Raw genomic sequence first — 57,341 nt, forward strand, 5'->3', positions numbered from 1 at the left:
CGTATCGGGAGCCGGGCCAGACGAGGCGACGCGGTGGCACGGGCGCGGGGGTCTGCACGAGGGTCCTCGTCCACCGGGCGCGCACGGAGCAGGTTGTCGCGGAGAACCAACCTCGCCCGGTCGAGGCGCCCGCGCCCGTACCGAAGGACCCGAGCGAGGTGCGACCGGGTGAGGTATGGCGGTACGAGACCTGGAGCCAAACCCCGGAGGAGCTGGCGCGGCTCGATCGGGCCTACGAGTGCCTCCAGGGCGTTTGCCATGCGAGGCACAAGAACTTCCAGCCGAAGGACCCGAAGAAGCCCGCCGGGAAGCACAATGGGCAGTCCTTGTCAACAGGGAGTGGCTCGCCGCAGCCGGCGCCGAAGTCGACGGTCAAGACGAGGACCAAGCCGAACGGGAAGCCGAACGGGGGTGCGGCAGGGCAGGGGGGCAAGGGGAGCGCGGCGGACACGCCACCGCCGGCCAAACCGAAGCGGGGAGGCGAGACGCCGGCGACCAAGCGCGGGAGGGAGGTGCACAAGGAGTTCAAGAAGAAGGTCGAGGAGAAAGAGGCAAAGGGGTGGAGAGCCGAAAAGCGCATCATGGGGCCGGATGGTAAATACGTGGTACCCGACGCGCTCACGCCAAAGAGGAACCCGATCGAGTTGAAGCCGAACACGCCGACGGGCATAGAAGCAGGAAAGCGCCAGATCAAGAAGTATGAAGCCGCCACGGGCAAGAAGGGACGGGTGATCTATTATGACCCCTAAGCGAGTTCTGCAGAACCGAAGGAGCCACATCTTCAAGACGTGGGTCACGCCTACGCTCCATGCGGCGGGCTTCAAGAAACGAGGGATCGTCTACGTGCGGGACATGGGGAGCGTCCAGCACCTCTTCAATCACGAGGGGAGTTCCTACAACACGGCCGACGAACATAGCTTCACCACGAATTGTGGGGTTTACGTGCCAGGGCTCTTCCAGGCGTTCGCCAATCCGAGCCTCGAAGAACCCAAGGCACCAGAGGCAGCGGCCGGACTCCCGAACGTGCGGCCCGGAATGCTGACGCCGACGGGCGACAGGTGGTACAATCTCACGTCCTCCGATGGGCCCGAGAAGGACGACGAGGTAGGGCAGGAACTGCGGAGGCTCGTAGAGGTCGCGGCCCTGCCCTTCTTCGATCGGTTCCGGGACGAACGAGCGGTCGCGGAGTTCTTCTCGCAGCCCCGCAGGAAGGAGGACCGGTTCATCGATCCTGGTGAAGATACGTTCGAGCTTTGCTATGCCGCGATCCTCTGGAAGCGGCTGGGGTGCAAGGACAAGTGCCGGGAATGCATCGAGCGGGAGAGGTCGAAGACCAAGAAGCGTTATAGCGACTGGCCCGAGAAGTTCCTCGCGCGCTTCTCGTGTGACGACGACTGACACATTTGCCGCGAAGCGCCGGCCCACGGGCGCGCACGTGGGCCGGCCCCCCTGCAATGGAGCGGGAGTCTCGCATGACCGGACAAACAGGTGGTGACGCGGGAAAACCCCCTTGACGCGCAGACAAACCTACGGCAGCGTCCGGGGAATGAGGCCCCTGCCGCTTGCCGTCGTGCTCTCGGTTCTCCTCGCGACCCGGTTCGTCCGCGGCGAAGAGCCCACGGCCAACCGCCTGATACCGGACGCTCCGACCATGCTCGCGGTCGGGGCCGGGCCGAGTCTTCTGTTCGGGGGGCACCTTCCGAACCTTGTGAGCGCTGGGGGCGGCGCCCGGATCGGGGCTCGCTACGAGGGCGGCGGGTTCTGGTTCTTCGGCTCCTACCATCGCACGGTTTCGCCTGCGACGTTGTACGGCCTGCCCATCGAGGGCGCGCACGTCGCTGTCGGGGGCGATCTGGTGCTCGCGGGATTTCCGCTGGGGGTCGTCGTGGGTTTTTCCCTCAGCGGCGGCGCGTTCTTCAACGATCGACCTGGGGCCCCGTGGAACCATGGCGGGAACAACTGGTTTCACGCGCGCCTCGGGCTCGATAAGGTGTTCCACCTGGGGGGCCGCTTCTGGATCCGGACGGCCGTGACCGCGCAGATCCCGGACAGCGTGCACACCCTCATCGTGAATCAGCGCGAGGACCAGCGCTGGTCATCGACGCCCATCTCGGGTGTCCTGTCGGTCGAGGTGCTCGCCGATCTGACGACAATCAAAAAGATCGCCGAAGACGGTTCCGTGCTGGAGTGACGGGGCCAGGGAGGTATTCGTGACCAATCATCGAACAGCAATCATCTGTGTTTTCATGGGTTTGGCCTGTAACGCGTGCTGGGACGCGGACGACGAGGACAACACGTCGTACGTCTTTACCTGCGAGGATCCCGACTACGACCACAAGGACAAGGACGGTAACCCCGATCCCTGCCACGAAAACGACGAGAAGAAGCCCATGGCCTGCGGCGCGACGTGCGCCGACGTGGCCTTGGGCATCAAAGCCGTCCCGGTGGCGCTCTGGTTCGGCGAAGAGCGCGTGGTGCCCGCCTGCCCAACGGGGTTGCCCAAGGCGGACTTCAACGGCGGCGCGGGCATCGTGGCGCCGCACGCGTGCCCCGAATGCCGGTGCACCGACCCGGTCTGCTCCTTCGGGCCCGTCCACGCGCGGGGAGGCGACGCGTGCACGGGTCCGATCCTCGGCGCGGCGGATCCTCCCCCCGCATGGGACGGCGCTTGTCAAGCCTCTTCGATTCCCATTTCGAACGTCGGCTCCTATTCCTTCGAGCCGACCGAGGTAGGCGGATGCGCCGTCGCGGAGGATCCGCTCCCCCCACCGCCGCATTTCGGCTCGTCGTCGATGTGGGAGACGACGGCGCGAGCATGTCGCCATGCGGACGATGCGATGTGTCCGCCTGGTGAGCCCTGCGGCATTCGCGAGGACGAGCTGCCGTCGCGGTTCCGCTCGTGTGTGCGGCTCGAAGGCGCGACGCCGGAGGGGGCGATGTGCCCTGCGGGATTCCCGGAGTCGTTCGTTTTTTATGCGGATGTCGACGAAGGGAGAGGATGCACGCCTTGTGAATGCGCGCCGGCCGGGGATGCGGTGTGTCTTTCGGTCGTGAGCCTGCATCAGCAGGCGGATTGTGGGGATGTGACCATGATTGCCGCGCCCGTGGACGAGATGGGCTCGTGTGCGGATCCAGGCATGTCGACAAACATCCAGGGTGTCAGCGCGTCCTGGGCCCAGAACGAGCCCGGGACGTGTGTCGCCTCGGGCGGCGCGGTGACCGGGGAGATCAAGGCGATCGATCCGGCGGTGTTCTGCTGCAAGCCGGTGGTGGCTGAGTAAGTCGAACGACCCCGATTACAGGTCGAAGTCGCGAATCGCGGGGCTGCACGTTCCTTTTTCAGCGTTGCAGCTATCGAAGCCCAGGCTCTTGCAGTCGATTTTCTCGATGCGCCCGGCGTTGCATACGACAAGGGAATCCCCCTCGCACGTCGCTACCCTGGGGTCTCCTGGTTGACACTCCGACGCCAGTCCGCAATACGCGTACTGTCGTTGCGCGAGGTCCTTGGCCGGCTGGCACGTGAAGCCTTCGCCGACGGCCGTGCAATCGCGCGGCAACTGGCTCCGGTTAAAACACGTCATCACCGTGGCGGAATCGACGCAGCTCAGGCCGCTATGCCAGTCGAGGACTCTGAATGCGCCCTCGGTCACGACGTCGCCACAGTTCCCCTTGAACGGAATTCCACAGCCAGCCGTATCGTAAGGGCCCTCCGTGGATGCGTAACACTGGAGCCCGTAGGCGGGACAGTCGAGTCCACGGGTGACTCGCTCGTACCGGCACTCGTAGGGCACGCCATCCTTGCAATTGGCGGCATAGGTCGAATCGCACGGCTCACCAGCGGAGTAGCACCACGGGCTTTCACCACGGCATTCCAGGCCGAGCCATTCGCAATCCAGCAAGTCGTCGAGTCCGGTACCCTCGGAACAGCGGGTCGCGACGCCGTCGACGCATGCGAAATCGCTGCACGGGTGCCCCATCCTCTTCGCGACGCCGAGGCACTCCTCTACGGCCTTGCACCCGTTGCTCTTGTCCTTGAAGCATGAGACCCGCTCATCGAGCGCGCGCTCCAGAGGATCGTATTGCACGATATCATAGATCTCCATGATCCTCCGGTTGACTTCAGGAGGCGGATAAACGCTGAGAAAGTAGCAGCTCTCTCTGAAAATCGCGGCCTTGACGACTGCGTCGGGATCCCTGGGGCCCGGTGGATCGGGAGGCGCGTACCCTCCAGCTCCCACGATCACCTCGTCGACGCCCTCTGTCCCCCCCGCTCCTCCTGCCCCGCTGCCGGACGCAGTCGCAGCGGATGAATCAGGGCCGCCGCACGCAGATGCGGTGATCGACTGGAGGGAAAAGAGAACGAGAGCCGGCACCAAAGTCTCGCGCCATCGGGACATGAGATCCGTATCTATCACTTCCGGGGGGCCGACGTTTGGTTGTGTGGCCCATTCCCGCTGCCTGTCTCGGGGGCCCTGCACGCCTGCGAACCACCTGGCCGTCACTCATGCTACAACCGGTGTAATGGCTGACACTTATGGCTTGTGGGAGCCAGGGCACTCCCTCGACGCCCCCATCGACCTCATTCCGGGTGTCGCTCGGTTCGAGCCGCCCGACATCGTCTCGTTTCGCCTCGTCCGTGAGCTGAGCACCGACGAAATCAAGCGTGTCTTCGCGTTCACCCACGAGGCCGCAGCACGGACCGGCGGGCTCTTCTCCATGACGGACGCCTCCGTGCCCTTCACGCGTATCAGCATCAGCGCCGGCCTCGAGTTCAACCGACAGTTCAACCCGCGCATGGTCCGCGCCGCGGCCGTCATCGGGGCGAGCTACAGCATGCGCATCCTCTCCGAGACGCTCGTCCGCGCCGCGCGCCTCCTCAAGCTCGAAATCGCGGACGCCCCCGTGCGTTACTTCGACGACGACGTCGCCGCCCGCGCCTGGTTCGACGCGCTCCGCCAAGGCGCCGCCTGACGGATCACTCCCCCCGCCTCTGTCAAGCAAAACCCGTCGCGCGCCCGCCCACGTCCACGCCTCCCGTCGTCCTCACGCCACCCGTCTGACGCTCGCGTGACAGGGCAAGCGTGCCGTCCTTCCTGGCGGCTTTTCTTTTCCGTTTGCCCTGCCATTCCGGTAGCTTCCCCCTTCCGATGGACACGTTCGACACGCTCGTTTCCAAGGCGAAGGCGAGCCACTCCGGCCGCCTGCGCGGCCTGCTCCGCCGAGGGGCCGTCGCGCTCGTGCTCTTGACCGTCCCAGGCGTTGCGTTTGCCGCCGTCACGGCCAAGGGCAAGCTGAGCGGAGCCGACAAGCTCCTGAACCCCGTGTGGAACGAGGCGAAGGACCCGAACGCTCGTCGCTACACCTTCCGCGAGCCCTCCCCGACGGTGCGGCCCGACGTGCGTACCCTCACGGGGCATCTGCCGAAAGAGCTCGCGATCGTCGCGCTCGGCGACAAGGGCACACCGCAGAAGGTGCCCGTCTCCGTCAGCATCGCCGGCGGCCGCACGAGCCCCGTCACGATCGTCGTGCCCGAGGGCCAGCAGATCAACTTCGAGAACAAAGACCCCTTCCCGCACAAGCTCTACGACACGGGAAACAAGGGCTTCGGCGCCGTCGAGACCGCGCCGAACAAGAGCCGCTCGTGGACCCCGCCCGGGCCCGGCAAGTACGAGATTCGTGATCAGTTCGCGCCGAGCGTCCGCTCGTGGGTCGTCGTCGAGCCGCGCGCGATCGCCTCGACCTACCCCGATCGCAAGGGCGACTTCGCGATCGATCTCGAGCCCGGCCCGCACAAGCTGCGCGCGTACTTCAACGGCGAGCCCGTGGGCCAGGAGCTCGACGTCGTGATCACGCCCTTCCCGACCGAGCAGCCCCTCAAGGCGCCCCTCGTCGTCGCTGTGACCCCGAGCAAGTGAAGGCGGAGACGAGCCGATGATCCTGTCCCGTTTCTGGTACCTCGCCCTCGCCATCCTGCTCGGCGTGTCGGCGTTCACGCTGATGCTCGCCGCGCAGATGTACAACCGCTCCGGCCTCCGCGCGATGAGCGACTCGCTCGCCGCCGATTCGAGCGCCGTCGGTTGGTACCTCAAAGACGACGCGCGCAACCGTTCGAGCGCGCTCATCCCGATCGCGCTCGCGCCCGAGCTCCGCGGGCAACTCGCGAAGGCCACGCCCGAGGCCAAGCCGAGCCGCGAGATCCGCGACGAGGCCAAGAAGTCGCTGAAGAAGCTCGACGGCGACGTCCCCGCGGACCTCAAGTTCGACGCGCTCTGGGCCGTCGACGGGAGCGGCCGCGTCATCGCCTCCGTCGGCATCGAGCACGCCGAGGACTGGGAGCTCGGCGGCTACCCCGTCGTCGCCGACGCGCTGCACGGCTGGATCCGTGACGACGCGTGGGTCTGGAAGGGCCGCATCTATCGCGTCGTCGCGCGCCCCGTCGAGGCCGAGGTGAACGGCGAGCCCGTCGGCGCGGTCATCGGCGTGAAGATCGTCGACGACAAGTTCGCGCAGGGCGTCTCGAAGCGCACGGGCTCCGCGGTCGGCTTCTACGCCGACGGCGCGCGCGTCGCGTCGTGGGCCCCCGAAGGGTTCGACAAGGCGAACCTCGATCAGATCACGCAGGATCTGAAGCAGCTCGAAGACAACAAGGACTACCAGGAGAAGGGCCGCAGCGAGCCGCGTGTCATCGCCTCGCACCTCGGCGTCGTCTACGCGCGTATGCCCGGCGAGGCCTGGGATCTCGGCGCGGGGTATGCCGTCGGTCGCCTCGCGGTCGCCGTCGACTCGCCGCTCGACTTCCTCAACAAGGCCGACGACACCGACAAGAAGAACGTCCCGACGATCTTCGTCATCGTGGCGATCCTCGCGCTCGCGGGCGTCGGCGTCTTCTTCTCGGTCCTCGAGCACACGCAGCCGCTCGCGACCTTCGGCAAGGAGGCCATCCGCCTCGCGAAGGGCGAGGTCGACGTGCTCGCGCCGAGCAAGTTCCGCGGCGCGTACAAGAAGATCGCCTCCGACATCAACGACGGCATCGACAAGATCGCGGCCAAGGGCGGAGCGCCACGTCGCGCCGCCGATCTCGAACAGGTCCTCGGCCCGATCCCGGCCGCGCCCACGATGAGCGCGTTCGCCGTGCCCGGCCCCGGCGAGACCTCGTCGACCGCGATCCCGGTCCCGAACAGCGCTCCCGCTGCGAAGCCGCTGCCCAAGGCGCTCCCGAAGCCGAAGCCGCGCCCGGGCTCGACGACGCAGGACCCGGTGGAGTCGATCCCCGAGCCGGAGCCCGAGGCCGCGCCCGCGCCGGCCGCGGCGCCGCCTCCGCTGCCGAAGGCGGCCGCAGCCGAGCCTGCGGCGCCCGCGGCGGAGGGGGACGAGGTCGACGAGCTGACCGAGTGGCAGAGGGTCTACGAAGAGTTCGTCGCCATGAAGCAGCAGTGCGGCGAGCAGACGGCGGGCATGACGTTCGAGAAGTTCAAGTCGACGCTGCAGCGCAACAAGGACGCGCTCGTGCAGCGTCACGGCGTGACGCGCGTGAAGTTCACGGTGTACGCGAAGGAAGGCAAGGCTGCGCTGAAGGCCTCGCCGGTCAACAAGTAAAACCAGCATCGAAATCGGCAGGAGCGGCAGAGCGATGGGCGCGAGGAATCTCGTCGTGGGGGCGTTCGTGGGGTCGGTCTTGCTGGGGGGCGCGGGCGTCGCGCGCGCCTCCTCGGGGCTCGACTCTCCCGACAATGGCGTCGTGCAGCTCGGCCGCGGCGCGACCTACGTCGCGCGGGCCGACGATCCGCTCGCTGCGTACTTCAACCCCGCGGGCCTCGCGTTCCAGAAGTCGGGCGTGCACGTCGGCGCGCACCTCATGTTCATGAACACCTGCTTCTCGCGCAGGGACGTGAACGGCCAGCCCGTCTCGCCGGGCGGCGGCATCCCGGGCCCCGGCGCGGCGGGCGGCCCCTCCGACCCGGTCTGCTCCGACACCTCGCCCTTCCCGAACCCGCAGATCGCCGCGAACTTCCGCATCACGCAAAAGCTCGCGATCGGCCTGTCCGTCATGGGCCCGCACGGCGTCGGCAAGATCGTCTGGCCCGAGTCGATCCCGTACACGAACCAGCTCGGCCTCGCGACCACGCAGCCCGCGCCGCAGCGCCACCTGCTCATCGAGAGCGACTCGCTCATCTTCAACCCGACGCTCAGCGTGAGCTACGCGATCAAGGATTGGCTCAGCGTCGGCGCGGGCTTCATCTGGGGCGTCGCCTCGATCGATTTCGTCAACTTCACCGAGGCGACCTCGCAGATCCCGAGGGACGACTTCGCCGGCAACCAGGAGGTGAAGTCGACGCTCTCGGCCTTCGACGGCTTCGTGCCCGGCGTCGTCGTGGGTGTCCTCGCCTCACCGCACAAGCGCCTCGACCTCGGCGCGTGGTTCAAGTGGCAGGACGCGATCTCTACGCGCACCGGCGTGAAGCTCGAATCGCTCTACTGGCGCGCGGGCGGCCAGAAAAACGACAACCCCTGTCCGGCGGGCCCGGCGAACTGCAACATCACCGAGGACGAGGACGCGGGCACGCTCAAGTTCAGGATCCCGCTCGAAGCGCGCCTCGGCTTCCGTTACCACCACCCGCTGCGCGCGGGCTCGCTCGTGCCCAAGGTCGGCGCCAAGGTGCGCGATCCGCTCGCCGAAGACCTCTTCGACATCGAGGTCGACTTCACCTACGCGCACAACAGCGTCGTCGACAACCTGGAGGTCCGCTTCGATCCGGGCATCCGCGTGAACGGCACGCCCGGCGAGATCCCCCAGAACGCCGACATCCCGCACAAGTGGAAGAACGTCTTCGGCGTGCGGTTCGGCGGCGACTTCGTGGTGATCCCGGGCTTCCTCGCGGTGCGGGCCGGCGGGTTTTTGGAAACGAACGGGCAGGACCCTGCCTACCTGAACCCGGATTTCCACCTCGGAGCCCGTGTCGGCGTGGGGGGCGGCGGCAGCGTGCGCCTCGGGCCCGTCGACGTATCGCTCGCCTACCAGCACACCTTCTTCGAGCCGCTCGACAACGGCGGCCGGGGCGAGGTCTACGGCCTCTCCGGTGACGCGACGACGAATTATCGCAGCCCTCACAACGTCAATGGCGGGCGCCTGGAATCGAGTCTGAACGAGGTCGCCCTCGGCGCCACGTACCGATTCTGAACGTTCTGGGTGCGGAGAACATTGACATCCGGCGTGCCGGCGCGCTTCGATGCGACGGTTATCGTCGCATGGGGACGAACTTGTCCGGGAGGAAGGGATGAACGCGCGTGCATCGTTGATGGTGGTTGGGCTGGGTTTGGCGGTTGTCGGCTGTGCCATTCCCAAGCCGCCGCCGACGGCCCCGGACGAATACGACTATAAGTTTGAGCACAAAAAGACGGGCGAACCCCTGAAGGTCGAGGGCGAAAGCTTCACGTACACGACCACGGAGCGCGTCGAGCTCGGCGAGCAGGAGGTCCGCGACGCGTCGGGTCGCCTCGTCGGATCGAGCCGCATTTACGGCAACCAGCAGGTCGCGCGCCGCGGCTACTCCTGGGGCGTCTACCAGGGCCGGCAGCAGATCGACGTGCTCAGCGCGCTGCACATCGCGCGCGACCAGGCGTTCGAGGGTGCGTTCGAGGAGCGCATCCTGGAGATCCGTGAGAACCACGCGGACTCGATGTCCGTCTACGAGAAGGGCATCAAGGAGAACGCCGGCAAGCGATCCACCGGCATGATCGTGGCGGGCGTCGGCTACGGCATCATGGGTGGCTGGGCCATCGCCGCGGCGGTCACGAAGGATGATCCCATCATCCCGACGGCGGGCTCGACGGCCATCATCATCGGCGGCGTCATCGTCGGCGCGATCGGCACCTGGATCTACCAGAGCGCGCTGAACGGCATGCGCCGCGAGGCGGACAAGGCCCATCGGATGGCCACCGACAAGATCTCGGCCTCCGACTTCCCGAAGCTCACGACCGAGTCCTACCTCCACGACGTCGCCCGCGAGTACAACGGCGGCCTCGCCCCCGAGCCGCCGCCGCCGCCGAAGGACACGAAGAAGAAGAAAAAGAAGTAGTCCTCGGCCCCGATCGGCCGCTCCTTCCCGCCTCCGTTCGTCCGGGTGGCGCGCGCGTATCGACGCGGCCGCGCGCCTTCGCTATGACCCGGGCCAGCATGACCGACACACCCGTCCGCAACGTCATCATCATCGGCTCGGGCCCTGCGGGCCTGACTGCGTCCATCTACGCCGCGCGCGCGAATCTGAAGCCGCTCTGCATCGAGGGGTTCAACGCGGGCGGGCTCATCCCCGGCGGTCAGCTCATGTTCACGACCGACGTCGAGAACTATCCGGGCTTTCCGCAGAAGGTCACGGGCCAGGAGCTGATGCAGCGCTTCCGCGATCAGGCGGAGCACCAGGGCACCGAGATCGTGACGGCGGACGTGACGAAGGTCGATCTCTCGGCGCGGCCGTTCAAGGTCTGGGTCGAGGAGACGCTCTACCTCGCCAAGACCGTGATCGTCGCGACGGGCGCGCGCGCGAACTACCTCGGCCTGCCGAGCGAAGAGGCGCTCAAGAACAAGGGCGTCAGCGCCTGCGCCGTCTGCGACGGTGCGCTCTACCGCGGCCGTGACGTCGCCGTCGTCGGCGGCGGCGACACCGCGATGGAGGAGGCGAGTTACCTCGCGGGCCTCTGCTCCTCGGTCACGCTCGTGCATCGCCGCGACGAGTTCCGCGCGAGCAAGGCGATGATCGAGCGCGTCGTTTCGAACCCCAAGATCAAGATCCTCTACAGCCACGTCGTCGACGAGGTGCTCGGCGTCGACAAGGACGAGGTCACGGGGATCGTCGCGAAGAACCTCAAGACGGGCGAAACGTCGTCCATTCCGGCCGCGGCGTTTTTCGTGGCGATCGGCCACACGCCGATGACCGAGCTCTTCGTCGGGCAGCTCGAGACGCACCCGAACGGCTACTTGAAGACCGTGCCCGGCTCGACGCGCACGAGCGTGCCCGGCGTGTTCGCCGCGGGCGACGTGCAGGACTGGACGTACCGGCAGGCGGTCACGGCCGCGGGGACGGGCTGCATGGCCGCGCTCGACGCCGAGCGGTTCTTGCAGCAAGAAGGTGGAAGTCACTGACGCAGGCCTTCGATGGACGAGCCCCACGCCGATCCGCGCGACGAGCTCTTCGAGATCGCGACCTCGGTGCGCGCGCTCGTCGAGTGGTACGACAGTACGGGCGCGTGGGGTTTGCCTCTCGCGCCTGCGCGTGACGTAGAACCTGCGTATCCCGCGGCCGAACCACACGCCGCGCCGCCGCCGCCCAACCCGCGCGCGGCTGCGCCTGCCGCGGATCGTCGCCCCGTCCCCTCGGACTCTACCTTCGCGCAGCCCGCGCAGTTCACGCCGCCGCCCGAGCGCGCGCAGGTGCCGCAGTACGTGCCGCCTGCGCCGCCCGCCGAGAGGCCGCAGCGCCCTGCCGCAGCGCGCCCCGAGGCCCGCACGCCCGAGGCGCGTATCGAGCAGCTCCGCGTCCTCGCCTCCGAGGTCGCCTCCTGCACGCGTTGCCGCCTCGCCGAGCGGCGCACGCAGACCGTGTTCGCCCGCGGCAACCCGCTGTCCGAGCTTTGTTTCGTCGGCGAAGGACCGGGCGTGGAGGAAGACCTCGCGGGTGAGCCGTTCGTCGGTCCTGCGGGGCAGCTCCTCGACAAGATGATCGCCGCGATGGGGTATCGGCCGGGCGAGGTCTACATCTGCAACATCGTCAAGTGCAGGCCTCCGGAGAACCGCAAGCCGCAGCCCGACGAGATGGAGGCGTGCAAGGGCTACCTCGCCTCGCAGCTCGAGCTCGCGCGGCCGAGGTACATCGTCGCGCTCGGCGCGACGGCGATCCAGGGCCTGCTCGGCACGACCGAGGGCATCACGAAGCTGCGCGGCAAGTGGAAGATGTACCGCGGGACTCCCGTCATGCCGACGTTCCATCCGGCCTACCTGCTCCGGCAGCCGTCGGCGAAACGCGAAGTATGGACCGACCTGCAGGAAGTGATGGCGCGCCTCGGCAAGAAGCCGCCCGCGCGGGGCTGACGCTCGAGCGTGTCCTCCGCGGGCTGCTCTGCTTCGTCGGCGTCGCGCCGTTCCTCGCGCCCTTCGCGCGCCGCGTGACGAGCCCCGAGACGGGCGAGCTCCTCTACCTGCTCTTCGCGCCCGTGTGTCACCTCAAACCCGAGCGCACGCTCGCGCTCGCCGGCGTGCTGATGCCGCTTTGCAGCCGTTGCGCCGGCATCTTCGCGGGGTTCGTGACGGCGGGGTTGTTCCCGCGGCCGCGATGGAGCGTGCGTGCGTGCCTCGGCTACGGGTTCATCGCGAGCGTGATCATGCTGGCCGACGTGATCACGCAGGACCTCCGCCTGCGCCCGCTCTTCCATCCGGCGCGGCTCGCGACGGGCGTCTTGTGGGGGCACGTGTTTGCCCTGGGGATCCTCGCGCTCGCGCGCGAGCACCTCGCGAGGCCTGCGCGCGTCACTTCTTCAGCGTGACGGCCCTGCCTGCGACGGGGGCTTCGCCGAGGAGCACGAGCGTATCGATCTTCTTCTTGTCGCTCTTCTCATCGACGACCTTCAGCGTGCCCGCGAGGTTATAGGCCATCTCCCACGAGACCGTGTCGTCGGCCGAGAAGAAGGCGAACGACGAGTCGCAGATCGCGAGGTCCTTCTTGATCGCGTCGCCCGTGTTCGAGAGATCGGGCCCCGCGAACCCCTTGCGTTGCTTCTTGCCGAGCCCGCCTTTGAACGGCCACACCGCGGTCGAGAGGTCCTTCAGCACCATCACCGTCACCGAGCAGCCGGGCGGGTTCGACACCTTGTCCGGCGGCGTGACGAGCAGCTCCTTCGGCACGTCGTCGCGGCCGTCGGTCTTGATCAGGATCGTCGGCGCGCCTGCGCGGCCGAGCTCGGCCACGACCGCGGCGACGTCCGGCGTGCGCGCCTTCTTCTCGGCGATCAGCGTGACCTGCTGCCCGTTGATCGGGAGATCCTTCACCGCCGCCGTGAGCTTCTCCGGCCACTTCTCCTGCTTCATGTCGACGCGGATCTGGCCGATGTACGGGCCGAGCGAGTCGACGATCAGCGCGGGCATCGTCTTCGGCTTGGGCGGCGGCGCGGGTTCCGTCGGTGCTGCTGCGGCGGAGGCGGTCGCGCTCGGGGCGGCGCCCGTCTTGGACTTGTCGTCGCCGCAGGCGGTCAGCGTCGTCGCGACGAGGAGCGCGAGCGAGGCGAGGACAGGGACGCGAGAGTGCATGGCGGCGGAGTGTACCGAAGCCGAAGCCCCGGGAGAAAGGAAGCGGCGTCCTCGGGGCGACGGGGCGTGGTAGCTTCCGCGCGGACAGGCCGTTCGGCCCCTCGAATCGAGCCCCGAGTTCACGATGCCCTCTCCCTTCGTCACGCGCCTCGCAAGCTTCCAGCACGAAGAGCGGCTCGCCGTGGAGGACGACGCGCGGAGCCGCACCTTCGCCGAGCTGTGGGATCGCGCCCAGCGCGTCCGCCTCGCGCTCACGGAGGGCGCGCCTTCGCTCGAAGGCCGCGCCGTGGCCATCCTCGTCTCGCCCGGCGCGCTCTGGCTCGAAGCCTTCTTCGGCACGATCCTCGCGGGCGGCGTGGCCTTGCCGCTCTCGCCGCTTTATCCGCCCGCCGAGCTCGCCTGGTTCGGCGAGGACGCGCGCGCGGCCGCGGTGATCGTCTCCGAGGATCAGCACGAGCGTGGCGCCTTGCTCTGCGAAGGCCGCCGCGTCCTCTTCGCGGAGACGCTCGCCGACGGCCCGCGGCCCGAGGGCGACGCGGCCCCGCTCGAACCCGACGACGTCGCGCTCCTGCTCTACACGAGCGGCACCACGGGCAAACCCAAGGGCGCGATGATCACGCACGCGAACGTCGACGTGCAGGCCGCGATTTTGCGCGAGGCGTGGGCGTTCGGCGAGGGCGATCGGCTGCTCCACGCGCTGCCGCTGCATCACCTGCACGGCCTCGGGATCTCGCTGCTCACCACGCTGCTCGCGGGCGCCGCGGCGCGGCTGCTCCCGCGCTTCGAGGCGCGGCGCGTGTGGGAGACGTTTTGCAGGCCAAACCCGCCGACGGTCTGGATGGCCGTGCCCACGATGTACCAGAAGCTCTTCGAGGCGTTCGACGCGGCCGACGAGCCGACGCGGGCGCGGTGGGCGAGCGGCGCGCGTGGTTTGCGCCTCGCGACGAGCGGCTCGGCCGCGCTCCCCGTCACCCTGGCCGAGCGCTGGCGCGCCGTCACGGGCACGATCCCCCTCGAGCGTTTCGGCATGACCGAGATCGGGGTTGGCGCGACGAACACCCTCGATCCTTCGGGCCGGCGCTCCGGCTCGGTGGGTTTGCCTCCGCGCTCGGTCGAGGCGCGGATCGTCGACGAGGCGGGCAATGACCTCGAACGGGGCCCTGGCGAGCTCTGGATTCGCGGCCCCAGCGTGTTCAAGGGGTACCTCGGCCGCGAGCAGGCCACGCAGGACGCGTTTGCCGAGGGCCGCTGGTTCCGCACCGGCGATGTGGCCGAGCGCGCCGAGGATGGCTACCTACGTTTGCTCGGGCGAACCAGCGTCGACATCTTGAAGAGCGGCGGGTACAAGCTTTCGGCCCTGGAGATCGAGGAGGCGCTGCGGGAAAACGCGGCCGTCGCCGAGGTCGCGGTCGTGGGGTTGCCCGACGAAGCGTGGGGCGAGCGTGTCGTCGCGGTCGTCGTCGCCGCGCCGGGTCGCGCCGCGGAATGCGCGCCGGAGGTGCTGCGTGGCTGGGCGAAAGAGCGAATGGCGCTGTACAAGGTTCCGCGCGAGGTCATCGTGGTGATGTCGCTTCCGCGCAATGCACTCGGAAAGGTCGTCAAGCCCGAACTCGTGAAGGCAATTGTGAGGGGGACGGTCGCAAATATGTCGCGGACCGAATCGTAACGACGTTACGCATGGGAAGTTTTGACCTTGACGCCCCCTCGTGTCAGGGAGCGGCGTCGGTAGACATCCGTGGAATGACCACGGATTCAAAGGAGACTTCACATGCGAATGCTTTCGATTCTTGCCGTGGTTTCTATGAGCTTCTTGGGCCTCGCCGCGTGCGGCGACGATACGGGCGGCTCGGGCGGCAGCGGCGGCTCCGGCGCGACGGGCGGCATGGGCGGCGGCGGCGGCATGGGCGGCGGCGGCGGCATGGGCGGCGGCACGCCTTCGGGCGGCTACTGCGGCAAGTCGTGCGCGATGGCCGTGGATTGCTGTCCGATGGGCCTGCCGAACTGCCCCGGCATGGACTACCCGAACAACTACACGTGTGACAACGGCGTGTGCGGCGCCCCGCAATGCAAGGCGGACGCCGATTGCACGTTCAACGGTGCGCTTCCGGACAACAAGTGCCTGACCGAGAACGACTTCAAGATCTGCGCGGAAGGCTGCGCGGCGGACGCCGATTGCACGGCGCCCCTGAAGTGCATCGGCGAGGACGACAACGGCGCGAAGTACTGCACCGCCGAGCCGATGATGACGGGCGGGTGTAAGATGGACGCGGACTGCAACGGCTACGGCAAGTGCAACACCACGAGCGGCGCGTGCGAGTGTACGGCGGACGCCGATTGCACGGGCGCCGGCGTCGACAAGTGCGTGCAGTGATCCTCGGTTGAGGTGAGGGAGAGACGCGTCACGCCGCGGCGTGGCGCGTCTCGATGATCCCGATCCGCGCGAGCATCCGACGCACCGCGCGGAACGCGTCCGCCCGGCCGAACTGCAAGAGGTGGCCGCCGTGGAACGTCTCCAGCGGCGCGTGAAAATGCTCGGCCATGCGCCGCGCGTGATCGAGCGGCGTGATTTGATCCCCCGCCGCCCCGACGACGAGGAATCGCTCGGGCGGGATCGACGTGGGCCGCCCGAGCGGGCTGACCACGCGTAACGTCGCTTCGATCGCCTGGTGCTGCGCCGCCTGCTGCTCCGGCGTGCCGACGAGCAGCCCCACCGCGCGCGCCACGTCGGCGATCGACGCGCACGGCACGATCGGCACCGCGAACGCGAGCGTCGGGTCGATCGTGGCCCAGAGCCCCGTCGTGTAGCCGCCGAGGCTCATGCCCATCACGCCGACCGACGACGCGCCCCGGTCGCAGAGGAGCGCCGCGAGCGCGCGGAGATCCATGATCGCCTGGCGAAACCCCTCGATCGTGAAGCGCATGTCCGGCGAGGGAAAGAGCGCCGTCCCCTTCGGCGCGCGGCACGCGTGGAAGGGCAGGACCGCCATCGCCACGTCGAGCCCGAGCTCGAAGATCCAGGGCACGGGCCAGAGCCGCTCCTCGAGCGCGAACGCCCCGCACCGGTAGCCGTGCACGAGGATCACGACCGGGCGGGGCGTAGCGTGCAAAAACAGCCGCGCCGTCGCGGTGCGATTCAGCGTGTGGCCGAGGTAGTCCGTGCGCACGCTCGCTTCGAGCGGCTCGAACTCGCTCGGCCACGTCGCGTCGAGCACCATGCCGGGATCGGGCCCGCCGAGGAGGCGCACCCGGGCGAGCTCGACGTGGGGGATCGTTGGTTCCCCAAAGAACGAGCTCGGCGCCGTGAAGAACTCGGGCTTGTCGTAGATCGCGCGGATCGTGGAGAGCAGGTCGATGCGGGCCTCGGGGCCGAGGCCCGCGGGATCGAAGGAGCGGATCATGTCCCCCCGCACGAGCATCGCCGTGCCGACGGTCTTGTCGAACCCGGACGCAGCGCTCGTGAGGATGCGGCGCAGGACCAACCCGCCCTCCTTTGGGGAGGCTACTTCCGCGTCACGACCATTCGTGACTCGGCCGCAGCCACCACCTCGGGAAGCAAGAAGGGGACCCGCCGCGTCTGGTTCTTCCGCCAGAGCTCGGCTTGGTCGCGGAAATGCGGGCTCTGCGAGTCCCACACCACGCCCCCCGGCAGCGCGTTCCATGCACGCGGACCTTCCGGATCGAGGTCCACGACGAGTCGCTGCGTCGGGCCGAAATCGTAGTCGTAGCGCGGCGTCACGTCGAGCCGGGCGGTGAGGGAGAAGTCGGACGAGTCGACCGAGAAGTTGTCGCCGTGTCGCGGAAAACCGTCCGGAAAAACCGGATCGCCGAGCGGCGGGATCGAGAGCTGACCGAGGACCGGGAGGATCGCCTCGAAGCGGACGCGGTGCCGTGCGCCCCAGCGGTAGGCGCCGATGTCGGCGCCGACGTCCTCCGCGAGCGTCCCGAGCGCGTCGAGGAGCGCGCGCACGATCCGCTCGTGCTTCGTCTCGATCGCCGGCGTCGCCATGTCGTCCCAGAGCGCGCTCTCCTTCGTGATCGGGTCGTACGTCGGGAGCGTCGCGGGTGTGTCGCGCGTGATCGCGAGGATCGCCTTGGCCTTTTGATCCCGCGGCACGAAGGGCCGGCCCGCATGCTCGAGCTCGTCCCCCAGGACGCGCTCGACGAGCCGCAGGAGCCACGCGTTGAACACGAGCGTCGCCTGCGCCGCGCGCGCCTCGATCGCCGTGTCGCCCTCCTCCGGGAGCGGCTTGTTCGTCTCCGGATCGATCCCGCTCGCGGCCTCGTAGCCGGCTTCCGTGCCCCACGCCGTGAGCAGCGCGTGCACCTTCTGGATCGCCGCCGCGTCGTAGCTGGGATCGGCCACCACGGCCGTGAGATCCGGGTGCGTCCCAGGCGTCTTGCGCTCCGCTTCGGCCCGATCGATCGCCTCGATCAGCGCGGGCGTCAGGCGCGAGCCGAGGGCTGATTTCGCGTCCCCCTGGATCTTCGCGAGATCCTCGGGCGTCGCCTTGTCGAGCCCTGCGAGCCGCTCCTGGATGCGACCTTCGCGGAAGCCGATGTCCCAGGAGCACCCGAGGTACATCGGCGTGCCGTCGGGGAGCGCGCCGTTCGAGGGATCGCCGTCGAGCGAGTCGCCGATCGGATCGTTGTTCGCCGTCGCGAGGAAGCCCGCGGCGGGGTTTTTCTCCCAGGGAACGAGGTGATCCGGCAACGCGCCCGTCCACTCGGCCGAGCCATCGCCCGGGAGCACGAGGCACGGGATCGTGCCCGAGAACGTCGCGGGGCTCCACGCGACGGCCGCCGGCGCGCGGGTCGGCAGCTTCGCGTGCGAGGTCCAGAGCACGTTGCCTTGCGTGTCCGCGATCATCCAGTTCTGCGCGCCGACCTGAAACCCGTCGAGCGCGAGCTTCGCCTCGTCGACGTTCTTGGACCTCAACAGGTGGAGGATCGCCGCGAGCTCGTTCGTCGGTTCGTCGCCGGTCCAGCGCACGCTGACCGCGCCCTTCGCCGGGTCGAGCGGCGCCACCGTGTGATCCGGCAGGATCTCCGGCAGCATCGCCCCGTGGTGCGGCACGACCGGGACCTTGTAGGTGTACGGTGCGCCGGCCTGGATCTGGATCACCTCGTCGATCGTCTCGATCGCGACGTTCTTCCCGCCGAACACGACCGACTTGCCATCCGGCGTGATCGTCTCGGCGTAGAGATCGGTCACGTCGTAGCCGGCGACCGTCGCGCCCCAGGCGATGTGCTCGTTGTGCCCCAGGATGATCCCCGGGATGCCGGGGAACGCGAGCCCCGAGACCTTTACCCGCGCGGATGGATCCTTCGGCGTCACCTCCATCGCGACGGGCCAGAAGATCGAGGGCGCGGCGAGCGTCAGGTGCGGATCACTCGCGAGCAGCGCGTGCCCCGTGTCGCTCCTCCCCGCCGCGACGGCCCAGTTGTTCGAGCCGAATCCTTCGGGCGCAAACAGATCCTTCACCTTGCGCAGGGCCTCGCGGTACCGCTCCGTCCGCGCGCCGAGGTCGGGCAGGAGAGGGGAGGGCGCGGGGTTTTTCGCGCCGCCTTGGCCCATCGGATACCCCGTGGTCGTCGTCGCCGGCTCGTAGGGCGCGAACCGGTAGAGTTCGCGGAGGATGCCGCTTCGCGCCGCGACCAGCGGATCACCCGCGTTGTTCGGGAACGCCTTCCCGAGCGTCTGGATCGAGATCGTGTCCGCGAGCTCTGCGTCGGCCGAGTGCGAGAGCAGGTACGACTGGAGCCGCGCGATCGCGAGCGCGTCCGGGCCCGTGAAGTCGGTGAACGCATCGACCGGGACGAGGAAGGCCGCCGCGGGCAGCGCCGCCTCGCGGTTCCGGAGCGCGCGGAAGTGCTGGGTGATGCCATCGGCGAACGCGTCGACGAGGGTTTTTTCCTCGGCCCCGAGCGTCTCGTACTGCTTCTTCGCGACCCGGTGCAGGCCGAGGCTGCGGAACACGATGTCGTTGTCGATCACGCTCGCGTCCGCGTCGGCGAGGATCTCGGCGAGCCGGCCCTCGGACACGCGGCGGTAGAACTCGATCTGCAGGTGCCGATCCTGCGCCACGAGGTAGCCCTGCACGCGCATCGCGTCCTCGAAGCTCGACGCGAAGATGTGCGGCCGCCCGTCCGTGTCACGCACGACGTCCACGGGTGAAGCGAGGTTCTCGATCTGGACGCGCTCGCTCACGGGCAGATCGGCGCGCTCGCCGATCGGCCCGAAGGGATCCCCCGCGGGCGGGGGGGGCGTCTGGGCGGGGTCGTCCGAGCAGCCGGCGGCGAGGGGCGCGAGGGTCAGGGCGACGAAGCTGAAGAACCGGGCGATCGGGAAGCGTCGAGGCTCATGCATGGGAAGGTCTCCTCTTTCCCGGACTAGCCTGCCGGGTCTTTGGCTCGCCGAAAATTCGTCCGTTTCTCGTCCTCTCTGGCAAGGGACCCTTCATGCGCTTGGTGCAGGCCCCCGCGCCTTCGGGCTCCCCCTCTCCGCCCGTGCGACCGTCGTTTGGCGCGTTTTTCGTCGCCGCTCCCCGCAAAGCCGAGCTCCTCTCGGAGCTGCGCGGCCGCGGCTACGTGGTCGCCAGCATCGTGCGCCCCCCGGCGCCCGGACGGCTGCGCCAGGCCGTCGAGGAGGCCGTCGAGAGCGCCCTCGCCATGCGCGGCGCCCCCCCGCCGTCCGTGAGCGCCGACGTCGACGGCGCCGCCTCCCTGCGCGATCAGGTCGTCCGCGCCCGTGGCCTCGGCTCCTTTGGCCTCGCCCTCGCCTTGCCGCCGCTCACCACGCTCGCCGACACCTCGGGCGACGCCCCCGCGCTCGGGCCCTCCGACAGCGCCGTGCTCTCGGTCTTCAACGAAGCGGCCCAGGCTGGCCCCGTGGCGCTCGTCCTCGACGAGGGCGACCGTGGCCTCCGGATCCTCGCGCCCGTCCGCCTCGACGAGCTCGTCGCCGAAGCCGCCCCCACGCGCCGCGCCCTCCCCGAGCACTCGCGCGTCGTCGCCCGGCCGCCCCTCACGCCGCCCGCGCCGCCGCCCGAGGCCGAGCCGAGCGACGTGCGTCCCATCACGATGCATGACTCCGGCCCGCCCGAGGCCGACGCGGCGCCCGAGCGCGCGCCGATCGGCCGCCTGCGTGGCCTGAAGTCGGGCCCCCGACCGACGCCGACCCCGATGCCCACGGCGGACGGCGCGCCGCGCGCGTTCAAGTCGACCCCGCCGCCGCCCATGGACGCGGCGTCCGCGGAGCCCGCCGCCCCGGCGCCGCGCCGCACGCCCTCCTCGCCCGCGCTCGAGGCCACGCGCGACCGTGAGCCCCTGCGGGACCGCGAGCCCCCGCGCGACCGTGAGCCCCCGCGCGACCGTGAGCCCGAGGCCGCCGCCGCGCCTGCGGCGAGAAACGCCCCTGCGGCCGACACGCTCCCGCCGCCGCCGCCCTTGCCCTCCGACCTCGCGCCGCCCTCGCCGCCGGTCGCTCCCTCGCCGGTCGAGCGGGTCCTTTCGGCGGCCGAGTGGCGCGCCTTCGCGATGGACCTCGACAACGCGCGGGGCCCCAAGCCCGCGGGCGTCATCGATCGGCTCTTCGCGACCCGTTACATGCCCCTCATCGGCGCGCTCTCGCGGGGCCACGCCGACGGCTCCGTCCAGCGCGTCGTCGACGGCTTCCGTACGGCCTTCGAGCACAGCTACACGGAAGGGTTCGCCGCGATCCGCGCGACCGGCAAGCGACCGCTGATGGTCCTCGACGCGCCCGACGTGGCGGCGCGGATCGCGCGCCTCAACAACGCCCGCGCCGTGCGCCTGCTCCTCGTCGACTCCCTCCGCTTCGACCTCGGCGAGCGTGTCATGGCGCGCCTCAAGCCGACCTTGCAGGGCCGCGCCGTTTGCGTCGACCGCACCTTGCTCTGGAGCGCGCTCCCCACGACCACGCCGGCGCAGGTCGCGCTCCTCGGCCGTGGCCCCGAGGGCCTACGCGACCCCTTGCCCGAGCCGGGCCCCGAGCCCGACATCGTCCGCGGCCGCGCCCTCTCCACGATTCGCCGCGAGCGGTACGGCACCAAAGAAGTCTTCAAGCTCGACCTCGTCGAGGCGCGCTTGCGTGGCGTCGGCCCCGGCTTCGACGAGCGACTCGGCGGCATCGCGGACGAGGCGGCGCAGGTGATCTCGCGTTTCGTCGAGAGCTCGCCGCCGCGCACGTTGCTCTTCGTCTTCGGCGATCATGGCTTCCGGCTCTCGTGTGACGCGCGCGGCACGGCGCCTGCGACCCAGGGCGGCGCGAGCCCCGAGGAGGTGCTCGTGCCTGGGTATGCGTGGCTCGTGGGTGGGGTGCATTGAGCCGAGGGCGCGCCGCTGGGAGCGCCTGACCTCGCTCGCGGGACCGTTCACCCGCCCGCCCGATCCTCCGAGCCTCGCTCGAAGCCCTGGTCGGCACACGCTACGCAGGCCTGCGCTGGCCCAAGGCCCTGGTCCGTCGCCGCCCGAGCCCCCAGGCATCACCAGGTCGGCCGGGAACCGCCCCTCCCACGTGCCCAAGCGACGCTCGGGGCCTTGGGAGGGCTGGTGACCGGCCCCGCTGCCGACGCTCGGGTTACGCGTCGCCCGCGTCCTCGTCCGTATCCTCGGCCTCGCGCGCGTCCGGCTCCTCGGCCGGGGGTCCGGTGACCTTCGTGCCGGCGGGGACCTGGAGGTCGTAGAAGTAAAGGCGGAGCTGTTCGACGCGGCCGAGGTGGCGGAGGAGGCTCTCGCAGAGCGCCTTCGCGGCGACATACCCATTGAGCCAGACTTGCCTCGTCGTCTCGACCTCGGGCGTGAGGGATTGCCTGTCGACGCGGGCGTCGTCGGCGAACGCGACGACGGGCGTGAGCGACTTCGTCATCGCATCGAATCGACCGTGCCAATGTGCTGCCTCGCGCACGGCGCAGCCGGGCGCGGTGAGCTTCGTCGTGATGTGGGCGACGGCGAGGACCACGTCGGCGGCGGCCTTTCCGACACCACCGGCGGTGCCGTCTTTCGTGAAAAACACCTTTCGGTCGACGGCGCCGTTGTCGTGCGCGCCGAGGTGGGTGCTGAATTTGCCGAGGAGGGTGCGGGCCTGCTTGAGGAGCGGCGCCTTGCTCCGTGCGCCCTGCCTGCGCGAGGCGTCCGTGCCGCGCGCGGCCTCCACGGCCCATTTCACGGCGGTGGTGTGGGCGTCGATCTGGTCGGCGGCGTAGTTCAATGCAGGATCGTATTCGGGGATGAGGCCGAGGAGCTTCTTGCGGATCTTGTTCGAGGCATAAGGACCGTAAATCGTGACCTCGTCCTGATCGATGAACCTGTCTGCCATTCTCGACTTCCTTCGATGAGGGGACGGTCGACGCTAGCGGATACGACGGGGACGATCCATGCCACGAAGGTGGACTCGCGCCCGTGGGGCGGATCGTGTAGAGTGGCCGCGACGAGCACGAGGGAGCCGCTGATGACCCGCCGAAAGAAGCTCTTCGCCGCAGCCATCGCTTTGCCGATCGCCGTCGCCGTGGGGGTGGGCTTGAAGGTCCGCCGCGCGTCGTCGGACACGCTGGGGGCGGATGCTTGCGATAAGGACCTCGCGGCGGTGTTCGAGCTGTGCGAGGCAGGGGGGGAGATCTGCAACCCGGACAAGGGGCTGGAGGAAGCGTGCCAAGCCGGCTGCGTGATGTCCCGGTGCCCGAACCACGTGGCGTGCACGGAGCTGGATTCCATCTGGTGCAAGCCGTGCGAGGATGAAGAGGGGGCGCTCCATTGGCGGATCTTGTACGAGGTACACGAGCAGTGCAGCCCTTCGCCTGATCTCGACACATGGAGACATGCGGACTGGAAGGCTTACAGTGATTGCTACATTGCGGAGGGGGAGCGGAGGTGCCCGGCGCTCAAAAACAAGCCGCAGTGGTATCGGCCGCCTCGTACGAGGGATTGAGGCTCTTTCCCGAGGGTCGTCCTAAAATCCGCCCTGGCCCCCCGCGCCGTCCTCGCCGCCCTGGCCATCCGTTCCGCCCATCCCCTGCGGCTCGCTCTTGAAATCGCCGCTGGCCGCGCTCCCGACGATGATGACGGTGCCGTCCCCGGGGCTCGAGCCGCAGCCGTTTGAGCCGGGGGGGTCGAGGCAGATATCTGGGGGGAGACCTCGATCTTGTGGCAGGAACTCGAGATTCCGCGGTCCTTGGCCCTTTCGATGCACGCGTCTTCGTTCTCCCAGGCGCTTCTGCGGTCGATGATCTGCGCGTCCTCCGCTCCCTGCAAGGCGTCTTGATGGTCACCCCCGCCTTGGAATCCTGAGGCGCAGGTCAAGACCACGTTGCATTGAACGAGAACCCCCTCCCTCGCGCCGGCCTCGCCGTTCGGCGGCCCCCTCTTCGGGTTCTTGCACTCGGGATCCCAGCACGCCGGTCCGAGCACGACGAACCACACGAAAACCAAGCCAACGACGAGCGATCGCATGCCAGGTCTCCGCGCCGAATCATTCTAGAGGACCGAGCTCAGGCGGCACAAGATTGGAGCGGTTCCGGAGCAAGGCAGCCCGTCCCGTCACCTGTCTGATGCATAGATGAGATCGGAGCGCACCGCATACTTCACGCCGGCCGTGACCTCGGCGCCCTCGTGCAAGAGCAGGTGGTCGAACACGACGACACTCCCCGGGGCCGGACGCACCGCGAATCGCACGCGATTGTTGAATTTGCGCCCTCGCCCCTCCCCGCGGCGGCTCTTCTTGTCCTTCTCCTCGAAGAAGCGCGTCGAGCCGCCCTCGAAGCCTTCGTTCAAATAAATCATGAGCGACGCGCGCGTCTCCCCCCGCGGCACGGCCGTGCGCACGTCGACGTGCGGGGAGAAGCGCTGGCCGACCTCGTATCGATAGACCCGAAAGCGATCGTTCAGGCCTACGAGGGGCGAGGCCTCGTGCTCCGTATCCACGTGGCCACGAATGCGTGCCCAGAGCCCTTCGGCGAGCGGCGGCGCGTCGAGCACGACGCGCAGGTTGTTGCGGGCCGCGAGGTTCACCCGGTACGTGTCGTTGCCAATGGCGAGCCCCGCGTGCGTGAAGCCGATCGCCTCCGCCGTGGTGATCAATCGCTTGCATTCCTTCGGCGACATCACGCCGTGCAAGACATAGACCCCCTTCTCGACGTCCTCGCGCCGGACCGCGACGGCGCGGTCTTCGTCGAGCAAGACCTCGTCGAGGCGATGCGGCACGGCGCGGAAGGTCTCCTCCCTGCGGAAAGAAATGTGGGTTCGGGATTTCATGGACATGTCCTCGGCAGCCTGGTCGCCTTTGACGAAGGGAGCGCCGTCATGTATACGATGATGCATGAATTCTCCCATCCTCGAACGCCTCGCCGAGCTTCGTCGACGCCTGACCCGGCTCCGCGACGGTCTTTGACCTTCCCCGGCAGGCGCGGCGCCTCGCCGAACTCGACTTCCTTCTCAGCGAAACCGACCTCTGGCGCGACCGCGAACGTGCGGAGCAGCTCCTTGCGGAGCGAGCACGTCTCGGCGCCCTGAACGATCGGATCTCCCACGCCGAGCGCGCGCTCGACGAGACGCATCCGTTTGTTTTGCTCGCCCTCCACGAAGGCGACGCGGACGCGCTCGCCGCGGCCGAAGCTGATCTCGCAGGTATCGAGGTCGAGCTTCGCGAGGCGGAGCGATCGTGCGCGCCACCCGAACCGGAGGGGTGCATGGGCGCGATCGTGTCCCTTCAACCCGGCGCGGGCGGCGTCGACGCCAAAGACTTCGCGGCCATGCTCTTGCGGATGTATCTCCGCTGGGCGGCGCGGCGGGGGCTCGTCGTCGAGGAGCTTCACCGGCAGGAAGGAGACGAAGCCGGGATCGACGGCGCCGCGCTCCGGATTCCGGGCGCCGGTGTCTACGGCGCTCTCCGGGGCGAGACCGGCGTCCATCGGCTCGTGCGCGTGAGCCCTTTCGGCAGAGGGGATCGGCGACAAACCTCGTTCGTCGCGGTCGAGGTCTTGCTCGATATCGACGACGCGATTCCCGTCGAGATTCGCGACGATGATCTCGAGGTGACCACGATGTGCGCCGGCGGGCCCGGCGGACAGAACGTCAACAAGGTCGCGTCGGCGGTCCGGATGCGGCACGTTCCGACGGGGATCGTCATCGTCGCTCGGTCGGAGCGCAGCCAGCTTCAAAACCGCGCGAGCGCGCTCCGGCTCCTCCGGAGCAAGCTCGTCGAGCTCGAGCTCGAGCGACGCGAACAGGCTGCGGCCGAAAGGCGCGGCGCTCGACCGGTCGCTCGATTCGGGCACCAGCGGCGCAGTTATGTCTTCGCGCCGCAGCGGCTCGTGCGGGACGAGATCACCGGGGGCGTGAGCCCCCATGTCGAGCGTGTCCTCGACGGAGACCTCGCCGTCCTTCTCGAATCCTCCCCGAAAAACTGATCCACGTCGCCGCGCGCTCGCCTACCCTGGAAGCTCTCCTCGGCGAGCCTCCCATGGAAGACCCTGCGCGCAGCGACGTTCCCACCGAACCCACCCCGCCTGCCGAATCCGAGGTCATCGCGGACGACGTCCGCCTGCTCCACCGGATGGGGTATGCCCAGGAGCTCCTCCGGCGGATGAGCGGATTCTCGAATTTCGCCGTCTCCTTCTCGATCATCTGCATCCTCGCCGGCGGCCTCACCTCCTATCACCTCGGCCTCTCCGCGGCGGGCGGCGCCTCCATTGGCCTCGGCTGGCCGCTCTCCTGCCTGCTCTCCTTTTGCTTCGCGCTCGCGATGGCGCAGCTCGCCTCGGCGTTTCCCACGGCGGGCGGCCTCTATCACTGGGCGTCCCTCCTCGGCGGAAAGGGCCTCGGCTGGGCGACGGCCTGGTTCAACCTCGTCGGCCTCGTCACGGTCCTCTCCGCGATCAACGTCGGCGCGTATCTCTTCATCGCAAGCTCGCTCGGCCCCGTCGTGGGTATCGACCCCGCGACACTCGGCCCGGGCCATCAGCTCGCCGCCGTCGTCGTCATCACCGCGACGCAGGCCCTCTTCAATCACCGCGGCATTCGCCTCACCACGCGCCTCACCGATTTCAGCGGGTATCTCATCTTCGTGGTCGCGACCGTCCTCACGGTCTCCATGCTCGTTTATGCGCCGCGCCTCGAAGCGTCGCGGCTCCTCACGTTCACGAATTTCAGCGGCGCGGGCGGCGGCGACGTCTGGCCTGCCACGAAGAGCATGGGCTGGCTCTTTTTGCTCGGCCTGCTCATGCCGGCGTACACGGTCACCGGGTTCGACGCCTCCGCGCATACCGCGGAGGAGACCGTCGGCGCCGCGATGAACGTGCCCCGGGCCATTCTGCGCGCCGTGCTCCTGTCGGGCATTTTTGGCTACCTGATGGTGGCCTCGATCCTCCTCGCCATGCCGAGCGTGGAGGTCGCCGCCTCGAAAGGCCCGAGCGTGTTCTTCTGGGTGATGGGCGAGATCCTCCCGCGCCCCTTCCAGATCTCCCTCTACGTCGGAATCGGCATCGCTCAGTATCTTTGCGGCCTCGCCACCGTCACCAGCGCCTCGCGCATGACGTATGCGTTTGCCCGCGACGGCGGCCTGCCCTTCTCCGCGTCCCTCCGCCGCGTGAGCGCGGACCACAGGACGCCCGCCCATGCAATCTGGGTCGTCGCGGCCGTGAGCACGGGGTTCACCGTCTACACGCCCGTGTATTCGACGATCACCGCGGTCTGCACGATTTTTCTCTACATCTCCTACGGCATGCCCATCGCGCTCGGTCTCTTCGCGTATGGCCGGACCTGGACCACGATGGGGCCCTTTTCGCTCGGCCCGTGGTATCGCCTCGTCGCGGGGATCTGCGTGCTCGCCTGCGTGCTCGTCCTCGTCATCGGCGTCGCGGCCCCGAATGACAAGGCTTTGCCGATCACGCTCGGCGCGCTGCTCCTCACGATCGTCGTGTGGTTCGGCGGCCTGCGGCGTATGTTCAAGGGGCCGCCGGCCGCGGATGCGCGTTGAATTCGTTCTTCAGAGCAAAAGGAAGATCACGAAAAACCCGATGAGGAAGACGATCGCCGCCCCCACCGCAGCCGCGAGGTAAAACCCCATCTTGCTGACGTCGTTCACGCGTTGCGCCGGCCGATGGTGCAGCTCCGTCACCGTCATCTGCTGCTGCCGCGCGCCTACGATCGTCGGCGCCGTGGTGCCGGGCGGCGGCGCGGTCGGCGGCGGCGCGGTCGGCTCGTCCTCGATGTGCGCGCCGGCCATGGGCATCGGCGGCGGCGTGAACACGCCGGACGGCTCGACATAGACCTGCGTCGGCTCCGAATCGCGCGAGGACCGCGGCGGCGCGACGTACGCCGGTCTGGGCCGCCGCGCCGTCTCCTCGGTCCGCGGCGAAGACGAGGGCGGAGCCATGACCAGCGTGCCGAGCGGACCTCCCGACGACGACGCCGAAAAACTCCCCGACGCAGGCGACGACCGAGGCGCGGGCGCGGGCGTGGACGGCGCCGATTCGGCCATGACCAGCGTGCCGAGCTGGCCCCGCGGCATCGGCGGCTCGTCCAGCATCGGCGCGCGCATCGAGCCATTCGTGTTTTCGTCGTGAACCTTCGCCGGAGCCGCGGGCGCTGCCGGTTTCCGCCCCTGCGCCGCGAACACTTCGAGCATGTGCGCGACGACCATCGCGCTGCCGATCCGTTTGTCGCGCTCGCGCTCCATGCACCGCGCCACGATCTCTTCGAGCGCCGGATCCACCGCGGGCGCGAGCTGCGAGACCCGCGGCGCCGGGCCGCTCGAGATCCGCGCCGTGATGTCCGCGCGCCCGCCCTCGAAAGGACGCTGCCCCGCGAGCATCTCGAACAGCACCACGCCGAGCGACCAGAGATCGGTCCGCACGTCGAACGACTCGGGCGCGGCGAGCTGCTCCGGGCTCCGATACGACGGCGAACCCAGGCCGAGCGTCTCCGCGACGACCGCCGGCACCGCGCGCGCGACCCACAGATCCAAGAGCTTCACGCCCGGATCGTCCGTGCCCGGTTCTCCCTGCAAGAACACGTTCGCCGGCCGCAGGTCCCCGTGGACGAGCCGTGCCCCGTGCGCGATCGACAGCGCCGTCGCGATGTCACGCCCGATCTGCGCGGCGAGCGGCGGCGGCAGCACGCGCTCGCGCGCGAGCCGGTCGGCGAGCGTCTCGCCCGCGAGCAGCTCCATCGCGACGAAGGGCTCGCCGCTTCCCGTCTCGCCCACGTCGTGGATCGTGACCAGCGTGGGGTGCTTGGTGGCTTGCGCCGCGCGCGCCTCCTCGCCGAGCCGCTGCCCGACTTCCAGGTTCGGAATGCTGAGGAGCTTCAGCGCGACCTGCCGCGACGCTGTGTGGTCCTCCGCCTCCCAGACGGCGCCGAGCGCGCCCGTCCCGATTTGCCGTACGAGGCTGTATCTATCGCCGATGAGTTCGCCGCCGCTCATTGCCCTGTCCGACCCGAGATCATGCCCGCTTGCGGAAGTCCTTCAAAGCGATCGAATGCGCCGCGCCGCCTCTTCCAGCACGTCGTCTTCTTTCGCGAAGCAGAATCGAGAGAGCGTCTCGCCCACCGGATCCCCGTAAAACGAGGTGCCGGGCACGCTCGCGATGCGGATCCGTTCGAGCAGCAGCATCGCCGCGGCCTTCGCGGTGGGCGCGCCGAGCCTGCGGATGTCGGCGAGCACGTAATACGCGCCCCGCGGCACGTACGGCGTGAGCCCCGCGTCCGCGAGCGCGCTGCAGAGGATATCGCGCTTCTTCTGGTAGCTCTGCCCGATCGAGGCGAAGTATTCGTCCGGCATCCCGAGCCCCGCCACCATCGCGTGTTGCAGCGGCGTCGGCGCGCAGACGTAGAGCAGATCGTGCGCCACCGTGATCCGCCGCGCGGCGTCGGGCGGCGCCGTCAGATACCCGCACCGCCAGCCCGTCACCGCGAACGTCTTTGAAAACCCCGAGATCGACACCGTGCGGTCCCGCGCGTGTTTCCGCGTCGCGAGCGGCACGTGCTTCTGCCCGTCGAAGACGATGTGCTCGTAGATCTCGTCGGTGATCGCCACGAGGTCGTGCCCCTCGATCGCGTCCGCGAGCCAGTCGAGCTCCTCCTCGCTCCACACCTTGCCGCTCGGGTTCGACGGCGTGCACACGACCACCGCGCGCGTCCGCGGCCCGATCGCCCGCGCAAAAGCCTCCCGATCGATTTCCCACGACGGAGGCCGCGTCGGCACGAGCACGGGCACGAGCCCGAGCGCGAGGATCGTGTTCAAGTGGTAGCCGTAATAAGGCTCGAACAGGATCACCTCGTCGCCGGGATCGAGCAGCGCGAGGCACGCCGCCGCGAACGCGCCCGTCGCGCCCGACGTCACCACCACTTCACTCGCCGGATCCACGTCGCGCCCGTAGCGTTTCTTCAGATCGGCCGCGATCGCTTGCCGCAGCGGCAGGATCCCTTCGGGAGCAGTGTAGATCGCCACGCTCGCGTCGATCGCGGCGTTCGCCGCGCGCGCCACGGGCGGCGGCGTGGGCAGATCGCACACGCCTTGCCCGAGGTTGATCCCGCCCACCGCCTCACACGCGCGGCTCATCGCGCGAATGTCGGAGATGACCAGCGAGCTCAGGCGTTGACCGATCCGCATGGCTGCACCCTACCTCAACACGGACCTGGAAGTCCCCTCCGCTGCACACGGCCGCGACCACGAAGCCCCCGTCCGCCCCTTGCCGGAAAGCCCGAGCCATGGCACCCCCGGCGCCGTGCGTCCGTCGGCTTCCGCAGAGGCTCGCCTCGTTCGTGAGGGTGATCGCGCCCTCCTGAACGAGGTGTGGTCGCTCGCCTGGCCGGCGATCACGCACATGCTCTTGATCACACTCGTCTTTCTGGTCGGGCGTCTCCTGCTCGGGCGGTACTCGCCCACGGCGCTCGCGGCGATCCAGATCGGCGGCGCCACGGTCTGGACGCTCAACTCCGTTTGCACGGCCTTCTCCGCGGGCACCCTCGCCGTCGTGGCCAGGCGCGTCGGCGCCGGTGACCGTCCCGGCGCGGCCCGCGCTGCTCGCGCCGCGCTCCTCTTTGCGGTCGGGCTCGGCGTCGTCGTCGCGTGTGCCCTCTTCTTCGCCGAAGGTCCCTTCATCCGAACCCTTTTTCCTCGCGCCGGAGCAGCCGTGCAGGCGCAGGCGGGCGCGTATCTCCGCATCGCGTGCTGGGCCATGCCGCTCACGTTCGTCGAGGCGATCGCGGCTGCGGCGCTGCAAGCTTCGGGGGACACGCGCACGCCGCTCGTGGTCGCGGGCGTCGGCAACGTCCTGAACCTCGCGCTGAATGCGTTGCTCATCTTCGGCCTCTTGGGCCTGCCCGAGCTCGGCATCCGCGGCGCCGCCGTGGCGAACGGGGCGACGATGGCCCTCGAAGGCGTCCTTCTCACCTTCGCGCTCTTCCGCCACACGAGCCCGCTGCCCTTGCACAGCGCGAGCTTCGAGGGTGCGGGGGGGATGGGAGGCGCAGCTCCGCGCGCCGGAGCGAAGCCCCCCATCGTCGACTTTGACGCTTTGATGCGCGTGCTGCGCGTCTCGGGCGCGGCGTTCGGAGAGAAGGCCGCGTATCACCTCGGCTTCATGTTCTATGTCGCGGTCATCGCGCTCCTCGGCGAGGTCGCGCTCGCAGCGCATCAGGCGGCGGTCAGCATCGAGTCGATCTCGTGGCTCTCGGCGGACGGTTTTGGAATCGCGGCGGGCGCGATCGTGGGCCAGAAGCTCGGGGCGAAGCGGCCCGACGACGCCGCGCGCGCGGGCCGTGTCGCGGCGCTGCTCGCCGTCGCGTGCTTGAGCGTCGTGGGATTCTCGTTCCTCACGATGGCGCCCTTGCTCATCTCGGCGTTCACGCCGGATCGAACGATCGTGGAGACGGCCGTGCCGGCGATGCGCGTGGGCGCGTTCGCGCAGCCGTTCATGGGGTTCGCGATGGTCACGGCGATGGCGCTGCGCGGCGCGGGCGACACGCGCACGGTGCTCGGCACGATGATCCTCTGCGGCTTCCTCGTGCGGGCGAGCGTGACCTGGTTTTGCGCGATCAAGCTCGAGCTCGGGCTCGCCGGCGTGTGGATGGGCAGCACGGCGGACTGGATTTGTCGGGCCGTGCTGCTCGGCTGGGCGTATGCGCGGGGGCGGTGGAAGAAGGTCGAGGTCTAGCGGGCGCTCAGGGCGACGGTCAGAGGCAGGTGCTTCCGACGCAGGTCAGGCCGTTCGCGCAGTCTTTGTCCGAGAGGCATTCCACGCCGAGGCATTGCGGTACCGTCGAGCACGCGTCGTCGCCGCAATTGGCGATGACGGCCCGCTGGTCGTTGGTGAGGCCCTCGCAATCGGTGCGACACTGGGCCGTATCGGCCGCGGCGAGGCCGCAGGTCTGGAAATGGTCGCAGGCCGCCTTGCACGCGGCGAGGCTGTCCATGGTCGGGGGGGGCTTGGTGGAGCCGATACATTTCCGGAAGTTGAGCCCGTCCGGATCACAGACCTGCCCCGCGGGGCAGTTCTCGTCGGTGAGGCAACCCTCCTCGCAAATGGAGACCGTGGGCTGCGCGCAGTGTTGACCGGGCGAGCAGGTGACGTCTCCGCATTCGGTGTAGCCCGGCCCCTCGGCGGGGGTCTGGGCGTCGCTCGACGAGCAAGCGAGGCCGAACGCGCCGAGCGCGAGGGTGATGAGCAGACCGACCTGGAACGTGGCATATCGAGGTGAAGCAAGTTTCATGGGCGCCTCCTGTTTTGGTGGCCCCTTTCTGCGACGTGCGCATCCGTTTGTCTTCTCGCGTTTTCGCGAAGGACGTTTGCAGGCGTGCGACCGCCGGGCTCAAAGCGCCGCGCGAAACCGCCGCGCGAGCGCGTCCATGAGCACCCGCACGCGTGGGGTCTTGCGCAGGTCGGGGTGGGTGAGCAGCCACGCGGTCCGTTCGAGCGGCGCGACGCGCTCACGATAGGCGTGCATCTCCACGAGCTCGGGGTGGAGCGCGGCAAGGGCGCGCGGAATGAGCCCGACGCCCACGCCGCCGGCGACGAGCGATACGAGCGCGCTGAACTGCGCGCGTGCGGCGATGTGGGTGGCGTGCTCGCGCTCCCACGCCGACTCGGGCGAAGAGCGCTCGCTCAGCGCGCGCGCGACCCATTGCGGCTCGGGCTCGCGCCGGACGGCCGCCGCCGTCCCGAAGATACCGTACGGGAGTTTGCCCAGCCGGATCCCCCAGCACCCGGGCGGCGGCCGCCGCATGATGCCGATCGCGACGTCGACCTCGCGGTCCCGCACGCTCGGCCCCGAATCGGCGAGGATGAGGCTCACGCGCAAGGGGTATTGCGCGGTGAGCTCGGCGATCGGCTCCACGAGAAAGGGGAGCAAGGCCTCCACGGTCGTGAGGCTGACCTCGCCGACGATCTCCGTGGCCTGTGCATGCACCTGCCCTGCGACGTCGGCGATGGCCTTGCGCATGCGGTGACCGACCTGCGCGAGCATGGCCCCGGTTTCGGTCAAACCGCCGGTGCCTGGGCCGCGCTCCAGACACGGCGTGCCCACGGCGGCTTCGAGGATGGCAATGCGCCGGTACACGGTCGACACCGACACGCCGAGCTCGCGGGCGGCGCCGCCCACGCCGCCCGCGCGGGCGACGGCTTCCAGATAACGGACATCTTCCCAGAGAATCGACACGGGAGAACCTGCTCGTTGTCCTAGGGCGTGATCTTTGACGGAAAATCGACCGGATCGGGGCAAGCTTGAATGAGGAGCGACGCGCTCGTCGTGCACAGGAACGTCGACGAGTGGTCCTCATAGCCGAACGTGTACACGTACGGACACGCGCCCTTCACGGCGGGGCTGTAATCGGTGCCCGCCTGCACCCCGAGCGCGGTGCAGCCCGCGCTGTCGTACCGGTAGGTAAAACCATTGTACGTGTGCACCGAGTCGGGGCAGCAATACTTGAGGCAGGCGTCGTCCCCGGCGCCCACCTTCTGCGTCGCCGTGCAGAGGTCACACCCGCCGAGGCACGTATTCGCCTTGCCCGGCTCCGCGTCCGTGCAGCCCGCGGGTCCACACGTGTACCGTCGATTCGCGTGCACCCCCTCGTCGTGGCCGAACCCGACCGCAAAATCGGGCGCGCCGTTCCACGTCCACTCGGGCCCGCCGATGTTGCCGGCGTTGAACACGGTGCCCGTGGGGATGCGGTTCGCCGAATCGCCGTCCGGGCACGTCCCGCACGAGCCGGCGATCACCTTCTTCCCATTGCCATCGATCATCGTGGGGCACTCCTCGCACCCCGCGGGCGCCGGCGCGAACGCGTCCGAGCCGTCCGGGCATTGCGTGTTCACGTCGAACCGGCACCCCGTCCCGCGGCACCAGAAAATGTTGTTCGGATCCGGCGCGCCGCCCCCGCAGCTCTTCATGCCGACCGAGCTCGCCGTCGTCCACGCGTTGACGGCGCTGATGTCGTAGTAGAGCGAACCCTGGCCGGGGTTGTCATACGTGAACTCGAACGTGGCGTTCTTCGCGGCCTCGTTTCCGACCTCGCAGCCATTGCCGTACGGATTGCACCCCGTCGCGAGCCAGCCCGTCCCGCTCGGGAACGCGGCGTCGTTCGGCATCACGATCTCGTGCTGCTCGCCCGGCTCGAGTTCGAAGAACGGGTTGCACGCGCAGGCGCTGCCCTTGCAATACACGAGCCCCGGATCCTCGCCGCCGGCCATGTTCTTCGCGATCTCCGTGCATTGCCCCACGCCCTCGGGATCGCCGCACGCCGCGCCGTTCCACGCGCACGACGTCGGCCGGGCCCACGTCGGTGTGGTCCGGCCATCCATCTTGAACCAGCGTGTCTCACTGCAATTGTTCACGAGCTTGATCCGGCGCACGCCGTCGTCCGCCGGACAGAATGCCGTCCCGGCCTCGTACGCGGGCCCGCGCGAGCCCGCGCCGCCGCCCCCGCCCGCGCCTGCGCTGCCGCCCGCGCCCGCGTCGCCGCCTGCGCCCGCGGATCCCCCGGATCCTCCGGATCCCGTCGCATTTGCGCCTGGATCGTCGCCCGAGCAGCCCCAGCAAACGAGCGCCACGGCTGCCGCGGTGCCCCACCCCATCCTCCACGCGACCCGGTTCGTCATGGCGGGAGCCTATCATCGCCCGGCCCTCCCGTGGTATACGCCCCGCCATGGCACAGGTCCACGGCGGCAGGCTCGTATCGAAGGCGCTCGCGCGGCACGGGGTCACCCACCTCTTCACCCTCTGCGGCGGGCACATCCAGGCCATTTACGATGGGTGTCTCGACGACGGCATCCGCGTCGTCGACGTCCGGCACGAGCAGACCGCGGGGCACGCGGCCGACGCCTGGGCGCGCGTTACGGGCAAGCCCGGCGTTTGCGCGGTCACGGCCGGCCCCGGCGTCACCGACACCGTCACGGCCGTCGCCAATGCCCAGCGCGCCGGCATCCCGATGATCGTGATCGGCGGCGCCGGCCCGCGCTTGCTCGCCGACATGGGCTCGCTCCAGGACATGAACCACGTCGAGCTCATGCGCCCCATCACGAAGTGGAGCGTCTCCGTTCCCTCCACCGACCGCCTCCAGGAGTACATCGACGCCGCCTTCCGCATCGCGCAAGGCAACGTCCCCGGCCCGGTCTTCCTGGAGATGCCGCTCGATCTCCTCATGAACTTCGGCGACGACGCGCCGCCCGCCACGGTTCCTTTCGACGAACCCCCGCGCCCCGCCGGCAATCCGCACGCGATCGCCCGCGCCGCGGCCATGTTGCGCGAGGCCGAGCGGCCCATGTTCATCGTCGGCACGCAGCTCCGCTGGTCGCCGCGCAAGGAGATTTTGCGCGCGTTCGCCGATGCGATCGACGCCCCGTATTTCTTGAACGGCATGGCGCGCGGCGGCCTGCCGCACGCGCACCCGAACTTCTTCGCCCGGTCGCGTCGTGTCGCGCTTGGACAAACCGATCTCTGCGTCGTCCTCGGCACGCCCTTCGATTTTCGCCTCGAATATGGCCGCGCCATCAATCCGGGTGCGCGTGTCATCCAGATTGACCTCGACGGCAACGAGATCGGCAGAAACCGCAAGGTCGACGTCGCCATTCACGGCGACAGCGGCCTCGTCCTGGAGCAGCTCCTCGCCGAGGTGAAGGAGAAGCGCGCGCCCGGCTGGATCGCGGCGATGCGCGCGGCCGAGGACAAGTCGCGGGCCAAGATGCAGCCCGAGATCGACGCCACGACCGACCCGCCGAACCCGCTGCGCGTCTGCGACGAGATCGGAAAACGCCTCGGCAAGGAGGACATCGTCATCGGCGACGGCGGCGATTTCGTGGCCACTGCGGCGAACGTGATCAAGCTCGAATGGCCGCAGCTCTGGATGGATCCGGGCCCGCTCGGCACGCTCGGCGTGGGCCCCGGGTATGCGATGGCCGCGAAGCTCGCCCGCCCCGGCGCGCGTGTCGTGCTCATTTACGGCGACGGCTCGTTCGGCTTCAACGCGGCCGAGTTCGAGGCGCTCGCGCGGCAAGGCATTCCGGTCATCAGCATCATCGGCAACGACGCCGCGTGGATGCAGATTCGCCGCGGCCAGGTCGATCTCTACGGCGCGGATCGCTCGCCGGCCACGGCGCTCGAATACACGCGTTACGAAAAGGTCGTCGAGGCGCTCGGCGGCGTGGGGTATTGGGTCGAGCGCACCGAGGACCTCGGCCCGGCGCTCGACGCGGCCTTCGCCGCGGACAAACCGTCCTGCGTGAACGTCAAGATCGCCCGCAGCGAGTTCCGCAAGGGCGCGATCAGCGTGTAACGGGGCGGGAGGTGGAGCTCCGCTTCTGCAACCCCGAGCTCACGAGCCTGGACGATCTCGACACCGAGATCCTCGCGTGCAGCGTGTGGTCGGACGCGCGCCCGGTGCACGGCGCCTTTGGCCTTTGTGATTGGCGCCTCGCCGGGCATCTCTCCGGGCTGCTCCGGAGCGGCTTCTTGACGGGCAAGCTCGGCGAGGTGTTGATGGTCCCGGCCAAGCCGCGCCTCACGTTCGACAAGCTCCTGTTTTTCGGAGCGGGACCCCGCGAGGGGTTTGGCGAGGAGGCCTTCCGTCGCGTCGTTCAGCACATGCTCGACGTGATGGAGGGCCTCGCCGCACGTGTCGCGGTCGTCGAATTGCCGGGCCGCCCGGACGGCCTGATCCCGGCCGAACGAGCGGCGGACATCCTGCTGGCGAGCGCCGGCCGCAAGCGCGAGCACGACGTCTGGACGCTCGTCGAGGGCGCCGACGGCAAACAACGCATCACGCAACACATGATCGAAGAGCGGCGGCGGGTGCGGCGGGTGCTCTGAACATCAGAGCGCCTGACAACCCTTTTTCCCGTTCGTATTGTAGATGCGCCCGTCGACCTTCGGCGCGAGCGATTGGCCCTGCTTTTTCAGCGCGTCGAGCGCATTCAGCACGAGCTGCTTCAGATCCGGCCCCTTGGCCACGACCATCGACGGATTCAGCATCGTGTAGCCGTCCTGGTTTCCTTTTACATTGGGCGTGATCAAATAAGCGGTCGTCACCGCGTAAATCACGTCCTTCGACTCTATCGTGCGAGGTTTGGCGCCGAGCAACGTCAGCTTCGAGGCCGTCTTTTCTTTCGGATTGTGCTCGAAGGTGAATCCGGCGATCTGCAGGAAGTGCCCCTGGCCCGTCCAGTCCTCGATGCTGCGGTTCAGCACCTTTTGCAAGGTTTCCCCGGTGATCTCCAGGAGCCGGAGCTCCGCCGAATACGCGAAGAGCTCCTCGATGCGCCTCCGCGTGATCGGCTCGCCTTTGGGCAGGTTCAAGCCCAGCCGGAGCGAACCGCTGTTCACGAAGGCGACCTCGGGGCGCTTCTTCGCGTCGGGGAAGGCGCCGAGCGCGAGATCGACGATCCAGTCGCCGAGGTTCGTCTCGAAGCAACGAATCTCGAGTTCCTCGGCGGCGAGCTCTTCCCCGGCGGTGCCCAGCACCTCGCCGAGGCACCCCGCGCCTGCGGGCGGCGTCTGCTGCGCGCAGTATTCCTCCTCGTGTTTTCGTAACGTGTCATCGACCCACGCGTTCATCTCGGGATCCTCGGGCACGGCCGCGCCTTCGAGCGGGACCCATTCGTGGGAGATCCGAAGGTTGCCACTCGAACGATCGATCGTGAGCACGTTTGCGCTCACCGCGTCCGCGTCGGCCTTGTAGATTCCGCGACCCTCGACCATGGCTTTTTGCTGTTGATGTTCGTGCCCGCCGAGGAGGACGTCCGGCCCCTCGGCGCCGAGCCGTTTGAGCAGCGCATGGTCTGTGGTCATCGACAGGTGCGTGAGCCCGACGACCACGTCTGCGCCCTCGTTTCGGAGCGCCGCCGTCTGTGTGCGCGCGGCCTCGATCGGGTCGTGGACACTCGCGACGTACGGCGCGTTCGCTCCAATCGTCACGCCGAAGATCCCGACTTTCAGCGCTCCGCAGGGCACGATCGTCCGCGGCAGCACCTTGCCTTCAGGCCACGTCACCGCGGGCTTGTTCTGCTCGTTCACCTTGAAATGCACGTTGCTCGACAGCCAGCGGAACTCCGACTCCCCGAGCCGCGCCGTGAGGACGTTCGGATCCTCCTTGTCGAACTCGTGATTGCCGAGGACCACGAAGAGCCGCTCGTCGCGCCCCTCCCGGCCGTCGAGCCGGTTCATGGCGTCGATCATCTGCCGACCCTTGTACATGTTGCTCAAGAGTGACGGAAACAGGAGGTCGCCCGCGTGCAGCACCACGAGATCCGGGTGCTTTTTTTCGAGCTCCTTTCGGAGCGTGCGGACACGCGCCATGCCGCCTCGGTCGCGCGGCAACGATTCGATCCGGTAGGTATCGTTGATCGAGAGCACGGCACAGCCGGCCTTGGCCGCCGTCGTCGTCGTCGCGGGTTCGTCCGGGCCCTTCGCGGGCGTCTCGGTCGCGGGCGCGCCGCAGCCCGGCGCGAGGGCGAACCCGAGAAGCAGGGCAGGGACGTGTGTCCGGGCACGCTCACGAATCCGAGGCTTCATCGTTCAGAGCGTACACGCCTCTGCGAGCCGAAATCCAGCATCGCATCCTGTTGACTTTCAATTTCAACAACAGTACAGGGCATTTTCTTCCACGAGAACCGCATGCGCCCTCGCACCCTGCTCGGCTCGTTTTTGCTGCTCGCCTGCGCGACCCCGGCCTTCGCCGACGAGGCCAAACCCGCGCCCCCCGCCCCGGACGCCCCGCCAAACGAGGCGCCCGCGAAGGCCGACGCCGCGAAGGACGCGGCCCCCGCGCCGCCGAAAGAAGGCGAAACCGCGGCCGAGGGGCAGGCCAAGCCGCCCCCGCCCGAGGTGATCGAGGTGAGCGTGCTCGGCCGGAGCGACGACGCGCTCCAGAAGGTCCCGGGCTCGGGCACGTTGATCGGCGCGAAGGAGATCCGCCGCGCGATGCCCGCGGAGACGGGCGAGATCCTGCGGCGCGTGCCGGGGCTCGTCGTGCGCCCCGAGGAGGGCCTCGGCCTGCGCCTCAACGTCGGCATGCGTGGCCTCGATCCGACGCGCAGCCGTCAGGTGCTCATCCTCGAAGACGGCATGCCCGTCGCGATCAACCCGTACGGCGAGCCAGATCTCTACTACTCGACGCCCGTCGAGCGCATCCGCGCGGTCGAGGTCGTGAAGGGCTCGGGCAGCATTTTATTCGGACCTCAAACCATTGGCGGGGTCGTCAACTTCCTCACGGCGCTGCCCCCGGACAAACCCGAGTGGTCGCTCGAAGCGCAGGCCGGGCAGCGCAACTACTTCAAGCTCTCGGGTCTCTACGGCGGTACGGCCGGCGACGCGCGGTACGTGCTGCAATTGACGCGCAAGCAAGGCGACGGCTTCCGCGGGATCGAGTTTCACGCGACGGATTTCCTCGGCAAGATCGCGTTCCCGACCTCGCCGCGCGGCGAGGCCACGTTCAAGATCGCGGTGTACGACGAGTTCTCGCGCTCGACGTACGTGGGCCTGACGCGTCGGATGTTCGAGCTCGACCCGCGCATGCCGTCGATCGCGCCGCACGACGGGTTCAACGTGCGCCGCTACGACGCCTCGCTCACCCACGAGTACCGCATCAGCGAGGCGACGCGGCTGCGCACGTTCATTTACGGCTACATCACGGATCGCGTCTGGCGCCGGCAGAACTACGACCGCGAGGCCCGGCCGGACGTCACCTACGAGCGGGTCGTCGGCGATTCGTCGGTCTCGGGCGCCGCGATCTATTTCCGCAATACCTCGATGGTCCGGGATCGCGAATACGAGGTCCTCGGCATCGAGCCGCGCGTCGAGCACCGCTTCGAGACGGGCCGGGTGCGCCACACGATCACGGCCGGCATGCGCGGGCACATCGAGACCGCCGACCGAAAACAATTCCAGGGCGACATCATCGACACGGGGGCCGGGAACGTCCAGGACCGGGAGCACCACCGCACGTTCGCGTTCGCCGCGTACGCCCAGGACCGCCTCGCGTTCCGGGACGATCTGCTGGTCACGCCCGGCGTCCGCGTCGAATACGCGGCGAACCTGCGCAACGTGGATCGAACGTCGGAGAGCGGCACGGCGAAGGACGTGAACAACCGCGGCACGAGTGATTCGGTCGCGGTGATGCCCGGCATCGGAATGGTGTACGGCACGCCGAAGCTGAATTTCTTCGGCGGCGTGCACGTCGGGTATGCGCCGCCGCGCGTGTCGGCCGCGATCTCCCCCGGCGGCCAGGACACGCAGCTCGACGCCGAGGAGAGCACGAACTATGAAATCGGCATGCGCCTCGCGCGGCCGAAATGGATTCGCGCCGAGGTCACGGGGTTCGTCATGAGCTTCCGCAACCAGATCGTCACGGGCACGGAGGCGAGCGGGTCCCAGAGCGAGCTCGCGAATGGCGGACGAACGCTGCATCGAGGCGTCGAGGCCCAGGTCACGTTCGGCGTCGGCCAGGCGCTTCATCTGCCGCTGACGGTCGACGTGACGGGGCGATATACGTTTTCCGTGGCCACGTTCCGCGGCGGCCCCTTCGACGGCAATCGATTGCCATATGCGCCGCTCCACACGGCGAGCGCGACGCTCGACGTCGAGCACCGCATCGGGATCGGGGCGCAGGTCGCGTGGAGCTACCTGAGTGATCAATTCGCCGACGAATACAACACGGTGCTCGTGGACCCGACGGGCCGCCTGGGGCTCGTGCCGTCGTACCACCTCGTCGACGTGGCTTTGCGGTATCGCCACGCGAAGACGGGGCTCGGCGCGCTCCTCACGATGAAGAACGCGCTCGATCAGGTGTTCGTGGCGACGAGGTTGCCCGACGGCATTCAAACGGGAGGATTCCGTCAGATCAACGTCGGGCTGCGGTGGGATCACCGATAGCCCGCACCACCGGCCCCTCGCGGGAGAGGGGTGTGTCCGGTCAAACGCTCATTTGGGGACCGGCGGGATCGGCACCGTGCCGACGGTGGTGCCGGCCTCGGCGCTCCACTGCCAGTTGTCGATGACGGCCGTCGAGTCGAGGGAGCCGTCGCCCGAGTCGTAGGCGCCCCAGCGAATGCGAATGGTGCTTCCCGGCGTGACGGGCGCCTGCGTCTTCAGCCAGCTCGTCGCCGCGTGGTCCTCGAAGCCGGTGCCAAGGAGCTCCGCCGTGCCGAGCGGGCACGCGAAACTCTTGCCGCCCGCAGTGCAGGGCGGGCCGCCCGAGCAGCCGCACACGTTCATGAACGCGTTGTTCACGCTGATGGGATTGCCCTGCATGTCGAACGAGATCTGCCCGTCGGTCTGGCCTGCCGGGATCGGCGAGAGGATCGCGACGAAGAAGTCGTTGTACTGGCTGCAAATGAAGACCGGCCACTCGTACGTGTAGAAGTTGAAGTCGAACGAAAAGCCCTTCGCGTTCTGCGGCACGCGAATCTCGAGTTCGACCGCCGTGGCGTCCTTGGGAACACCCGTGACCTTGCCCGGGCACGCCGGCGACTCCTTCGGGAAGCCCTGGGGATGGCCGCTGTTGTAGCCTTTGCTGAATCCACTCGGGCTCTGGTAGCCCGGGTCCGTCGGCTGTCGCGCCGCGCCGCTCGAAACGCTGAAGATCTTGTTGCCCGCGCGCGGCGTGACGTTCGGGCCGAAGCCGCTGAGGATGCCGTGGCCGAGGTGGTAGTTCGCGTTGCTCGTGGCCGGGCTGCCGTCGGCCATGACCCATTGCGCGCTGACGACGCCCCAATCGTTGCCGCCCGGCGTCGCGATTTTGCAGAGCTCCACCGCGCGCGCCGCGTCGAATGCATCCATGCTGTCGACCGCGAGGGCCCCGTCGCAGGTCTCGACCGGCTCGTCGACCACCATGTTGCAGTTCTCGTCCGACGGCTTGTACTCGGGGTTCATCACGTCGCCGATGACCTCGACCGAGTTCGGGCTGACGTTGGGGTCGCAATCGTTGCAGTCGCCCTGCGCCTCGCTGAACCCGTCGCCGTCGTCGTCCACGTTGACGTCGGTATCGCAGACAGGGGCGCCGCCTCCGCCGCCGCCCGAGCCGACGAACGTGCCGCCGACGCCGTCGGGGTTCGAGCCGGCGGTGCCGCCCTGCCCGATGCCGCCCATGCCGCCGTTCGCGCTCCCGCCCGTCCAGTCCTCGCCCCCGGAACCCCCGTCTCCAAAGACGTTTCGGCCGCCCGTGGCCGTGCACGCGACGCCCAGCACGGTGCTGCCTGCAAGGCCGACGAGCCCGATCCACTTCACCAAGTTCCGCATGGCCACTCCTTGAAAAGCTGATCCGCGTCGAGACCCCGGGCCCCGAGGAACAAGGGGGCCGCGCGGCCGCGAGCAGTCTACAGGCAAGGTGCGTCCGTCGTGCAGCAAGAAATCCGCGAAGAGACGCAAAGAACGAGGCCCGTCGTCCGGACGATCGCTGGACCTCCAACGGTCGTCTGCCTGCCCTCCCGCGGCTAACGTGTCCGCGCGGTCTCCATCATCGCACGCCAAAAGCGCTCGAGCCGGTGTTCGATCGCGCCGAACACCGTGCCCGCAGGGTAATGGCCGGTGTCGTCCGCGATACCTGCGGGCGAGCCTGTGAGCAGCTCGATACCTTCTTCCACCGCAGAAACCACGTGAACGTGGAATTGTTTACGCTCGATAGCTTCGACCACATCGCTGCGCAACATCAGCGCATGCTGATTCGTGGCCGGGATCAGGACGCCCTGGTTGCCCGTGAGGCCTTTGGCCGCACAAAGATCGTAAAATGCCTCGATTTTTTCATTGAGGCCGCCCACGGGCAAGACGCCGCCTTGTTGATCGACGCTGCCCGTCACGGCGAGGTCCTGCCGGAGCGCATACCCGGAGAGCGCCGAGAGCAGCGCGTAAAGCTCGCTCGACGAGGCGCTGTCGCCGTCGATTGCCTCGTACGTCTGCTCGAAGACGAGCGAGGCGCCGAACGAGAGGGGGCGGAGCTGCGCGAACCGGAGCGACAAGAAGCCCGACAAGACGAGCACGCCCTTCGCGTGGATGGGGCCGCTCATTTCGACCTCGCGCGCGATGTTCACGGGCCCCTCGGTGCCCGGATACACGACGGCCGTGACGCGGCACGGCCGGCCAAATGTGACCGGTCCGTCGCTCAAGACCGAGATCGCGTTGACCTGGCCGACGCGCCGGCCCGTCACCTCGATGCGGATCGTGCCGTCGGCGAGCAGTTCGTGGACCTGGTCGCGGAAATGATCGCTGCGCCTGCGCGCCGCCGCGAGCGCGCCGACGATCTCGGCGCCGTCGATGACGCGTTTGTCCTTTCGCGCCGCGCGGTAGCTCGCCTCCGTCGCGACCTCCGCGAGCAGGCCGAGCTGCGCCGTGACCTTGCGCTGGCTTTCGGCGAAGCGGCCGCCGTAGAAGAAGAGCTCGGCGACGGCGTCGGCCGTGAGCGGCAAGAGGCGCCGCTCGCGCACGATGTCCGCGAGGAACGAGGGGTACGTCGCGAGCGCCGCCCCGAGCGGCATCGTGCCCTCGAAGCGCGCCTGCACCTTGAAGAGCTGGGAAAACTCGGGGTCGGCCTCGTGCAGGTCCTGGTAGAGGTCGGGGCTCGCGATGAGCACGACCTTCAGGTCGAGGTGCATCGGCGGGAACATGAGCTCCTCGCTCGTGCCGCGGTAATACGTGGGGTTGTGCTCGGGGACGATGAACTTGCTCGCGAGCAAGCACGCCTTGAGCTGCTCGTAGAGCGCCTCGTTCTTGAGCAGCGCGTTCGCCGGCAGGATCAAAAATCCCCCGTTCGCCAGGTGCAGCGCGCCCGCCACGGCGAACCCCGGCTCCGGCGGCGTGCCCGTGTCGGGCGGGGCGTAGCTCCGGCCGAAGAGCGCAGACAAGGTCGGGTAGGGGACCTCCACGACCGGCGCGCCCGACCCAGGCTTGTGCTCGGTGAGCAACGTCGGCACCACGATGCCCCGCACGAGCACCGGCTGTTCGTCGTTGCCGGGTTCGTCCACGAGCAGGCGCGTCTCGCGCGTGACGAGCGTCTCCACCTCGCCGAGGAACGCGAGCAGCTCCTCCCGGCCCTCGAAGCGGGCGCGCACCGGCGAGAAGCACGCCTTCACCGCGTCGCCGAGGAGCTGCTTCGTCGTCGCGCGGAGCTCCGAATCGGCCTCGTCCTGCACCTCGGCGAGCCGCTCCTCGAAGGCCTCGATCGCCGTCGTGATCAGCCGGATCGACTCGCTCGGCGGGTTCTCGTCGACGAGCGGTGTCACCTGGAACTCGCGCCCCGCGCGCACCACATCGAGCCCGAGCCCCTTCGCCTGCGTGCGGAGCTCCTCTTCGAGCCGCGACTCCTCCGCCTCCACGCGCCGCTGTCCCCGCGCCCGCGCTTGTTTCCACCGCTCGCCTTCCGTCGCGCCGTGGATCGACTCCAGGAGCTTTGCGTAAAGCTCCTCCATCGCCTCCGTGAACGGCCGACCCTCGCCCGCGGGGAGCGTCAGCACGGTCGGCTCGCTCGGGCGCCGCGGGTTCGGCAGGAGCAACATGTCGTCCGGGGTGGACAGCGTCGCCGCGAGTCGCCGCGCCACCTGACGCGCGCAGAAGGTCCGTCCGCAGCCGGGCGGACCCACGACGACCACGTGAAACCGGGACTGTCGGATATCCAGCCCAAACGAAAGCGCTGCGAGCGCGCGCTCCTGCGCCGCGATGCCCGAGACGGGCTCCACCTCATCGGTCGTCTGGAAAGACAACTCCGCGGGATCAATACGTTTCAGGCACTCCGCTGCGGTCAGCTCACGTGCGGGCATATCTCCGGAAGATACCACCCGACCCCGCCCCCCGCCCGGCCCTCCTCGCGATGAGGCGCCGACGTCCTCGGCGGCGGGACGCTCGACATCCCGTCAGCCGCAACGCAGCACGAGCACGGGGCACGTCGCCTTACGCAGGACACGCTCGAAGACCGCCCCGTGCTCCTCGCTGCGGAGCCCATGCCACACGAGCACGGTGAGATCCGCGGCGAGGACGTCGGCGAAGCGGAGGATCTCGTCCGCGGGGTCGCCGGCGCCGAGGAAAAAGCGCGTCGGCACGTCCTCGGGGCAGTGGCCGATGGTCTTCGCGAAGCGGTGCACGAACTCGGCCGAGAACGCGGGCCACTCGTGATGCGGCTGGTCCACGTACTGCGGCGCGCCCATCGCGCCCGGCTCCAGGTGGGGGCCGTGTTGCGCCTCGCCCACGAGCACGAGGTCGAGCGACGCGCCCGCCCGCCGCGCGAGGGCTCCCGCCGGCTCGAGCGCGCTCGCCGTGCTCGGCGTCCCGTCGAGGGGCACGAGGATCCGCGCGAGCGAGAGCCTCTCCTCCGGCCTCACCACGATCACCGGCGCGTGCGACCGCTCGAGCGTGTGCGCCGCGAGGTCGCCGATCCCGAGCCCACCCTGCCGGCCGCGCTCGGCCCCCACGATCACGAACGCCGTCGGGTGGGCCTCCGTGAAGGCCACGATCCGCTCCACGGGCTCGCCCACCTCCACGTCGAGCACCACGCCGTCGAGCGCGTGCGTGGGCAGCCCGAGGAGCCTCGACAGATCGCCCGGCGCGACCTTCGTGTCCGCCACGAAGATCCCGTGCAGCGGCTCGTGCAGCGTCCTCGCCACGAGCTGGCCCATCGCGATCGCCGCCGCAGCCGCGGCCGTGTCCGCGCCGTTCAGGGCCACGAGCACCCGTTGCCTCTTCGGCCGCGCCTCGCTGCGCGGTCCTTCCTCGGCGCCTCGATCGACGCCGTGGGACGTCCTCTCCGCGACATCCGCCGGCTTCATGGCTCGATCTCCTCCCACGCCAAATACCTATCGTCCTTGCGCCGCGCCACGTAGGCCCGTCCCGGGTCGGCGCGCGTCGTGTGCCTCGCGCCCGCCTCGCCGCAGACGACGAGCCCGATCGGCGCAGCGCCCTCGACCACGTGCACCTCGACTGCGCCCGGCAGCGCGTGCACCCGCAGCGAGCGGCCGCGGAGCTGCATCGGCAAGGACACGCGCCGCATGCCCGGCAGGAGCGTCGGCTCGACGATCAGCGTCTCCGGGTCCTCGGGCGTGGTCCGCAGGCCCGCCACGCCGAAGGCGACGGCTTGCCACAGGCTCCCGAGCCCCGCTGCGTGCACGCCGCCCGCGGCGTTGCCCATGTTGTTGCCGAGATCGATCGACGCCGTCTGCTCGAGGTACCGCGTGGCCGTCGCGAGCAGCCCGAGCCGCGCCGCCACGAGCGCGTGGATCCCCGGCGAGAGCGAGCTGCCGTGCGCGGTGCGGGGCTCGTAATAGAGAAAGTTCTTCCGCCGCGCATCGGGCGAGAACTCGTCCCACAAGAGCGCGAGGAGCTGCACGACGTCCGCTTGCTTCACGACCTGCGAGCTCCGCGTCCGCTCCCGTCCGAGCAGCACGTCGATCGGCACCGTGCGCGGCGAGTACGCGGCCACGTCCACGTACGCGAGATCAAAAAATCCCTTGTGCTGTTCGAGCAGCCCGGTGCGTGGATCCTCGCCCAGGTACATCCGCGCGGCGATCTCCTCCCAGCGCGAGATCTCCTCCGGCGTGACCCCGAGCGCCGCTGCCTTCGCGCGCCCCACGCCCCGCGCGATCGCCACGGCGTACCGCAGGTTCTGCCGCGCCATCCAGTTCGTGAAGGCGTTGTCGTCCACGCTCTCGTGGTACTCGTCGGGCCCGATCACCCGGTCGATGTGGAACTTGCCGTCGGCTTTGACGGCGCCGCGGCTCACCCAGAAGCGCGCCGTCTCCACGAGGATCTCCGCGCCCTCCTCGCGCAGGATCCGCTCGTCGCCCGTGCTCTGCGCGTAGGCCCAGATCGCGTAGGCCACGTCGGCGCTGATGTGGTGCTCCTCCAGCCCCGACAGGATCGGCACGATCTCGCCGATCGGGCTCCGCACGAACTCCGGCGTCGTCTCGTCCCCCGTGTCCGCCGACTCCCACGCGTACAGCGCGCCCTCGTAGCCGAGCTTCTTCGCCTTGCGCCGTGCTCCATCGAGCGTGAGGTGCCGGTAGAGCAGGAGCGTCCGCGCCGCCTCGGGCCACGTGTGCACGTAAAACGGCACCATGAAGATCTCCGTGTCCCAGAAGACGTGACCGCGGTACGCCTCGCCCGAGAGCGCGCGCGCGCCGATCGAGCAGCGCGGATCGTGCGGCTGCACCGTCGCGATCAGGTGGTAGAGCGCGAACCGGAGCGCCCGCTCGATCCACGGCATGCCGTCGATCTCCACGTCCGACTGCCTCCACCGCGTCTGCCACGCCGCCACGTGCTCCCCGAGCAGCGCGCCGAACGACGTCGCCGCCGCTTCCCGTTCGAGCAACTCGACCCGCTGCACCGGCACCGTTCCGTCACGGGACGTGAACAGACCGACGACACGATGGAGCACGCTCGGCTCGCCGAGCCGGACGTGCAGCGTGCACCGCTCCATCGCCGACACGGGCCCGATCTCCCGCTCGCAGCGCATCTCCAGCGATCCCGGATCGGCCGCCGTCGTGTGCGACGCGAGCGCGAGCTCGAGCCCCCCGTGGGTCTCGCCCACGAGGATCGGCCCCACGAGCCCCTGGCGCGGCGCGAACCCGGCCCAGTGCGACGAGCCGCTCCCGCTCTTCACGTCGCCCGACAGCACCGCGTCGACGACCACCATGCCCGAGAAATTCTGCGGCGTGATCTCCACCGCCTCCAGCAGCAGGTGCCGGTTCGCGAGCGACGCGAGGTGCGCCGTCCGGATCCGCGTCGCGTGCCCGCCCGGCCCCGTCCCGAGCCCTTCGCGCAGCAGGAGCCCGCGCCGCAGGTCGAGCGTCCGGTGGTGCCGCTCCATCGCTGTCGTCTCCACCGCGAAGGGCTCGCCCTCCACCGTGAACCTGAGCCGCCCCCAGTCCGGCGCGATCACGAGCTCCGGCACCGGCGACACGTCCGACGATGGCTCGAACGCGCCCGCGAGGAACGTCGCCGGCCGCGACACGCTGCTGCCCTCCGCGAGCGACCCGCGCATCCCGAGGTAGCCGTTCGCGATCGTCAGCAGCGACTCGATCTCGTGCTCGCGCGCCACGTCGAAGCCGCTCTCCACCACGCCCCACGTGGGGTCTCGTGACGGCGCGAACGGCCCCATCTGCGCTTCCAGCGCGAGCTGCTGCTCCAGGATGTCCGCGAGCCCTGCGGGCCCGAACGCCTCGCCCACGACGAGCACGTCCTCGGGCTCGATCCCGAACGGCCGCGCGAGCTCGCCCATCATGAACGAAAGCACGTCCTCGTGGTCTGCCGTGGGGGCGATCTCGACGGGCCTGCCGCGGTGGTCGAACCCGAACATGTGCGCGCCGCCGTCCGCCGCGACGTACAGCCGTTTCCTTGGCTCTTCCGCGATCGACGCCTCGACCGCTGGCAAGAGCGCGCCGAGGCTCGCCTCCGTCACGATCGCCACCCGCGCGCCTCGTTCGAGCAGCGCTTCTACGAGGCCGATTGCCCGCGTCGACTCGGGCGCTTGTGCCGACGCGCCTCGCGGGTCCCAGGTTAGCACGAACAGCCGAAAGAGGTGATCGAGCTCGGGCAGGGCGGACGTCGTGACGAACCCGGACGAGCGACCGGGCGTAGGCTCTCGGATCTCGGCGGCAGCGGTGGACGTCATGGGCCTCGTCCATCGAGCGAGGACCGTGCCGTCTCCGCGCCCCCGGGCGTATCCCCGAATCCGTGCAGCTCCGTGGCATTTGCATCCCTTGCGCACGGAGCACGAAACGGGCGGGCGTGCGGGACGCCGTTCAGGCGGCCAGCCGCGAAAGCTCGTCGAGCAGTTTTTCAAGATCGAACGGCTTTCGGATCATCGCGCGCACCCGGCGAACGGGCACATCGAGCCGTGACTCGTTCATCGCGGAGAGCACCATCACGGGGACGTCGATTCCTGCGCGATCGAGCGCGGCGAGGAACGCGTCGCCTTTCATCTCGGGCATCAAGTAATCGAGGAGAATCACATCGGGCCGGGCGCCTGCTTCCAACCGCGCGAGCGCTGCGCTCGCCACGGTGTGGGCTTCTACGTCGTAGCCTTCTTCCCGCAGCAGATCGGAAAGCGCTTCGACCAGGGCATCATCGTCATCCACGATGAAAACCGAGGGCCCGGATTTTTTGTCGCAGGGGCTACCGGGCGGCGCGGCCGGCACGTTCGGGCTCGGGCTCATGGGCCCCTTCCATCGAGCAGGTTCCCCGCGTCGTCGAGCCTCCGGACCCCTTGCCGCCGCTGGCCGATCGATTCATACGTTGTGAACGGCTGGCTCGACTTTGTGGGCCCGTTTGTCCAGGTAGAAATCGAGTTGGGGTAGGGACTTTCCGTAGGGCGTGTTCCGCGTGCGCCCGACCACAGCCGCACTTGACGCGCGAGTCAGGCTGAGGCCCAATTCGATGAAGGGCGGTCCTTGTCATGTCGGACACGAATAACAGCATCCGCGTTTACCTCATCGATGATCATCCCGTGTTGCGGGAGGGTTTTGCCAAAGCGTTGGAGGCAGAGCCGGGGATGACCGTCGTCGGGCAAGCGGGCACGGCGGCCGATGCGCTTCGGGAAGTGCAGTCGATCAAGCCCGAGGTCGTGCTGGTCGACTTGAACATTCCCGATCGCGACGGCATCGAGCTCCTCGCGGCCCTTCGCGTCCAGGTGCCTTCTGCGAAGCTGCTCGTGCTGAGCTGCTACGACGACGAATTCCGCGTCGCCGAGGCGCTGCGCGCCGGGGCGCAGGGCTACCTCGTCAAGACCAGCGAGCTCGCTGAAGTCATCGACGGCATTCGGCGCATCGCGAGCGGCGGCGCGCCGCTGAGCCAGCGCATCGCGGGCGCTGTCGTCCGCGCGATGCGCAAACCTGCGCCCGAGGGCACGGGCGGCCTCGACGCGCTCACGCCGCGCGAGCGCCAGGTCTTGCGCCTCCTCGCGGCGGGCATCTCCACCCGCGAGACGGCTGCGCGGCTCACGATCAGCCCGAAGACCGTCGAGACCCACCGCGTGCGGATCTACGCGAAGCTCGGCTGCAAGAGCGCCGTCGAGCTCACGCGCATCGCGGTCCGCACCGGCCTCATCGAGGCCTGACGCCTCGCTCCGCGGGCCCGATCCCCGGGTCGATCCATCGGAAAAACCGAAGATCCTTTCGACGCTCCGATCAGGTGTCGCCGTCGCGCGGCGCACCAGATCGTTTGTGCTGCAACAACAAATCGATTCGAACTCCATCGATCGTGAGGCCCTCGATCGCGCAGTTCGTGATCGTCACGCCCGCGAGGTTCACGTCGTCGAGCGATGACCCCTCTAACGAAGCGTTGTGAATCTTCGCCTGCGCGAACGTCACGTCGTCGAACGTCGCGGACTCGAACGACACGTTCTTCATGCTCGCCCGCGCAAAGCTCGCGTCGTCGAGCCTCGTGTCCTCGAACGACGCGTTGTGGATCGTCGCCTTGGAAAAACTCACGTCGTCGAACGACGCGCCTTCGAACGTCGTGTCGTGCACCTTCGCGTCGGCCATCGTGACGTCGTCGAGTTCGATTTTTTCGAACGACGCGTGCGAAACCTTCGTCGGCAACGTCGGTGTGTTTCCGGACTTGGCTCCGGTCGTCCTCGCAGGGCCGGTGGGCTTCGATCGCGCCTTCTTCTTCATGCGTACATGCTACCCCTCTTCGCCGACTCGGGCTTCCCCCGTGCGGTCACATCCAGGACGCCATGCACGAGCCTGCCACGCTTCCCCATCACGCCATCGTCACCGCGCCCGGAGCTTCGCCTTCGCGCTGCATGCTCGTGCTGCACGGTATCTTTGGCTCCGGCGGCAACTTCCGGACGTTCACGCGCGCGCTTGCGACGGCCTGCCCCGATTGGACCTTCGTGCTCGTCGACCTTCGCGCGCACGGCCTCTCCACCTCGCTCCCACCTCCCCACACGCTCGCGGCCGCGGCGGACGATCTCGTTCGGCTCGGCGCTGCGCTCCCGCTCGACGTGCGCGGCGTGATGGGCCACTCCTTCGGCGGAAAGGTCGCGCTCGCGTACGCCGATCGCAGGCGCGGCGAGCTCGATCAGCTCTGGGTCCTCGACTCGACGCCGAGCGCGCGTCCTTCGGGCATGGACCGTGTCGGCGCGGCGAAGATCCTCGCCATGCTCGAATCCTTCCCCGCCGAGCTTCCGTCCCGCGAGCGATTCCTCGAGCTCGTCACCTCGCACGGCGTCTCGCGCGCCGAGGCCGACTGGCTCGCGATGAACGTCCGCCGCGAGGGCGACGCCTTCCGCTTCCGCCTCGACCTCGCCGCGATCCGCGACCTGCTCGCCGACTACTTCGCCCAGGACCTCTGGCCGGTCCTCGAGCGGCCCGACGGCCGTCGGCGCACCGGGTTCGTCATCGGCGGCCGTTCCGACACGGTCAGCGCCGACGATCGGACGCGCCTCGCCTCGCTCGCTGCCAAGGATCCGACGCTCAGCGTTCACATCCTCCCGGACGCCGCTCACTGGGTGCACGTCGACGACCCCGAGGGCCTCCTTCGCATCCTTGGCGCGGCCCTCGGCGGCTGAGGACTTTGCGCGAGGGTTTTTCCGGGCTACGGAGGGGAGGCCATGCGAATCGCCTCCTGGAACGTGAACTCGATCCGTGCCCGCCTCGAACATCTCCGCACCTTCCTCGGCAGTGCGAGCCCGGACGTCCTCTGCATGCAGGAGACCAAGGTCGAGGATGACAAATTCCCCGAGGAGGCCCTCGGCGACGCGGGCTATCGCGTCGTCCATTTCGGCCAGAAGACCTACAACGGCGTCGCCATCGCCGCGCGGTACGGCCTCGGCATCGAGGACGTGAAGAAGAACCTCGACGGCGACGAGGACGACGCCCCGCGCAGGTTCCTCGCCGCCACGATCGAGGGCGTCCGTATCGTCAACGTCTACGTGCCCAATGGCCAGGCCGTCGGCACCAAGCCTTTCGCCTACAAGCTCGCCTGGTTCGAGCGGCTCGGGCTCGACCTCGCCACGCACCACAAGCCCGACGAGCCCTTGCTCGTCTGCGGCGACTTCAACGTCGCGCCGACGGACCTCGACGTCTACGAGCCCAAGCGCTGGGAGGGGCAGGTCCTCTGCCATCCGGACGAGCGCGCCGCCCTCGGGCGCCTTCTCTCCTGGGGCCTCGTCGACGCCCTGCGCGAGCGCCGCCCCGAGGAGAAGATCTACTCCTGGTGGGACTACCGCATGGGCGCTTACCGCAAGAACCATGGCTTGCGCATCGACCTTGCCCTCGTCACGCCGCCGCTCCTCGCGCGCACGAAGGACGTCTGGGTCGACCGCAGCGTCCGTGAGCTCGAGCGGCCCAGCGACCACGCCCCCGTCCTGATCGACATCGGCGAAAGTCAAGCCTGACTTCGGACAATCCCCGTCCGATCGGACCAAAAACGACCGCCCTCAGATCGGACATACCCTGTCCGATCTGCCCCCATTTCGCCTCCGATCGAACCGTTCGATTTGCTAGTTTTCTCCGCGTGATGCGGCTCAACCTGGATGGTTATTCGCTCGACCTTCCCCCCGAATGGTCGGGTCTCGAAGACGTGACCTATTCCGATCCGAGCACCCTGCCTCCGGTCGCGCTCGCGGCTGAAGGAGGCACGGGCCGGCTCATGGTGGCCGAGATGCTCTTCGACGACGACGACGAGCAACCCGGCGGCGAGCCCGAAGAGCTCGAAGCCCTCGCGCGCGCCTGGGGCAAACGCCGCAGGCTCGAACCCCTGGAGATGGGCACCCACGAGCGGCCCGACGGCGTCGTCGCCACGGCCACCTACCTCGTGCGCGGCTGCTTCGTGCAGATCTGGTTCCTCTCGAACGGCGACCGCGTCGTGCAGGCGAGCTACGTCTGCCCCTGGGACGAACGTGACAACGAGGAGGCCGATCGCGAGGCGATCGTGCGCTCTCTCCGCTGGTCGTGAAGCGTTAGCGGCCGGGCGCGCCGCCCTCGTCTTTGTCGGCCTTCGTGGCCACGGGCGGGGGCGGCGCCGCTTCCTTGGCTTCATTGCCTTCCTTCGCTTTGCCTGCCTCTTCCTTCGGCGCAGCTTCCTTCGACGCAGCTTCCTTCGACGCCGCTTCCCCCTTCGCGTCCTTGCTCGCCGCGCTCACCGCGCTCACCGCGCTCACCGCGCTTCCCCCGCCGCCACGCAGGTACGACTCCTCCACGCACGTCGGCCGCATCTTCTCGGGACAGGCGATCCGCACGTGGAAGTGATCGTCGTGCACGTCCGCGTCCGCGGGGCTCATCAGCGCCGCTGCCGCCTTCGTGTAGAGATCCTTCGGCACGTTTTTCTTCGCCGCGTACTTGAGCAGCCGCGTGCGCAGGCCTGCTGACACGAACAGGTACCGCACGTCGGTCTTCGTGTCGGTGAGCAGCGCCTCGACGAACGCCCAGTTGCGCTCGTCGTCGAAGCGCACGACCTCGCCGCCGCGGGCGCGCCCGTCGCTGCCGAACGCCACGAACCGGTGCGGGTTCACGTGTTTGCCCTTCTCGCTCACCATGTAGAAGCCGACGTCCGCGTCGCGCCCCGACTGATGCGAGTTGTGCCCGAAGAGCGCCCCGCCGCTCTTCGCCGACAGGTCGCCCACGTACAGCACCGACCCCTTATGCTTCCCGCTCACCTTGGCCGCTGCGCGCCGGAGCACCCGCACGAGGTCGGGCAGCGCGTACGCGTGCCCGCCGCCGCGCACCTCGACCGACTTGCTCGACGCGAGCTTCTCGCCCCCGTACAGCCTGCCCTTGTTCGGCGCGCCCGCCGACAGCGCGCCTTTGGGCTTCCGTTCCTTCTCCGCGCCCTTCTTCGGCTCGCTCTTGTCCTTCTTGCCCTTGTCCTTGTCCTTGTCCTTCGAGGGCTCGGACTTCGCCGCCTTGGCGCCTGGCGCGGCCTCGGCGGCGCGCGGGCCTGTGGCGACGAGCGCGAGGCCGAGGAGGAGGGGCGCGGCGATCCGGGCGAGCAGGCGCATGATGCCGCGGACGTTAGCGCGCTCGTGGCGCGCGGGGGAGGGGATGCGAGCGACCGATCGTGGGGTTTTGCGCGACCGACCTCAGCCACATCGAGACCATGAGCTGGCCCACAAGAAAAAAGAATGCATTCAGGTGCTTGACATGGGCCATGGGGACGGGTAGAAGCCTCGTCGCGTCCCACCCGAGGGCGGCGCGGATGCGCCCGTAGCTCAGCTGGATAGAGCGTCGGACTTCGAATCCGAAAGTCGCCCGTTCGAATCGGGCCGGGCGTACCGGGTTCCGAGTCGACTCTACCCAGGGGAGCTCGGGAGGCCGTTGAAAATCGAAGCAGCAAAACCGGGCCATTAGCTCAATTGGTAGAGCAGTGGACTCTTAATCCATTGGCTGAAGGTTCAAGTCCTTCATGGCCCACCCGGTTCCAGAACGAAAAGGCCGGTACGCTCCCCGCGTGCCGGCCTTTCGGTTTTTGTCCTCCGAGGCCGCGCTTCCCCCCGACCTCACCGGTTCCTTCGTCGCCCCACCTTCTGCGCGCGCCGCCGCGCCTTCTTCTTGTTCCGCTCGACGCGGGACGGCGCCGTCGGAAGTCGCGGAGCCGCCTCCCGTCGCGCGCGCTCTCGGATCGCGTAGAGCAGCGCTACCGGATCGAACAACGGCCCCTCGTCGTCGTCCTCCTCCCACGCATCGAACTCTTCACTCGACCGCAGCACGTGCGTGAGCGCGAGCGCCATTCCCTTGTCGAGCACCTCCACACATTCCTTTGCGTGGGGCAGCCCGAGCTCGCGGTCTGCGAACGCGAAGAACGCCCGTAGGGTCGACACGAACATCGGCGCGAGGTCCGAAGGCAGCACCGACTCCATCGCGGGCACGCCGTCGAGCAGCGCTGCCACGAGGTCCTCCGGCACGAGCCTCGTCAGCACCACGTCCTGTTCGAGGCGCAGGATCCGCAGCACTGCCCTTGCACAGAGCCCCTTCGGATCCTTCACGCGAAGCGCTGCCGCCTCCGGCGACGCACCGAACCGCAAGCAGAGCGCGTCCTCGATCGTCGTCGCCTCCTCGTCGAGGATCCGCCCGTCCGCCGACACCATCCGCTCGTCCAGCGCGCGGCGCTCCGAGCCTTCCGGGAAGTCCTCCGCCCACCTGGCGTCGCGCGTGGCCTCGTACGTCGTGGGGTTCGTCCGGTCCGACCGTTCTGTGTGTTCCACGTAAAACCTCCACGCCTGCTTTACGCGAACCGAGGTAGTTTGTCTACGGAACCATAGACAAACCGTCTTCGCGGCCGGCAGCGAGCGAGGGGGAGGGCGGTCGGGCGTGGGGGGGGAGGGAGGATCGGGGCCGCGGCAGGGCGGCCCCGGAGCCGGAGGGCGCTCGTCAGGGACCGACGGAGAAGGAGCCGTCGCTCAGAACCACTGGCCGACGAGCTTTTTCTTGCGCTCGAGGCTCCTCAGGTGGTGGAGCTCCAGCTCCCAGAGCTCCGTCTCCTTGATCACCGCCTTCGTGTCCGTGGGCTTCTTCTTCTCGTGCTTCTTCACGAACGCGTAGCCCGTGAGTTTGTCGCCGACCTGGATCGTCACGCCCTCGGGCATCTCCCCGAGCGTGATCCGCATCGTCCGCTCGCGCGTGTGCTTGCCGGTCTTGCAGATCTCGCGGTAGACGATCCGCCCATCCCGAATGCTGTGGATCCGGTTCGTCTCCACGCAATCGTAGGGGTACTCGCTCGTGTAGCTGTACGCCATTTCGAGCTCGGTCTTCCCGCCGTTCTGCGTGATTTTCTTCACCTCGTCGGTCTCCGAGACATAACCGAGCTTCGCGTGCCCGGGCATCTCCTTTTTGCCCTCCGCGATGTCCTGGATGTACACCTTGTCGATTGAGGCCGGACGCGCCTCGTCGGCGAACTTCTTCGACTCCTTGTCGCGGAGCCCGTCGAGCTTCTTCCGTGCCTCCTCGGAGAAGAGAGGCTTCACGTACTTGGCGCCGTGCTCCGTGTACGAGTTGCTGAACAAGGACGCCCCGCCCGAGGATGCGTGGAAGCAATACAGGTCCCGCTCCGTCGTGGCGTCGAGCCGGGCGCGGATCTCGGCATTGCTCGACCCGGGGCCCTCGATCGCGTACAGGTAATCACGATCCGTGGCCTCGTATGCCCGCTTGATCGCGATGCGCAGGTCCCTTCGAAATCCGACGTACGCCAGGAGCTTGTCGGCGTATTCATTGGTCTTCGGCGCCGCCTCGTCGGCCGTCTTCTGCAGGCCGAGCAGCGCGCCGATGCGCCCGTACGGGTTCGGGATCTTCGACGCATCCGCGATCTCCGTCGCCCACTTCGCGTCGAGCGCCCGCGCCTCCTTGTCGATCGCGGCGTAGTCCGCGTGGCACTTCGCCAGCCACGTCTTGCGCATGGCCGCCACGATCAGCGCCTGGTACGTGATGTCCGCCGTGTTGGAGTGCTCGTCTTCCGACAGCTTGTCCCACTCCGTGAGCCACGTCGGATCCGGGTTCTTCAGCGTCCGGCGCGGGTTGAACTGGTAGACGTACGTCTGCTTGTCCTGGTACTCCTTCACGCCCGCTTGTTTCTTGAAATCGTTCACGCACTTGTGGAGCTCGCAGGACGTGTGATTCCACGACTTGAACGTCGCGAGCACCGCCTTGCCCACCTCCTCCTCGTCGTACGGCAACATGCCGAACGGCCCCACCTGCGCGGGCCCTGACGACTCCCCCGACAGGCCCGGGATGTTCGTTTGAAGGTTGACGAGACCACATCCGGAGGCGAGCAGCCCGGCGACAAACAAAATCGCGTAGTTTCTCATTGTTCCAGTCGCCAGCTACCACGCGACCGCGAGGGTTGGCAACCTCATCGCGTAGCGGCTTACGCGCCTTCGGCGAGCTCCTTCTCGATGGCCTCCCACTCCCCCATCAAGGCCTCGATCTTCGTATCGAGCTCCTTTTGCTGCCGATCCAGCGCCGCCACGTCCTCTTTGCTCGTCCGCTCGAAAAACCCCGGCTCGCAGTAGCGCGACTCCAGTTCCCGTTTCTGCGACTCGGCCGCCTCGATCGCCGCCACCACCTTGTCCCGCCGCCCCGGCAGCTCCTTCAATCGATTGCGCTTCTTCTTTTGCTCCTCCCACGCCGAGCCCGTCACCTGCGCGGCCGGCTCTTGCGCCTTCGCTGCGGTCTTCGCGGCCTTGTCCTTCTGGACCACGGCCTCCGCGTCGAGATGATCGTCCCCGCAGCGCGCGAGGTATTCCTCGAACGTCCCCTGGAAATCGTTCCGGCCGCTGGGCAGCACCTCCAGGATGCGCGTCGCGATCTTCGAGACGAACCAGCGGTCGTGCGACACCAGGATCAGCGTCCCCTCGTAGGCCACGAGCGCCTCCGCGAGCGCCTCGATCGCCTCCACGTCGAGGTGGTTCGTCGGCTCGTCCAGCAAAAGCACGTTCGGCTCCTCCACGAGGATCCGGCAAAACATGAGCCGCGCCGCTTCTCCGCCGGACAGGAGCCCCACCTTCTTGTTCACGTCGTCGCCCGAGAACAGCATCCGCCCGAGCCGCCCCCGCACCGCGCTCTCCGGCTCCGTCGGGCACGCCGCTTTCATGATCCCGAGCGGCGTCGCCTCCGGGTCGTCGAGGATCTCC

47 protein-coding genes, 2 tRNA genes and 2 pseudogenes (1 of these 51 running past the window's edge) are annotated in these 57,341 nt (G+C 68.7%); 29 read left to right on the forward strand and 22 right to left on the reverse strand.

Annotation, left to right across the window (positions count from 1 at the left end):
* From E8A74_RS38245 to E8A74_RS38260, 4 genes and pseudogenes are all read left to right on the forward strand, one after another.
* Nucleotides 1-749, forward strand: a pseudogene (locus E8A74_RS38245) (hypothetical protein); the annotation flags it as partial.
* Entirely contained in the window at nt 739-1,398 is a 660-nt protein-coding gene (locus E8A74_RS38250) for a DUF4304 domain-containing protein (RefSeq protein ID WP_136934050.1), read from the forward strand. The pseudogene E8A74_RS38245 and the gene E8A74_RS38250, both read left to right, overlap by 11 nt.
* A 112-nt stretch (nt 1,399-1,510) precedes the next feature.
* Nucleotides 1,511-2,191, forward strand: a complete 681-nt coding sequence (locus E8A74_RS38255; protein ID WP_136934051.1) for a hypothetical protein — start codon at nt 1,511-1,513, stop codon at nt 2,189-2,191.
* Between the two features lie 55 nt (nt 2,192-2,246).
* Entirely contained in the window at nt 2,247-3,281 is a 1,035-nt protein-coding gene (locus tag E8A74_RS38260) for a hypothetical protein (protein ID WP_136934052.1), read from the forward strand.
* Between the two features lie 15 nt (nt 3,282-3,296).
* On the opposite strand, the gene E8A74_RS38265 is transcribed toward E8A74_RS38260, so the two are convergent.
* On the reverse strand, nt 3,297-4,103 hold the full coding sequence (locus E8A74_RS38265; protein WP_170229690.1) for a hypothetical protein: 807 nt from the start codon (nt 4,101-4,103) through the stop codon (nt 3,297-3,299).
* 418 nt (nt 4,104-4,521) lie between these two features.
* On the opposite strand from E8A74_RS38265, the gene E8A74_RS38270 reads away from it, so the two are divergent.
* The 8 genes from E8A74_RS38270 (at nt 4,522) to E8A74_RS38305 (ending at nt 12,534) form a co-directional block, all read left to right on the forward strand.
* Nucleotides 4,522-4,971, forward strand: coding sequence for a hypothetical protein (locus E8A74_RS38270; RefSeq protein ID WP_136934054.1), 450 nt, complete (start codon nt 4,522-4,524; stop codon nt 4,969-4,971).
* 176 nt (nt 4,972-5,147) lie between these two features.
* Complete coding sequence (locus E8A74_RS38275; protein WP_136934055.1) at nt 5,148-5,915, forward strand: cupredoxin domain-containing protein; 768 nt, start codon at nt 5,148-5,150, stop codon at nt 5,913-5,915.
* Between the two features lie 16 nt (nt 5,916-5,931).
* The gene (locus tag E8A74_RS38280) at nt 5,932-7,596 is read left to right on the forward strand and encodes an MXAN_5187 family protein (protein ID WP_136934056.1); all 1,665 of its coding nucleotides are present in this window, start codon (nt 5,932-5,934) and stop codon (nt 7,594-7,596) included.
* A 34-nt stretch (nt 7,597-7,630) separates the two neighbouring features.
* Nucleotides 7,631-9,178, forward strand: a complete 1,548-nt coding sequence (locus E8A74_RS38285) for an OmpP1/FadL family transporter (protein ID WP_136934057.1) — start codon at nt 7,631-7,633, stop codon at nt 9,176-9,178.
* A 97-nt stretch (nt 9,179-9,275) separates the two neighbouring features.
* Nucleotides 9,276-10,076, forward strand: a complete 801-nt coding sequence (locus E8A74_RS38290; RefSeq protein ID WP_136934058.1) for a hypothetical protein — start codon at nt 9,276-9,278, stop codon at nt 10,074-10,076.
* A 98-nt stretch (nt 10,077-10,174) separates the two neighbouring features.
* Nucleotides 10,175-11,137, forward strand: a complete 963-nt coding sequence (trxB, locus tag E8A74_RS38295) for a thioredoxin-disulfide reductase (RefSeq protein WP_136934059.1) — start codon at nt 10,175-10,177, stop codon at nt 11,135-11,137.
* Nucleotides 11,138-11,149: 12 nt separating this feature from the next.
* Nucleotides 11,150-12,082 (forward strand): uracil-DNA glycosylase, encoded by a 933-nt coding sequence (locus tag E8A74_RS38300; RefSeq protein ID WP_136934060.1) that lies wholly within the window; start codon nt 11,150-11,152, stop codon nt 12,080-12,082.
* Entirely contained in the window at nt 12,022-12,534 is a 513-nt protein-coding gene (locus E8A74_RS38305) for a DUF2085 domain-containing protein (protein WP_136934061.1), read from the forward strand. Before E8A74_RS38300 ends, E8A74_RS38305 begins: the two co-directional genes overlap by 61 nt.
* Here the strand turns inward: E8A74_RS38305 and E8A74_RS38310 are convergent.
* Nucleotides 12,518-13,294: a biopolymer transporter ExbD gene (locus tag E8A74_RS38310; protein WP_136934062.1), complete on the reverse strand. Its 777-nt coding sequence runs from the start codon at nt 13,292-13,294 to the stop codon at nt 12,518-12,520. The genes E8A74_RS38305 and E8A74_RS38310 overlap by 17 nt on opposite strands.
* 124 nt (nt 13,295-13,418) lie before the next feature.
* Here E8A74_RS38310 and E8A74_RS38315 point away from each other — a divergent pair, with 124 nt between their 5' ends.
* Both E8A74_RS38315 and E8A74_RS38325 read left to right on the forward strand, forming a co-directional pair.
* On the forward strand, nt 13,419-14,960 hold the full coding sequence (locus tag E8A74_RS38315) for an AMP-binding protein (RefSeq protein ID WP_136934063.1): 1,542 nt from the start codon (nt 13,419-13,421) through the stop codon (nt 14,958-14,960).
* A gap of 102 nt (nt 14,961-15,062) precedes the next feature.
* Entirely contained in the window at nt 15,063-15,665 is a 603-nt protein-coding gene (locus E8A74_RS38325) for a hypothetical protein (protein ID WP_170229689.1), read from the forward strand.
* Between the two features lie 28 nt (nt 15,666-15,693).
* On the opposite strand, the gene E8A74_RS38330 is transcribed toward E8A74_RS38325, so the two are convergent.
* Nucleotides 15,694-16,773 carry an alpha/beta hydrolase family protein gene (locus E8A74_RS38330; RefSeq protein WP_136934065.1) on the reverse strand — a complete coding sequence of 360 codons (1,080 nt, stop codon included), beginning with the start codon at nt 16,771-16,773 and terminating at the stop codon, nt 15,694-15,696.
* A 20-nt stretch (nt 16,774-16,793) separates the two neighbouring features.
* On the reverse strand, nt 16,794-19,661 hold the full coding sequence (locus E8A74_RS38335) for a penicillin acylase family protein (protein WP_136934066.1): 2,868 nt from the start codon (nt 19,659-19,661) through the stop codon (nt 16,794-16,796).
* A gap of 140 nt (nt 19,662-19,801) precedes the next feature.
* Here E8A74_RS38335 and E8A74_RS38340 point away from each other — a divergent pair, with 140 nt between their 5' ends.
* Entirely contained in the window at nt 19,802-21,637 is a 1,836-nt protein-coding gene (locus E8A74_RS38340; protein ID WP_136934067.1) for a hypothetical protein, read from the forward strand.
* A gap of 253 nt (nt 21,638-21,890) precedes the next feature.
* Here E8A74_RS38340 and E8A74_RS53210 read toward each other — a convergent pair whose 3' ends face one another.
* Nucleotides 21,891-22,628, reverse strand: coding sequence for a hypothetical protein (locus E8A74_RS53210; RefSeq protein ID WP_170229691.1), 738 nt, complete (start codon nt 22,626-22,628; stop codon nt 21,891-21,893).
* 132 nt (nt 22,629-22,760) lie between these two features.
* Between E8A74_RS53210 and E8A74_RS38350 the strand changes: the two genes are divergently transcribed.
* Nucleotides 22,761-23,237, forward strand: coding sequence for a hypothetical protein (locus E8A74_RS38350; protein WP_136934068.1), 477 nt, complete (start codon nt 22,761-22,763; stop codon nt 23,235-23,237).
* A 608-nt stretch (nt 23,238-23,845) separates the two neighbouring features.
* On the opposite strand, the gene E8A74_RS38355 is transcribed toward E8A74_RS38350, so the two are convergent.
* Nucleotides 23,846-24,559 carry a 2OG-Fe(II) oxygenase gene (locus E8A74_RS38355; RefSeq protein WP_136934069.1) on the reverse strand — a complete coding sequence of 238 codons (714 nt, stop codon included), beginning with the start codon at nt 24,557-24,559 and terminating at the stop codon, nt 23,846-23,848.
* Nucleotides 24,560-24,723: 164 nt separating this feature from the next.
* Here E8A74_RS38355 and E8A74_RS55140 point away from each other — a divergent pair.
* From E8A74_RS55140 to E8A74_RS38365, 3 genes and pseudogenes are all read left to right on the forward strand, one after another.
* A pseudogene (locus E8A74_RS55140) lies at nt 24,724-25,266 on the forward strand (PCRF domain-containing protein); the annotation flags it as partial.
* 18 nt (nt 25,267-25,284) lie between these two features.
* Nucleotides 25,285-25,713, forward strand: a complete 429-nt coding sequence (locus tag E8A74_RS55145; RefSeq protein WP_269749918.1) for a peptide chain release factor family protein — start codon at nt 25,285-25,287, stop codon at nt 25,711-25,713.
* A gap of 53 nt (nt 25,714-25,766) precedes the next feature.
* The gene (locus E8A74_RS38365; RefSeq protein WP_136934071.1) at nt 25,767-27,281 is read left to right on the forward strand and encodes an amino acid permease; all 1,515 of its coding nucleotides are present in this window, start codon (nt 25,767-25,769) and stop codon (nt 27,279-27,281) included.
* A gap of 9 nt (nt 27,282-27,290) precedes the next feature.
* On the opposite strand, the gene E8A74_RS38370 is transcribed toward E8A74_RS38365, so the two are convergent.
* The gene (locus tag E8A74_RS38370) at nt 27,291-28,730 is read right to left on the reverse strand and encodes a serine/threonine-protein kinase (protein ID WP_136934072.1); all 1,440 of its coding nucleotides are present in this window, start codon (nt 28,728-28,730) and stop codon (nt 27,291-27,293) included.
* 42 nt (nt 28,731-28,772) lie between these two features.
* The gene (locus E8A74_RS38375; protein WP_136934073.1) at nt 28,773-29,918 is read right to left on the reverse strand and encodes a pyridoxal phosphate-dependent aminotransferase; all 1,146 of its coding nucleotides are present in this window, start codon (nt 29,916-29,918) and stop codon (nt 28,773-28,775) included.
* 115 nt (nt 29,919-30,033) lie between these two features.
* On the opposite strand from E8A74_RS38375, the gene E8A74_RS38380 reads away from it, so the two are divergent.
* On the forward strand, nt 30,034-31,464 hold the full coding sequence (locus tag E8A74_RS38380) for an MATE family efflux transporter (protein WP_170229692.1): 1,431 nt from the start codon (nt 30,034-30,036) through the stop codon (nt 31,462-31,464).
* A gap of 19 nt (nt 31,465-31,483) precedes the next feature.
* Here the strand turns inward: E8A74_RS38380 and E8A74_RS54285 are convergent, their stop codons facing one another.
* The 3 genes from E8A74_RS54285 to E8A74_RS53215 all read right to left on the reverse strand — a co-directional run bounded on the left by E8A74_RS54285 (nt 31,484) and on the right by E8A74_RS53215 (nt 34,404).
* Entirely contained in the window at nt 31,484-32,020 is a 537-nt protein-coding gene (locus E8A74_RS54285) for a hypothetical protein (RefSeq protein ID WP_211365545.1), read from the reverse strand.
* 99 nt (nt 32,021-32,119) lie between these two features.
* Nucleotides 32,120-32,965, reverse strand: coding sequence for a LysR family transcriptional regulator (locus tag E8A74_RS38390; protein ID WP_170229693.1), 846 nt, complete (start codon nt 32,963-32,965; stop codon nt 32,120-32,122).
* Nucleotides 32,966-32,985: 20 nt separating this feature from the next.
* The gene (locus E8A74_RS53215; protein WP_170229694.1) at nt 32,986-34,404 is read right to left on the reverse strand and encodes a hypothetical protein; all 1,419 of its coding nucleotides are present in this window, start codon (nt 34,402-34,404) and stop codon (nt 32,986-32,988) included.
* A 47-nt stretch (nt 34,405-34,451) separates the two neighbouring features.
* On the opposite strand from E8A74_RS53215, the gene E8A74_RS38400 reads away from it, so the two are divergent.
* Both E8A74_RS38400 and E8A74_RS38405 read left to right on the forward strand, forming a co-directional pair.
* A complete protein-coding gene (locus E8A74_RS38400; protein WP_136934076.1) occupies nt 34,452-36,077 on the forward strand; it encodes a thiamine pyrophosphate-binding protein in 1,626 nt (541 codons plus the stop codon).
* A gap of 11 nt (nt 36,078-36,088) precedes the next feature.
* Nucleotides 36,089-36,610 (forward strand): M17 family peptidase N-terminal domain-containing protein, encoded by a 522-nt coding sequence (locus E8A74_RS38405; RefSeq protein ID WP_136934077.1) that lies wholly within the window; start codon nt 36,089-36,091, stop codon nt 36,608-36,610.
* Between the two features lie 3 nt (nt 36,611-36,613).
* Here the strand turns inward: E8A74_RS38405 and E8A74_RS38410 are convergent, their stop codons facing one another.
* The gene (locus tag E8A74_RS38410) at nt 36,614-38,311 is read right to left on the reverse strand and encodes a bifunctional metallophosphatase/5'-nucleotidase (RefSeq protein ID WP_136934078.1); all 1,698 of its coding nucleotides are present in this window, start codon (nt 38,309-38,311) and stop codon (nt 36,614-36,616) included.
* A 102-nt stretch (nt 38,312-38,413) separates the two neighbouring features.
* Between E8A74_RS38410 and E8A74_RS38415 the strand changes: the two genes are divergently transcribed.
* Nucleotides 38,414-40,669 (forward strand): TonB-dependent receptor family protein, encoded by a 2,256-nt coding sequence (locus tag E8A74_RS38415; RefSeq protein WP_136934079.1) that lies wholly within the window; start codon nt 38,414-38,416, stop codon nt 40,667-40,669.
* 48 nt (nt 40,670-40,717) lie between these two features.
* Here the strand turns inward: E8A74_RS38415 and E8A74_RS53220 are convergent, their stop codons facing one another.
* From E8A74_RS53220 to E8A74_RS38440, 5 genes are all read right to left on the reverse strand, one after another.
* Nucleotides 40,718-42,034 carry a hypothetical protein gene (locus tag E8A74_RS53220; RefSeq protein ID WP_170229695.1) on the reverse strand — a complete coding sequence of 439 codons (1,317 nt, stop codon included), beginning with the start codon at nt 42,032-42,034 and terminating at the stop codon, nt 40,718-40,720.
* 194 nt (nt 42,035-42,228) lie between these two features.
* Nucleotides 42,229-44,544: an ATP-binding protein gene (locus tag E8A74_RS38425; RefSeq protein WP_136934080.1), complete on the reverse strand. Its 2,316-nt coding sequence runs from the start codon at nt 44,542-44,544 to the stop codon at nt 42,229-42,231.
* A 93-nt stretch (nt 44,545-44,637) separates the two neighbouring features.
* Nucleotides 44,638-45,546 (reverse strand): universal stress protein, encoded by a 909-nt coding sequence (locus E8A74_RS38430; protein ID WP_136934081.1) that lies wholly within the window; start codon nt 45,544-45,546, stop codon nt 44,638-44,640.
* The gene (locus E8A74_RS38435) at nt 45,543-48,386 is read right to left on the reverse strand and encodes a glycoside hydrolase family 65 protein (RefSeq protein WP_136934082.1); all 2,844 of its coding nucleotides are present in this window, start codon (nt 48,384-48,386) and stop codon (nt 45,543-45,545) included. Before E8A74_RS38435 ends, E8A74_RS38430 begins: the two co-directional genes overlap by 4 nt.
* A gap of 130 nt (nt 48,387-48,516) precedes the next feature.
* The gene (locus tag E8A74_RS38440) at nt 48,517-48,912 is read right to left on the reverse strand and encodes a response regulator (protein WP_232379934.1); all 396 of its coding nucleotides are present in this window, start codon (nt 48,910-48,912) and stop codon (nt 48,517-48,519) included.
* Between the two features lie 257 nt (nt 48,913-49,169).
* Here E8A74_RS38440 and E8A74_RS38445 point away from each other — a divergent pair, with 257 nt between their 5' ends.
* Nucleotides 49,170-49,829, forward strand: a complete 660-nt coding sequence (locus E8A74_RS38445; RefSeq protein WP_136934084.1) for a response regulator — start codon at nt 49,170-49,172, stop codon at nt 49,827-49,829.
* 70 nt (nt 49,830-49,899) lie between these two features.
* On the opposite strand, the gene E8A74_RS38450 is transcribed toward E8A74_RS38445, so the two are convergent.
* Entirely contained in the window at nt 49,900-50,388 is a 489-nt protein-coding gene (locus E8A74_RS38450; RefSeq protein WP_136934085.1) for a pentapeptide repeat-containing protein, read from the reverse strand.
* Between the two features lie 62 nt (nt 50,389-50,450).
* Between E8A74_RS38450 and E8A74_RS38455 the strand changes: the two genes are divergently transcribed.
* From E8A74_RS38455 to E8A74_RS38465, 3 genes are all read left to right on the forward strand, one after another.
* Nucleotides 50,451-51,287, forward strand: a complete 837-nt coding sequence (locus tag E8A74_RS38455) for an alpha/beta fold hydrolase (protein WP_136934086.1) — start codon at nt 50,451-50,453, stop codon at nt 51,285-51,287.
* 42 nt (nt 51,288-51,329) lie between these two features.
* Nucleotides 51,330-52,115: an exodeoxyribonuclease III gene (gene xth / locus E8A74_RS38460; protein ID WP_136934087.1), complete on the forward strand. Its 786-nt coding sequence runs from the start codon at nt 51,330-51,332 to the stop codon at nt 52,113-52,115.
* 119 nt (nt 52,116-52,234) lie between these two features.
* Nucleotides 52,235-52,675 (forward strand): hypothetical protein, encoded by a 441-nt coding sequence (locus tag E8A74_RS38465; protein WP_136934088.1) that lies wholly within the window; start codon nt 52,235-52,237, stop codon nt 52,673-52,675.
* 4 nt (nt 52,676-52,679) lie between these two features.
* On the opposite strand, the gene E8A74_RS38470 is transcribed toward E8A74_RS38465, so the two are convergent.
* Complete coding sequence (locus E8A74_RS38470) at nt 52,680-53,717, reverse strand: penicillin-insensitive murein endopeptidase (RefSeq protein WP_136934089.1); 1,038 nt, start codon at nt 53,715-53,717, stop codon at nt 52,680-52,682.
* A 199-nt stretch (nt 53,718-53,916) separates the two neighbouring features.
* Here E8A74_RS38470 and E8A74_RS38475 point away from each other — a divergent pair.
* Both E8A74_RS38475 and E8A74_RS38480 read left to right on the forward strand, forming a co-directional pair.
* A tRNA-Arg gene (locus E8A74_RS38475) sits at nt 53,917-53,990 on the forward strand.
* Between the two features lie 66 nt (nt 53,991-54,056).
* Nucleotides 54,057-54,129: transfer RNA gene (locus E8A74_RS38480), tRNA-Lys, on the forward strand.
* An 86-nt stretch (nt 54,130-54,215) separates the two neighbouring features.
* Here E8A74_RS38480 and E8A74_RS38485 read toward each other — a convergent pair.
* The 3 genes from E8A74_RS38485 to abc-f form a co-directional block, all read right to left on the reverse strand.
* On the reverse strand, nt 54,216-54,920 hold the full coding sequence (locus tag E8A74_RS38485) for a hypothetical protein (protein WP_136934090.1): 705 nt from the start codon (nt 54,918-54,920) through the stop codon (nt 54,216-54,218).
* A 195-nt stretch (nt 54,921-55,115) separates the two neighbouring features.
* The gene (locus E8A74_RS38490; RefSeq protein ID WP_136934091.1) at nt 55,116-56,516 is read right to left on the reverse strand and encodes a hypothetical protein; all 1,401 of its coding nucleotides are present in this window, start codon (nt 56,514-56,516) and stop codon (nt 55,116-55,118) included.
* 59 nt (nt 56,517-56,575) lie between these two features.
* On the reverse strand, nt 56,576-57,341 hold the final stretch of the coding sequence (gene abc-f, locus E8A74_RS38495; protein ID WP_136934092.1) for a ribosomal protection-like ABC-F family protein. The gene runs 1,166 nt beyond the window's last position; 766 of the gene's 1,932 nt are visible here — the last part of the coding sequence; its start codon lies off the right edge, out of view — the gene reads right to left on this strand; it ends in the stop codon at nt 56,576-56,578.

Origin of the sequence: Polyangium fumosum (assembly GCF_005144585.1) — a bacterium.
Lineage (GTDB): Bacteria > Myxococcota_A > Polyangia > Polyangiales > Polyangiaceae > Polyangium > Polyangium fumosum.

Coding starts and splice junctions, on each gene's coding strand:
- E8A74_RS38410 (WP_136934078.1), bottom strand. CDS start 38,311: ATGAAGCCTCGGATTCGTGAGCGTGCCCGGACACACGTCCCTGCCCTG.
- E8A74_RS38430 (WP_136934081.1), bottom strand. CDS start 45,546: ATGAAGCCGGCGGATGTCGCGGAGAGGACGTCCCACGGCGTCGATCGA.
- E8A74_RS38470 (WP_136934089.1), bottom strand. CDS start 53,717: ATGCGCCTGCTCGCCCGGATCGCCGCGCCCCTCCTCCTCGGCCTCGCG.
- E8A74_RS38335 (WP_136934066.1), bottom strand. CDS start 19,661: ATGCATGAGCCTCGACGCTTCCCGATCGCCCGGTTCTTCAGCTTCGTC.
- E8A74_RS53210 (WP_170229691.1), bottom strand. CDS start 22,628: ATGGCAGACAGGTTCATCGATCAGGACGAGGTCACGATTTACGGTCCT.
- E8A74_RS38310 (WP_136934062.1), bottom strand. CDS start 13,294: ATGCACTCTCGCGTCCCTGTCCTCGCCTCGCTCGCGCTCCTCGTCGCG.
- E8A74_RS38450 (WP_136934085.1), bottom strand. CDS start 50,388: ATGAAGAAGAAGGCGCGATCGAAGCCCACCGGCCCTGCGAGGACGACC.
- E8A74_RS38435 (WP_136934082.1), bottom strand. CDS start 48,386: ATGACGTCCACCGCTGCCGCCGAGATCCGAGAGCCTACGCCCGGTCGC.
- E8A74_RS53215 (WP_170229694.1), bottom strand. CDS start 34,404: ATGACGAACCGGGTCGCGTGGAGGATGGGGTGGGGCACCGCGGCAGCC.
- E8A74_RS38445 (WP_136934084.1), top strand. CDS start 49,170: ATGTCGGACACGAATAACAGCATCCGCGTTTACCTCATCGATGATCAT.
- E8A74_RS38270 (WP_136934054.1), top strand. CDS start 4,522: ATGGCTGACACTTATGGCTTGTGGGAGCCAGGGCACTCCCTCGACGCC.
- E8A74_RS38285 (WP_136934057.1), top strand. CDS start 7,631: ATGGGCGCGAGGAATCTCGTCGTGGGGGCGTTCGTGGGGTCGGTCTTG.
- E8A74_RS38425 (WP_136934080.1), bottom strand. CDS start 44,544: ATGCCCGCACGTGAGCTGACCGCAGCGGAGTGCCTGAAACGTATTGAT.
- E8A74_RS38415 (WP_136934079.1), top strand. CDS start 38,414: ATGCGCCCTCGCACCCTGCTCGGCTCGTTTTTGCTGCTCGCCTGCGCG.
- E8A74_RS38455 (WP_136934086.1), top strand. CDS start 50,451: ATGCACGAGCCTGCCACGCTTCCCCATCACGCCATCGTCACCGCGCCC.
- E8A74_RS38350 (WP_136934068.1), top strand. CDS start 22,761: ATGACCCGCCGAAAGAAGCTCTTCGCCGCAGCCATCGCTTTGCCGATC.
- trxB (WP_136934059.1), top strand. CDS start 10,175: ATGACCGACACACCCGTCCGCAACGTCATCATCATCGGCTCGGGCCCT.
- E8A74_RS38260 (WP_136934052.1), top strand. CDS start 2,247: ATGGGTTTGGCCTGTAACGCGTGCTGGGACGCGGACGACGAGGACAAC.
- E8A74_RS38365 (WP_136934071.1), top strand. CDS start 25,767: ATGGAAGACCCTGCGCGCAGCGACGTTCCCACCGAACCCACCCCGCCT.
- E8A74_RS38280 (WP_136934056.1), top strand. CDS start 5,932: ATGATCCTGTCCCGTTTCTGGTACCTCGCCCTCGCCATCCTGCTCGGC.
- E8A74_RS38305 (WP_136934061.1), top strand. CDS start 12,022: ATGGACCGACCTGCAGGAAGTGATGGCGCGCCTCGGCAAGAAGCCGCC.
- E8A74_RS38490 (WP_136934091.1), bottom strand. CDS start 56,516: ATGAGAAACTACGCGATTTTGTTTGTCGCCGGGCTGCTCGCCTCCGGA.
- E8A74_RS38290 (WP_136934058.1), top strand. CDS start 9,276: ATGAACGCGCGTGCATCGTTGATGGTGGTTGGGCTGGGTTTGGCGGTT.
- E8A74_RS38275 (WP_136934055.1), top strand. CDS start 5,148: ATGGACACGTTCGACACGCTCGTTTCCAAGGCGAAGGCGAGCCACTCC.
- E8A74_RS38265 (WP_170229690.1), bottom strand. CDS start 4,103: ATGGAGATCTATGATATCGTGCAATACGATCCTCTGGAGCGCGCGCTC.
- E8A74_RS38325 (WP_170229689.1), top strand. CDS start 15,063: ATGCGAATGCTTTCGATTCTTGCCGTGGTTTCTATGAGCTTCTTGGGC.
- E8A74_RS54285 (WP_211365545.1), bottom strand. CDS start 32,020: ATGAAACTTGCTTCACCTCGATATGCCACGTTCCAGGTCGGTCTGCTC.
- E8A74_RS38300 (WP_136934060.1), top strand. CDS start 11,150: ATGGACGAGCCCCACGCCGATCCGCGCGACGAGCTCTTCGAGATCGCG.
- E8A74_RS38315 (WP_136934063.1), top strand. CDS start 13,419: ATGCCCTCTCCCTTCGTCACGCGCCTCGCAAGCTTCCAGCACGAAGAG.
- E8A74_RS38400 (WP_136934076.1), top strand. CDS start 34,452: ATGGCACAGGTCCACGGCGGCAGGCTCGTATCGAAGGCGCTCGCGCGG.
- xth (WP_136934087.1), top strand. CDS start 51,330: ATGCGAATCGCCTCCTGGAACGTGAACTCGATCCGTGCCCGCCTCGAA.
- E8A74_RS38250 (WP_136934050.1), top strand. CDS start 739: ATGACCCCTAAGCGAGTTCTGCAGAACCGAAGGAGCCACATCTTCAAG.
- E8A74_RS53220 (WP_170229695.1), bottom strand. CDS start 42,034: ATGCGGAACTTGGTGAAGTGGATCGGGCTCGTCGGCCTTGCAGGCAGC.
- E8A74_RS38370 (WP_136934072.1), bottom strand. CDS start 28,730: ATGAGCGGCGGCGAACTCATCGGCGATAGATACAGCCTCGTACGGCAA.
- E8A74_RS38375 (WP_136934073.1), bottom strand. CDS start 29,918: ATGCGGATCGGTCAACGCCTGAGCTCGCTGGTCATCTCCGACATTCGC.
- E8A74_RS38355 (WP_136934069.1), bottom strand. CDS start 24,559: ATGAAATCCCGAACCCACATTTCTTTCCGCAGGGAGGAGACCTTCCGC.